Here is a 57,671-nt window from a genome sequence, read left to right as displayed (position 1 = left end):
GCTGAAAGCAGGCTATCCCGGCGGCGTGATTTCGCTGGCTCGCCACTATCAGGGGATTGATACGCGCTGGACCCATCGCGATACCGTGTTCACCCTTCCTGTGACGCTGACGGCTGGTCTCGACTATGAAACCATGACCGAAAAGCGTAAGGGTTATCAGAATTTCACCACCAGCAATGGCGTGACGGATTACGGCGTGCAGGGTGATATGCGCCGCAATGAACGCAACCTGATGTGGAACCTCGATCCTTATCTGCAAACGGCGTGGCAGTTCACCGATAAGTGGTCACTGGATGCTGGTGTGCGTTTGAGCACGGTGAATTTCGACTCCAACGATTATTACGTCACTTCCAGCGATCCCGATGACAGCGGTAATCGACGTTATCACCGCTGGCTGCCTGCCGCCTCACTGAAATATGCGATTGATAATAGCTGGAATGCCTATGTGTCTGCGGGCCGTGGCTTTGAAACGCCTACGCTAAATGAGTTGTCTTATCGCTCAGCCGATCAGTCTGGCCTGAACCTCAATCTGAAGCCGGCGACCAGCGATACGGTTGAGCTGGGCACTAAAAAGCGTATCGGTAACGGTTTAATTACCGCCGCCGTGTTCCAGACCGATACCAAAAACGAAATCGTCTCTGACAGCAGCTATGAAGGCCGCACCAGTTATAAAAATGCCGGTGAAACCCGTCGTCGCGGGCTGGAGTTGGGTCTGGATCAGGAGTTTGGTTATGACTGGCACCTGAAAGCGGCGTGGACCTTGCTGGATGCGCGCTATCGCTCTAACGCCTGTGGCACTGAAAGCTGTGACGGCAACCGTATTCCAGGCATCGCACGTAATATGGCCTATGCCGGGTTAGCCTATGCGCCGGATCATGGCTGGTATGCCGGCGGTGATGTGCGCTACATGAGCGACATTGCAGCGGACGATGAAAATGATGTCAAAGCACCCTCTTATACCGTATTTGGCCTGAACTCGGGTTATAAGTGGCTGGTACAGAACTGGACGCTGGACTTGTTTGGTCGCGTGGATAACCTGTTTGACCGCACCTATGTGGGTTCAGTGATCGTCAATGAGAGCAACGGTCGCTATTACGAGCCGGCGCCAGGACGCAACTACAGTGTTGGTCTGACGGTAAGTTATGCGTTTCAGTAACTGACATCGCGCCTGATAAAAAGCCCTGCAACCTTATTCGGATTGCAGGGCTTTTTTTATGCCGTTTTGACAATGCGCATGCAGTGCATGAGCATGCCTGACCAGTCGTTTTACTTCAGCAGAGCCAGCACGTCGGTGGTTGAGCCGGTTTCGCCCAGACGCGGGAAGATACGCTCAACGCTGTTTTGGTGGGTATCAGCGTTCAGACAGGTCATCGCATCTGTTGCCAGCGTGACGTTGTAACCTAGCTCGTAAGCCTGACGCGCAGTGGATTCCACGCCAATGCTGGTGGCGATACCGCACACCACCACCTGAGTGATACCACGCTGCTGCAACTGATCGTGCAGATCCGTATTGTGGAAACCACCCCAGGTCTTTTTCGTCACGGCAATTTCATCGGCTTTCAGCGCCATTTCCGGTACCAGCACAGCCCAGTCGGCTGGCAGTTCGCCACTATGACGCGCCTGCTCGTTACGGCCTGGTGCGCCACCGGCGACATTCACTTTCACCACCGGCAGGTTTTTGTCATGAAACGCCTTAACCAGCTGTGCACAACGCTCAACCACGACATCGGCTGACAAAGGCGCAACAGGAAGACGGACAATACCGTGCTGCAGGTCAATCACAATCAGGGCGGTTTTTGCGTCTAAGGTCGTTAAAGCCATGGGAATTCCTCTCAGGATTATTGGTCGGCAATACGTTGCAGTAAGGGAATAGCGGCCATTAAAATTTTCTGCTCCGCACTATTAAGCGTGGTTGCCATGCTTTGGAGTAGCCAGTCATCACGTTGTGCACGATTGGCGGCGATCAGCCTCAGGCAGCTTTCGGTCGGTAGATAGCGGGTTTTACGGCCGTCCAGCGGATCGGCTTCCCCTTTCACTAACCCCTGCGCCTGCAAGCTGGCAACGGTCGCACCCATCGACTGGCTGCGCACGCCTTCTAACCCGGCCAGTTCAGTTACCGTCATTGCGCCATCGCGCACCAGATATCCCAACACAGAAACCTGCGGCCAGGTAAGATCGCCCGGTGGGGCCGATTCGCGCAGACGTCGCGCCAGTTTGCCATTCACGCTGCGTAGAGTCGCAGCCGCGCTATTCAGGTCGCTCATGGCACCTTCTCCTTACTGATGAAGCGCGAGCATATAAATACGAAGGCAAACTGTGTAGTTAACCTTCGTATCAATTTGTAATTGGCACTCACGGCCGCTTGATGTAATGAATCAAACTGTGAAAACGCAGCGGTGTGCTGAGGGGATTGCGATAACTGTGCGCGACATCCGCCGCAAACTGGTGCGCTTCGCCGTTGAGCAGGCGACGCCAGGTTCCCTCCACGCACAGCAGCAGTTCACCTTCCAGCACCACCACCTGCTCAATCACGCCACTTTCGTGCGCGGAAGAGTCGCTTTGCGCGCCGCCAGCAAGGGTGACTTCCAGCAGATCAAAACGCAACGCGGCATCATATGGCAGCAGCGGCTTCACCTGCATTTGCGCATTGGGTTGGCTAAACGTCGCGGCGATACCCGGCGGTTGATCGCTACCCTGAACAAAAAACGAGAAAGGCACATTGAAACCGGTAGCGATTTTCCACAATGTCGCCACCGTCGGGCTGGATTCACCGCGTTCGATTTGGCCCAACATCGCTTTGCTGACACCGGTGCGATCCGCTGCCAGTGTCAGGCTCCAGCCGTTCGCCTGACGCAATTGTTTTAACGCCTGGCTCAAATGTTGATGCAGATTTTCCATGCTATCTCCTGGCAAATTCGCGCGCAGTGTAGCACTTGTGCGTTATAACACACTCGTGCAATAGTGTGCGTTATAACGCACAGCAGGATGCAAATCGATGATCACCGCCACTTCGCGCAACGCTTTCTCTTTCCCTATGCTGGTTTCCGGCTTTATTGCGGTGCTGGTGGGATACAGCAGCACTGCCGCATTGATTTTTCAGGCCGCTCAGGCTGCAGGCGCCTCGCCGGAACAAATCGGCGGATGGCTTTCGATGCTCGGCATTGGCATGGGTCTCGCCTCTTTCGGTCTTTCGGTGTGGACACGCATGCCCATTCTGGCCGCCTGGTCGACGCCGGGGGCGGCACTGTTGGCCACCAGCGTGCAGGGCCTGACCTTAAATGAAGTGGTCGGCGTTTTTGTGGCGACCAATGCGCTGATCGTACTGAGTGGCGTAACCGGACTGTTTGCCCGCTTGATGAACCACATTCCGCAATCTTTGGCCGCGGCAATGCTGGCGGGGATTTTGCTGCGCTTCGGTATTGGCACCTTTACCGGTTTACAAGGCAACTTCGCCCTGTGCGGCAGTATGTGTCTGGTGTGGCTGTTAAGCCGACGCTGGCTGCCGCGCTATGCCATCATTCTGGCGCTGATCGCTGGCGTGCTGGTGGCGGTGGGTCAGCAGGCGATTCATTTCCCGCCGCATGCTCTGACGCTGAGCGTGCCGGAATTTATCATGCCGCAGTTCACGCTGGCATCGCTGATTGGGGTTGGATTGCCCTATTTTCTGGTCACCATGGCCTCACAAAATGCACCGGGCATTGCGACCTTACAGGCGCATGGCTACCAACCGCCGGTTTCCGCTCTTACTGGCTGGACCGGTTTTATTGCGCTGATCTTGTCTCCTTTCGGCGGCTTTTCGGTGTGCATAGCGGCCATTACCGCTGCCATTTGCATGGGAGAGGATGTGGATGCCGATCCGAAACGACGCTGGATGGCCTCCGCGATTGCCGGGATTTTCTATCTGCTGACTGGCTTTACCGGCGCGCTGATTGCCATTCTGTTAAGTGCCTTGCCGCAGGTGCTGATCGCCACGCTGGCCGGGCTGGCGCTGCTGGCTACCCTCTCCGGCAGCCTGCAACGCGCGCTCGCCGAGCCCGATCACCGTGACAGCGCCATCGTCGCCTTTTTAATCACCGCCAGTGGTATCTCTCTGCTGGGGATTGGTTCTGCCTTCTGGGGATTAATCGGCGGCATGATCACCCATCTGGTGCTGAGCCACCGCGCACGCGCTTAAAATTTCAGCAACCGACGCTTACACGCGGGAAAAACACCCTGTTTTTCCCCCTTTATCAGCCGTTTGATTCCCCTGCATTTGGCTTAAGATCACCAGTATCGCCAAATACACACACTATTTTGCTTCAGGCAACCACCGATAAGGGCCCTACGAGTGGCAAAAACTTTTCTGCGCAGCGGCAATCTGGATTCGGTACTGGCACTGGGTGAAAACGGCCAGCCGGTCTGGGCTTCTGCCCTGCAAATCCGTGAAACACTGCGTTTACGTCGCCAGACGGCGCTGGCAAACTGCCTTGCCATTCCCCAGGCTAACGAACGTGGGGACCGCCTCGACTGGTATGCGCCCTTTAACGGCAAAGTAAAATCCTGGCGCGGTGCCAGCGATCATGAGCGGCAAAAAGCGCTGGAACTCCTGACGCTCAACCAGCAGGATTTACTGGCCGCAAGTTTACGCGCGCGTGACGCGGAGAATCCGGCGATGCGCCTGTTTGGCGCCTTACTGAGCAAGACGTTGCAGTTCCCGGATCAGCAATATGTTTATCTGGTTGATGGCAAACCCGTCATCACCTTCTGGGGCTTTGTCGATCCGCAGGCGCGCTCACGCGATGACGCACTGGCCTGTCTGCGCGACAGCCTCGAAGAGGATTTACCGCCGTTGCTGCCAGAACCACCGGCTGCGGTTATCGTGGCGCCGGTTATTGCGCCGTTGATTGAAGTGCCTGCCGTTGTGGCTGCACCCGTGGTGGAAGAGCCCGTTGAGATCGCCCAGCCTGAACCTGAAGCGCCACAACCCGCACCTGAGCCTGAGCCTAAAGTTGAACAGCCGCCTGTTCGCCGCCCTTCCGCATTGCGTCCATTGGCATTGCTGCTGCCGGTTGCCGCCGTGGCTGCGGCTGGCGTAGCGTTCTGGCTGCACAGCTCAGCGCCTGAAGCCCCACCGCCTGCCCAGGTTGCCGATGCACCGGCTCCCGTTTTCACGCCACCGCCAGTGGTCGCGAAAGCTGAGAAACTGGCCGCCACGCTGCCACAAAAAACCGCCACGGTCACCGCTGCGCCTGTGCCTGCCGCGCCTCCTGCGCCGCCTGAGGTGATTGCTGAACATACGGAACCGGCCAAGGCCGATGACCTGGTGATGACCACCGAAGATGCGCGTATTGGCTCCGTGAAGTTTATCAACGGCACCTGGCGCGTGATATTACGACAAACTAACCTGCCAACCGGTAAGCCACCGAGCCTGCGTTACCAGCTCCGTAACGGCAAAGGCATCGCTACCATTACACAGGGCGACAATATCCGCTGTAAAGCCGATGTGACTGCCGCAATGACGGTGGACGGCACCATGGTGGTTCGCAGCCGCTATACTGCGACCTGCAGCGACAAATCGCGCTACCGCATGCCGGAACTGGTGTGTAAAGCCGGTGATGGCATTGCCAGTTGTACTGCGCAGTACGGCGCAGATCAGGTCTTCCCGTTGACGATTAAGCGTGAGAGTAAGTAAACATGTTGGCTCCCCTCATCGATGACAAACAAAAAATCACGCTGATTGAAGATAGCGGTGTGCAGTTTCTCGATTTTGGCTTACGTCTGCCTGCCTTGCAGGCGCGCCGCCAGTTCGTTCGTCAAACCGCTAACGGTCCGCTGCTGCGACTGAACGTGGACGGTAACAGCGGCAAATTTTTGCTCTATCCCGAAGATGGCGGTGCAGCAGAGGTGGTACGTCCCGAGTCGGACATTGCACTGGCAGATTCGTTAACGCTGTTGGCACACCAGTGGCTGCCGCTGCCGGTGCTGCGCTGCACCAGCGGTCGCCGTTTTATTGGCGGCCCGGATAACTGGGCACGCCTGCACCTGGCACCGCTGGCACAGCCCGATGCCGCAGGTAACACCCATCGCATTACGCTGGCGTTTGACACCCGTATCGTGCCGGAACAGGACGGCGGCGAACAGCACGGTCTGAGCAAAGCCGATGCGCAAAACGGCGTGAGTTTCGCCCTTGCCTGGCACAACTATGAACTGGGTGAGTTTCTGGACCACACCTGGGTGGATGGCTGGCTGCGTGAAACCTTTACTCAGCAGGTCAACGCGCTGGAATCTCGCCGCGAGCAGGAGCTGAATCAGGCGCTGCGTGAGTTTGAGTATCAGGCACACTATCTCAACCTGCTGGAGCTGCTGGGTGAGCAGTTGGATCTGGCCGAGATCTACATTCAGGCCACCTCGCTGCAAACCCCGGCGGTGAATGTCGATATCATCCTCGACGTCGGTAACTCGCACACCTGCGGCATTCTGGTGGAAGACCACGCTGAAGAGAGCAACGGACTGCGCCAGACTTACGAACTGCAACTGCGCGACCTTTCTGAGCCACATCAGGTCTACAACGAGCTGTTTGACAGCCGTCTCGAATTCGCAGAAACCCGCTTTGGTAAAGCAAACTTCTCGCTGGAAAGCGGCCGCGAAAACGCCTTTATGTGGCCATCGCTGACGCGCGTTGGCCGTGAAGCCAGCCGTCTTGCACTGCTGCGCGCGGGCACAGAAGGCAGCACTGGTCTCTCCAGCCCGCGCCGTTATCTGTGGGATGAAGCACGTTATCAGCCAGGCTGGCGCTTTAACGCCCATGGCAGCAGTGATGAGCCACAGGCAACTGCGCTGCCTTTCACCCTGTTGCTGAATGACGAAGGCCAGCCGCTGCACGCGCTGGCGGAAGACGATCGCCTGCCGGTGTTCTCTGCCAGCTACAGCCGCAGTTCGCTGATGACCTTTATGCTGTGTGAGCTGCTGGCTCAGGCGATGATGCAGATGAACAGCGTGGCACAGCGTCAGCGCATGCCGCAGAGCCAGGCTCCGCGCCAGCTGCGTCATGTGATCCTCACGCTGCCTTCCGCGATGCCGAAACCGGAACGCGAGATTTTCCGTCGTCGCATGCAGGAAGCCATCGCGCTGGTGTGGAAAGCCGAAGGCTGGCATCCGGCTGAGGAAGATTTCAGCGTGCAGAGTCAGGCGAAAAGCCTGCGCCCGGTGCCGGATGTGCAGATGGAATGGGATGAAGCCACCTGCGGACAAATGGTGTGGCTGTTCAATGAAACCCAGGTGAACTTTGCCGGGCGTGCGGAAGATTTCTTCAGCAGCATGGCGCGTCCGGATCGTCCACGTGAAGTCGACGAAGTACCGGGCAAAAGCCTGCGCATCGCTTCTATCGATATTGGCGGCGGCACCACCGATCTGGCCATCACCCAATATCGTCTCGATGACGGCCAGGGTAACAACGTTAAAATCACCCCGCGCCTGCTGTTCCGTGAAGGCTTTAAAGTCGCAGGCGACGATATTCTGCTGGATGTGATTCAGCTTTGGATTCTGCCTGCACTGCAACAAAGTCTGCAGAAGGCTGGGCTGACGCTGGCTGAACCGCTGATGAACAAGCTGTTTGGTCACGACAGCCGCATGGATGGGCAAGCCACGCTGCGTCAGCAAGTCACCCTGCAGCTGTTCATCCCGCTGGCGCAGGCCGTGCTGGAACGCTACGAAAATTGGGATCCGCTCGACAGCCACAGCGAAATCAATGCGCTGTTCGGTGAGCTGGTGCCACAAAAACCGGCCAGCAGCGTGCTGGCGTTTGTTAACGGTGAGATTCAGCGCACGCTGGGCGGCGACAACCGCTTCGATCTGCTGGATGTGCCTTTGGTGGTCAGTATGGCGCAGCTGCACGGTGAGTTCCTGCAGCATCGTATGGCGATCATCCCGGCCCTGCGTGCCATGTGCGAAGTGGTGTCGCTGTATCAGTGCGATGTACTGCTGTTAACCGGCCGTCCTTCGCGCTTCCCCGGCATTCAGGCACTGGTACGCCATCTGCAGCCGCTGCCGGGCAGCCGTATTTTGTCGCTGGAAGGCTATCACACCAGCGACTGGTATCCGTTCAACAAACAAGGCCGCATTGATAACCCGAAATCCACTGCTGCCGTCGGCGCGATGCTGTGCCTGCTGGCGCTCGATCTGCGTCTCAGCAGCTTCTGGTTCCGTGCGGGTGATTTCGAGCCTTACTCCACCATTCGCTATCTCGGCGTGCTGGATGAAACGGCCACGCTGAGCGATGACAACCTGTGTTACAGCGAGATCGACCTCGACAAAGGGGATTTCGCACTGGATCGTAAAAGCAGCTTCCGCATTCGCGGCAACGTCTGCCTCGGTTTCCGTCAGCTGGAGAATGACCGCTGGCCAGCTTCACCGCTGTACAGTCTGAGCATCACCGATCCGCATCTGGCACGTAAAGTCGCCGGCGAAAGCATCCTGCGTATCAAGCTGGCGGTACAGCCGGGGCCGGACAACTTTGGTCCGGAGCGTCTGGTGCTGAGCGATGCCCGCATGGATGACGGCACTCGCGTGCCGCTTGAACAACTGAGTCTGAAACTGAATACGCTGTCTGCGACCGGCAATGCCAACGCGCAGTATTGGATTGACAGCGGGAGCGTCTGCAAACGATGAGAACTGCCAAGAGAGCCACCTCTGTTACGCCCGCCAAACGTCTGAGCCTAATGCAGGAGACGCTGGACGGCGCACTGAACTGGATTGAAACCCATCAGGCGCAGGCACCGCGTCTGGCACTGGAAGCGGATACGCTGCGGCTGCAACTGCGCCGCGCGCGCGTGGAAAGTCATGCGCTGGCGCGTCAACTGGCACGTCCGGTGACGCTGGCGATGTTTGGCCAGTCACAGGCGGGCAAAGCCTGGCTGTTGAGTGAAATGGTGGGCGATGCGCAGGGCCAACTTATGGCGCGTCTGGGCGATAGAATTGTGAACCATTTCCAGAACATCAATCCCGGCAATCTCGATTTTGCCATTGCCACCCGCTTCAGCCACCAGCGTGAAACCCAGTCCAGCGCCTGGCCACTGGAGATGACGCTGCTCAATGACGTGGAGCTGATTCGTCTGGTGCTGGCCTGTGCCAAAACTGAAGCACAGCCAGACAGTGCGGTGATCGATGCCGCGCTGCAGCGTTTACAGCGCCATCGTCAGGACGAGCCACAGCCGGGCCTCGACAGCGATGCTTTGATTACATTGTGGGCGTGGAGCCGCCGCCAGCATCGTCACGCCGAGGTACTCGATCGTCACTTCTGGCCACAGGCGGTGGAACTTGCTCCGTGGTTAAACGTCGATGACCGCATTCAGCTGTTTGCGTTGCTGTGGCCTAATCAGGTGGCACTCAACGAACAGCTGCGTAATCTGATGCACCTGCGTCATCAGCTGCGCCAGGCACCGCGCCTGCTGGCACCTCTGAGCCTGTTAACCGATGACGCCTCGCTGCCTGCGGAAAAACTGATCAGCAACGATGCCGACTGGCAGGAAATGATTGAAGTCTGCCCGATTGTCGCCAATCGTGTCGCTAAACCACAGCAGGTGCCGTTGGGCCTGCTGGCGTTGCTAACGCTGGAAATCACTGTTCCGCTGAATTCAACGCCGCGTCAGGCACTGTATGACGAAGCCGATATGCTGGAGCTGCCAGCGCCCGGCCAGCCTGCCGACGTGGGTCAGCAAGAAGATTTAGCCCAGCTGCGCAAACGCGATCCTCTGCGGGCGGCGCTGCTGGAGCAGAAACGCGCACTGCTGCCGGGACTGTATGCCGCGCGTCAGGGCATCGACCTTATGCTGATCTGTACCGCCGCCAGCCAGCGTCAGGATACCGACATTGCGGTTAACGCACTGCGTGAATGGCATATCCATCAAACCGTAGCGGCCAGCGGCGAGAAGCCACGCCTGATTTGGGCGATTACCCCGCACGATGCGCGCTATCAGCAGCAGCAGATTAATGTTGATGAAGCCGTACAACGTCAGATCGGGCAACCAGGACAGAGCTGGGGATCCATGCTGGCACTCGATCGTGCCGGTGTCGATCGCATGGGCAGCTGGTTGCAGGATGAAATGCAGCCAGAAGCACGTCGTGATCGTCTGGCCCAGCAATTAAGCACTTTGCAGCAAAAGCTGGTAGAGCGTTTGCAACCGTGGACCGAATCCACTGCCACGCCAGAACAGGCGGCACGCAAGCAGGCGATTTCCGATACCTTGCTGAAATGCTTGCAACATCGCACTGGCCTGCACGGCGAACTGCTGGAGCGCTTGCAGCCTTCGCGCGAAGCGGTGCGTCAGCTGTGGCTGAGCCAGAGCAGTGGCACTGTCGTGCAGCACAGCGCGAAAACCGCTGCGGCTGAGCAGAGCTATTTTGGTATTGGCTTTGAGTTTGACCTGTTTAAAGATGAACCGGTGGCCCCTGCGGAACCGCGTAACAGCAGCGGCCAGCGCGATCAGCAATTCCCGCAGCAGGTGTTTGCGCTGTGGCTTGAACATCTGCGACAGTTGCCGGAAAGCCGGAGTTTGCTGACGCTGCTGAACGTGGATAAGCCGACCATGGAATTGCTGGTAGAAGAGCTGATTACCGCCAGCTTCCGCCTGAAGGTATTAAGTAAGCTGCAAAGCGCGCTTAACGAACCGGATGCGCAGGCCAGCGCGCATGAAGCGCGTACCGATCGTCAGGTCTCGCGCGCGATGACGGTGTTGGGTGATTTTGTCGCCTGGCTCGGCTTCCTGCAGCGTCCGGAGAGCGAGCGGCCTGAGAGTCGCGTTAATCGCGGACAAACCATCTTCGCCCGACCGCCTGCGCCGAGCGTGAGCTTCTCGCCAGGTCAACGTTTAACACGTTTGTCAGCCGCACCCGCCAATCATACCGCCTATTATATCTATGACTGGCTGGTGGGATTAAATTCGGTCATCGTGGAAAACAACGGCTATACCGGCGGCAGCGACCTGCCCGCCAATGCCCGTCAGATGCTGGCGATACTACTGTTGCCGCTGCACGCGTAATCAGTCATGAATCAGGCGCAGCTCGCCTCGCAGCTGCTGCGCCGCCTCTTCCATCAGCGCCAACACCGGTGCAAACTCCGCCTCGCTCGCCTGTGCAATATGATGTAAATGTAGTTCAGCCGGCAGCGCAATCCCGCCCGTCAGCCAATCCCACAGCGCATCCAGATTACAGCCAAACTCCCCGCTGCAGCCGCTTTGCGCCACAAACTCACTGTAAAACGCCTGGCGATCGGCCAACTGCTGGAAATCAAAAGAGAGGGTCAACATGGTTAGTTCACCTGTTTGAAGCTGCGATAGTGATCGGTGGTGAGAAAGATCAGCCCATCTGAAGAGTAAAGCAGACGATCGGCATCGCGGTGGCCGCAGTCGTAATTCACATCGGCTTCATACCACTGACGCCCTTGTTTCATCGGCAGACGCTGCTCACGATTGCTAAAACGATCGCCACCAATCGCCCGGCCAGGCAATACGTTGCACAAGTCGCCTTTGCTCGGGTTCCAGCCCTGATGGCGGGCTTCGCTTTTGGTGAGATAAAGATCCGGCAACTGATGATTTTGCTGTAACCACTGCGCCACCGTGTGGGCATCGGTGAGTTTGGCAATATCTGTGCCCTGTGCAGCGGTTTTACCGGTTAAATGCGGCTTAAGCCCGGCCCAGGTAGCGGCCAGCGCGAGAATAAGTCCAATCCAGAGTTTCTTTGACATAGTGACATCCCGAAGTGCAGGACGCCGATAATAGCAGGATTATCGTGAAGAAGAACGCGGGCCAGCATGGCTGGCCCTGGCGGAGGTGTTACTGCATCGCACTCGCGGCTGGCACGGCATGTCGACGCCATGCGCCTGGCGCCACGCCATACTGACGTTTGAAGCTGCGATTAAACGACTGCTGCGAATCAAACCCCAGTGAAATCGCCACATTAAGGATCGGTTCGTTGGTGGTCGTTAAACGGTCCGCCGATTTTTTCAGTTTCTTATTACGAATGTACTCGCCCAGCGGATAGCCGGTGTGCTCTTTGAACATACGCTGCAGGTGCCATTTCGAATAACCGGCGCGCCCTGCTACGGTGTCCAGATCCAGACGTGCTTCAATGTTGTTATCAATCCAGTCGATCAGATCGTGAATAAATGCGTCGCTCATCATCCCATTTTCTCCCGTCGCCTTAACGAACAGTATCAGTATCAGTTGCAATTACACTTTAAGGGTGACTGACTATGACATTTAATGCAAGTTTTATTATTGCATTAAATGCCGCACTCGCCGTAGGGGCTTTTCCCCACTGAAACGGATCGATCAAAACAGCACATAAAGTGTATCAGATATTCTTGCAGATGCAGTTTGCAGCAGCCTACACTCATCGCGTTTTAATGCAATCTTAAAAGTTGCAGATTTTTCGTACATGTCCTTTCTTTTTTCACACCAACGCGGAATAACAACAATGCATCTGCAAACATATGGGGTTCGTCGGGCAGTAAGCCTGTCAGGAGTGATGTTGCTGGGAAGCCTGCTGGCCGCTTGCGATCGGGGTGTGGCGCAAAACGCCCCGCCACCGCCGCCCGAAGTGAGTGTCGCGCAGGTGGTCGAACAAAAAGTCAGCCAATGGGATAGCTTCAATGGTCGCTTTGAAGCGGTGCAAAGTGTGCAACTGCGCCCTCGCGTTTCCGGCTATATCGATCAGGTTAACTATCGCGAAGGCGATGACGTGAAAAAGGGTCAGGTGCTATTTACCATTGATGACCGCACCTATCGCGCGACGTTAGAGCAGGCACAAGCTGAACTCGCGACCGCGCGCAGTCAGGCATCGCTGGCGCGCAGTGAGTCGGCACGCACCGATAAACTGATTGGCACCAATGTGGTATCCCGTGAAGAGTGGGAACAGCGTCGTTCTGCAGCGAGTCAGGCGCAGGCCAATGTGCTCTCCGCGCAGGCCGCCGTTGATATGGCGCAGCTGAATCTCGATTTTACCCGCGTCACTGCCCCGATTGATGGCCGTGCCAGCCGCGCGATGATCACCACCGGTAACCTGGTGACCGCCGGTGACAGTGCCAGCGTGCTGACCACGCTGGTGTCGCAGGATCGTATGTACGTCTATTTCGACGTCGATGAAGCCACCTATCTGCAGTATCAGGCGATGGCACGTCAGGGACAAAATCGCGGTTCGCTGCCGGTGGAAATCGCGCTGACCGGCGAGCAAGGTTATCCGCATCGTGGCACCGTTGACTTCCTCGACAACCAACTCACCGCCAGCACTGGCACCATTCGCATGCGTGCCACGCTGGATAATCATGAACGTCAGTTCACCCCAGGTCTGTTTGCCCGCGTGCGTTTACCCGGCAGCGCCGCGTTTAACGCGCTGTTGATCGACGATAAAGCGGTGCTGACCGATCAGGATCGTAAATACGTGTATGTGGTCGATGCGCAGGGTAAAGCCGAGCGTCGCGATATTCAGGCTGGCGAGCTGGCTGATGGCCTGCGCATTGTGCAATCCGGTTTGAAGCCGGGTGACAAAGTGATCGTCAATGGCCTGCAGAAAGTCTTCATGCCTGGCATGCCGGTGAAAGCTCAGCCGGTGGCAATGCGCTCCGCTCAATAATAATCGAGACTGCCTGTTATGGATTTCTCCCGCTTTTTTATCGACCGACCGATCTTTGCGGCGGTACTGTCGATTTTGATATTTACCACCGGACTGATCGCCATACCACTGCTGCCGATCAGTGAATACCCCAACGTGGTGCCACCCAGTGTGCAGGTGCGCGCAGAATATCCTGGCGCCAACCCCAAAGTGATTGCTGATTCGGTGGCGACACCGCTGGAAGAGGCGATCAACGGGGTCGAAAACATGATGTACATGAAGTCAGTGGCCGGTTCGGATGGCGTGCTGGTCACCACCGTGACCTTCCGTCCAGGTACCGATCCAGACCAGGCACAGGTTCAGGTGCAAAACCGTGTGGCGCAGGCAGAAGCTCGCCTGCCGGAAGAGGTGCGTCAACTCGGTTTGACCACGCAGAAGATGTCACCGACGCTAACGCTGGTGGTGCACATGTTCTCGCCGAAGGGCAAGTATGACTCACTCTATCTGCGTAACTACGCCACCCTGAAGGTGAAAGATGAGCTGGCGCGCCTGCCAGGCGTTGGTCAGATTCAGATCTTCGGGGCGGGCGAGTATGCGATGCGCGTCTGGCTCGATCCGAATAAGGTGGCCGCACGTGGCATGACCGCTTCTGATGTGGTCAGCGCTATGCAGGAGCAGAACGTGCAGGTGTCTGCCGGTCAGTTGGGCGCAGAGCCGACCAAAAAGGCCAGCGACTTCCTGCTGTCGATCAACACCCAGGGGCGTCTGGAGAGCGAAGAACAGTTCGGCAATATCATCCTGAAAACTGCCGATGACGGCTCGCTGGTGCGCCTGCGTGACGTGGCGCGCATTGAGATGGGTTCCGGTAGCTACGCCCTGCGCTCGCAGTTGAACAACAAGGACGCGGTCGGCATCGGTATCTTCCAGGCACCGGGGGCCAACGCCATCGACCTGTCTAACGCCGTGCGTGACAAGATGGCCGAACTGGCCACCCGCTTCCCGGACGATGTGCAGTGGGCGGCACCGTACGATCCAACCGTGTTCGTGCGTGACTCGATCCGTGCCGTGGTGCAAACGCTGTTTGAAGCGATTGTGCTGGTGGTGCTGGTGGTAATCCTGTTCTTGCAGACCTGGCGTGCATCGATCATTCCGTTGCTGGCCGTGCCGGTTTCGGTGGTGGGAACGTTCAGCGTGCTTTACCTGCTGGGTTTCTCGCTTAACACCCTCAGTTTGTTCGGGCTGGTGTTGGCGATAGGTATCGTGGTGGATGACGCCATTGTGGTAGTGGAGAACGTTGAGCGTAATATCGCGATGGGACTCTCTCCGACGGCGGCTGCGCATCAGGCGATGCGCGAAGTGTCGGGACCCATTATCGCGATTGCGTTAGTGCTGTGTGCGGTATTCGTGCCGATGGCGTTCCTGTCTGGTGTAACCGGTCAGTTCTACAAGCAGTTTGCGGTGACGATTGCCATCTCCACGGTGATCTCCGCCATTAACTCATTGACGCTCTCTCCGGCGCTGGCGGCCAAGCTACTGAAGTCGCATGATGCACCGAAAGATATGCCGACGCGTCTGATTGATCGCTTACTCGGCTGGATTTTCCGTCCGTTTAACCGCTTCTTCCAGCGCAGTTCCGATGGCTATGAGTCGATGGTCGGCAAAACCCTGCGTCGGCGCGGTGCGGTATTTGGCGTTTACGTCATACTGCTGGCGGGCGCGGGTTTTATGTTTCACACCGTGCCGGGCGGCTTTATTCCGACGCAGGATAAGCTGTATCTGATTGGCGGCGTGAAAATGCCAGAAGGTTCGTCACTGGCGCGTACCGATGAAGTGATTCGCAAGATGAGCGAAATCGGCATGAACACCGAAGGCGTGGCCTATTCGGTCGCCTTCCCTGGCTTGAATGCCTTGCAGTTCACCAATACGCCGAATACTGGCACCGTATTCTTCGGCCTGAAGCCGTTTAATGAACGTACCCGTACGGCTGCGGAAATTAACGCTGAAATCAACGCGAAAATCTCCAAAATCCAGCAAGGCTTTGGTTTCTCGATTATGCCACCGCCGATTCTGGGGCTGGGTCAGGGTTCGGGTTACTCGCTGTATGTGCAGGATCGTGCGGGCTTAGGTTACGGTGCGTTGCAAACCGCCATTAATACCCTTTCCGGTGCGGTGATGCAGACGCCCGGCATGATGTTCCCGATCTCCTCGTATCAGGCCAACGTGCCGCAACTGGATGTGCAGGTGGATCGTGATAAAGCTAAGGCGCAAGGCGTTTCGCTGACCGATCTGTTTAGCACCTTGCAGGTGTATCTGGGTTCTTCTTACGTCAACGACTTCAACAAGTTTGGTCGTACCTGGCGTGTGATGGCGCAGGCTGACGGGGATTTCCGTAACAGCGTGCAGGATATTGCCAATCTGCGTACCCGCAACAATCAGGGCGAGATGGTGCCAATTGGCAGTATGGTCAACATCACCACCACCTATGGCCCCGATCCGGTGATTCGTTATAACGGCTATCCGGCGGCGGACTTGATAGGTGATGCCGATCCACGCGTGCTCTCTTCAGCGCAGGCAATGGAGAAGCTGGAAGCGATGTCGGGCCAGGTGCTGCCGAATGGCATGAACATCGAATGGACCGACCTGAGCTATCAGCAAGCCACTCAGGGCAACACGGCGTTTATCGTCTTCCCGGTTGCGGTACTGCTGGCGTTCCTGGTGCTGGCGGCATTGTATGAGAGCTGGACGCTGCCGCTGGCGGTGATCCTGATTGTGCCGGTCACCATGCTGTCCGCGCTGGTTGGCGTGTGGCTCACCGGCGGCGATAACAACGTGTTTGTGCAGGTCGGGCTGGTGGTACTGATGGGGCTGGCGTGTAAGAACGCCATTCTGATCGTCGAATTCGCCCGTGAGCTGGAGATGCAGGGCAAAGGAATTGTCGAGGCGGCGCTGGAAGCCTGCCGCCTGCGTCTGCGCCCGATCGTGATGACTTCGATTGCCTTTATTGCCGGTACCGTTCCACTCATCCTGGGTGAAGGTGCCGGTGCTGAAGTGCGCGGTGTCACCGGGATTACCGTGTTCTCGGGCATGCTGGGCGTGACGCTGTTTGGTCTGTTCCTGACGCCGGTGTTCTATGTGACGTTACGTAAACTGGTGACGCGCAAGCAGCCGGATGCGGAAGTGCAGACGGTGTAAATCTGTTTTAGGGTAAATTGCGGCGGCCAGAGATGGCCGCCTTTTTTATAAGGGAACGAAGAGCTGGAAGCAGGCCCCCGGCGCGGGTTTCAGGGCAATATCACCGCGATGCAATTGCAACATACGACGAACGATGACCAACCCCAATCCACCATTGTCACGACGGTCAGGATCGATAATGGAGGGGCGTTCAAACAGGGTCTGACTGACTTCCGGTGAGATACCTGGGCCGTTGTCTTCCAGCTCCATCATCACGTTCTCCCCTTCCAGCCACAGACGCAGGGTAATATTTCCACCCGACGGCGTATGACGGATGGCATTATCCACCAGGTTGGTCAGAACACGCTCTATCATCGACATATCCGCGTCGATCATGGGCAAACCCGACGCGATATCAACCGACAAATTCAGGCGGGATTTCTCCAACGCCAGCTCAAATTTCTGTATCACGTCCTGAACCAAATCCGGCAGCGAAAACCGTTCGTACTGTGGCGTGACAACACCATGTTCCAGCCGCGCTAACTCAAACAGTTGCTGTGCGAGCATGCCGACCTTTTCACTTTGCGTCAGGGCAATCTGTAAATATCGGCTGCGCTCCGCTTCGGTCAAGCTGGCAGCTTTCACTGCCAGCGTCTCCAGATAACCCTGAATCGACATCAGCGGCGTGCGCAAGTCATGCGAAATGTTGGCGACAAACTCACGACGCTGCTGGTCTTTCAGCTCCAGCGTTTGTACCTGAGCGTCAATACGCTGCGCCATATCGATAAAGGCGTTTTGCAACTGCGCCACTTCATCCTGTTGCGGGGAATGAGGTAGCGCGGCAAGGCGTTGTAGCGCATCCGCACCCGCTGTCACCTTTTGTGTCAGCTGTCGCACCGGTCTTGTGACCCAATAATAGGCCGCTGCACCCGCCATCAATCCAAGCAGGAGGATAACCACCACCGACCAAAGCATGGCGCTGCGCAGCACGGACATTTTTACTCCCTGCTGCAGATGTTGATAATTCTCCCCCTGCAAAATCACATAGAGATAACCCACCGTTCTGTTGCCATCCAGAATAGGCGCAGCGCTGAACACTTTGAGCGCGGAAGGTGAACGAGGATCGTCACCATACACCGGCAGTGGCGCCTCGTTCAGCCACTTTTGCAGTGGACGCACGTCGACCCGATCGCGATGGACATGGCCGGCTGGCGCATCATTGGCCAGAATCTGTCCCTGCGCATCCAGCAGGTAAACTTCAACGCTCGGGTTGTAGGACATCATCTGGCCGAACAGCTGCTTGAGTGCCGGAGCATCGGTGTTTCCGGCATTCATCAATGCGCTACTTTTGGCAATAGAAGCGGCCAGATCTCGCGATAAATTCTGCATCATGGCATCACTGTATTGCTGGCGGTTGTTGTCCTGAATCAACAGGATCAGCGCACTACTGATCAGTAGCATCAGGGCAAAGACCAGCGTCAAACGCTGAGTGAGTGACAGACGTTTCATGTAACCTGATCTCCCTCACCCGGCACCACGAATTTGTAGCCCTGTCCCCACACCGTAAGAATCCAGCGTGGCTCAGCTGGCGTCGCTTCAATTTTGAGGCGTAATCGGTTGATATGGGTGTTAACCGTGTGCTCATAACCTTCGTGCTGGTAGCCCCACACCAGATTCAGCAAGCTAAGTCGCGAAAAGACCTTTCCTGGATAACGGGCAAAATGGTAGAGCAGCTCGAATTCACGAGGCGTCAGCTCAATTAACGTCTGAGCCAGCCTAACCTCTCGGGCAACCGGATCAATACTCAGGCTGCCAAGACGCAGGTTTCCCGCATCCTGACGCAAATTTTGGCTCATCGCTTCCTGGCGGCGGAAAAGTGCTTCAACGCGCGCCACCAGTTCCAGCATCGAGAAGGGTTTGGTCAAATAGTCATCCGCGCCCAGTTCCAACCCCAGTACGCGATGCACTTCACTGGCGCGAGCGCTGATCATTACAATCGGCGTGTAATGCGGCATATTGCGTGCACGACGGCACAGTTCCAGCCCATCAACACCAGGCAACATAATGTCAAAAATCAAGGCATCCCAACGCTGGCTTTCCAGCAGTTGACTGCCACTATCACCATCCGCAGCGTGCGTAATATCAAAGCCCTCGTCACGCAGATGAATGTGCAACAGCTCGGCAATATTGCCATCGTCTTCAACGATTAAGATCTTCTTCGCCATGTTGAGCGCCTCAATGAACATCCTTTAAATCTTATACAGAATTGCCCCCCTGAGTTATCACATTTTGTTTAACTCTGCGTGAGGACTCTGTGATCAATATCGGCGCAAAGTCTCTTCATTCCAGACGGCATAGCAATATGCAGAGGTGCAGAGTGAAATGTGCTCCCGATAAAAAGGTTCATCCGTTGTGGTTGAGATTGACTCACTGGATCAATGCCGTTGCGATGACATTAATGATTCTCAGTGGCTGGCGGATTTATAACGCGTCTCCTTTATTTCCATTTGATTTTCCCAATAGCTATACCCTGGGAGGATGGCTGGGTGGTGCACTGCAATGGCATTTTGCGGCAATGTGGCTTTTTGCCGGTAATGGCGTGCTCTATCTGACGCTGAATCTTCTGAGCGGACGTTTTCGCCAACGTTTTCTGCCCTTAAGCATGACTCAATTAGTAAAAGATGGCCTATCTGCATTAAAAGGACATCTTAGCCATCACGATTTACGCCAATATAATATGGTGCAAAAATTTGCGTATTTTCTGGAGGTCATTGATGGCATGTTATTAGCCTTTTCAGGGTTAGTCTTGTGGAAGTCGGTGCAATTTCCGTTTTTGCGAGAAGTATTGGGCGGCTATGACACGGCTCGCTTCATTCACTTTTTTGCCATGGCCTTTTTATGTGCCTTTGTTGTTATCCATCTGATCATGGTGGCACTGGTACCTAAAACATTATTATTGATGACACGCGGACGCTAAAAATGACGATAAAAAAGATTGAACGTCCCAGCAGTGAAACTGACGCCCTATTAAAAGACGCCACCACTATTCTGGCGAAAAAAATGTTTGGCCATTCACGACGTCAATTTCTGCGCATGGGCTTGACTGCGGGCGGTGTGGCGTTACTCACCGGATGCGACATCGACAATAATCCTGACATCGAAAATATTTTAAGCCGCATGTCACGTTTTAATGACCGTATTCAGGGATGGTTATTCAGCGGTTATCAAATGGCGCCAGAATATACCCTGAAAGATATTACGCGGCCCTTCCCGTTTAATGCCTTTTACGGTGAAGAGGATATTCCGCAGGTAAACGGTGATGATTACCAGTTGCAACTGAGCGGACTGATACGTGATAAACGCGGCTGGCGACTGCCTGAGTTATATAAATTATCTCAGCATGAACAAATCACCCGCCATATTTGTGTAGAAGGATGGAGTGCCATTGGCCGCTGGGGCGGCGTTCGATTCAGAGACTTCCTGCAACTGATTGGGGCTGACACCAAAGCGAAATATGTCAGCTTTCGCTGTGCCGATGATTATTACACCAGCATTGATATGGCGACGGCATTGCACCCGCAAACTTTATTAGCACTGAGTTGGGATGGTCGGATATTACCGCCGGAATACGGTTATCCCATGAAATTACGGATTCCGACCAAACTGGGCTACAAAAACCCCAAGCATATTATTTCAATTGAAATCACCAACCGCTTTACCGGTGGCTACTGGGAAGACCAGGGCTATAACTGGTTTGGCGGCAGTTAATCTCCCCAAAACCCTGTAAGGAAATGAAGATGAAAAAGATTATTGCAACTGTATTCGCTGGCGCACTGTTGATGGCTTTCTCTGGCGCTTATGCTGCTGACAATATGGCCAAAGATGGTATGCAGAATGAAAGCGGTATGTCGCACGACGGCATGAAAAAAGACCACATGAAAAAACCGATGAAGAAACATGACAGCATGAAGAAAGATGGCATGGCTAAAGACGGTATGGCGAAGGATGAGATGTCTAAGGACGGGATGTCTAAGTAACAGTGTCAGTTACCGGGCGTATGCCCGGTAACTGTTTTACTGATATCAGCGGGATTTTTTACAAAGGTCTTCGATTTCGAGATCGGGCAGTTCATCGCAGCTACTGGTGTCGTGTTTTTTCAGCTCAGCCAGTGCGTCAGCCACCGTACGCGTCTCCAGCACTTTCAACGAGGCTTCTTCCGCCTCTTCAGCAATCGATTTGAAGTACCAGCACAGGTTGGCACTCACCAGACAACGCGGTGCGACATCAGGGCGTGAAGCCCAGAGCTTTTTGTCTTCAATCACAGAGGTATAAATATCGCGCAGCGTGATCTCTGCGGCCGGACGCCCGAGGTGAATCGAACCAGTACGGCCAAGCGTAGAGACAATGATGCCATCGCGAGTTAACGGAACCATCAGTTTCCGAATGAAACTGGGGTTCGCTTCAAGACCATACGCCAAAATAGCACTGGTCGAGCGTTTGCCCAGTTGCTCCGCCATCGCTACGCTCAAAACCATCTGCAAAGCTGTCGGGAAGCGGTAATCAAGCATTTCTGTATCCTGAGTTGCGGCTTATCTTATTGTTTTTTTGCCGCGGCTGTGAGTAATCAATGAGCAATAAATATAACAAACACTGTTGCTTTTTAGAAGCGAGCTGCTGTGATCAAGGCACGTATTCATCATTTGATCAGGCACAAGCGCACAGGCTGCTTAGTTTACGGCTCCCTTTTGCGGTTGCGGATTGGGCGCGGGCAATTTTTGCTTTAGCACGCCCACCAGCGCCACATTCACTAACGCCAACAGGCACAACAGCCACAATGTGGCATTCGCCCCGAGCTGCTGAAAAACATATCCCCCTACCAGCGGCGTTAATGCCTGACCAATCAGAGCCGGACGCGCCATGCGCCCTACCACAATGGCGTAGGCCTCTGGTTTGACCATGACCAGCGGTAAAGTTCCCCGCACTATCGCCCGCAAACCGTTTCCAGCACCGTATAGCACCATACTGACCAGCGCGAACTGCGGAAACAAGGTCAACAACAACAATCCGATGGCCACCAGTCCTACCGAGAAAAACGTCGTCCAGATCGGATGTCCCCGTTTGAACGCGATATCCACAATACGTGACCCAACCTGACAAGGACCCAGAATCGCGCTGATGGCTAAGGCGGCGGTCAATGAGTGGCCGCTGGCTTGTAATAGACTAATCAACTGCACCGAAATAGCGGTCATGATCACTGAAGCAAGGGTAAAAATGCTGCATAGCAGCCAGAATAGCGCCGGTGCCAACTCACCACTGGCGTTATGCTGCTTTTTCGCCGTTTTCACGATGGGTTTAATCGGCGCAGGCAGTGCATACCAGTAGGCTGGCAACACGGTGAGACATAACAGCGCGGCAATGGCGAAACAGGCGCCGCGCCAGTCAAGCCAGTGAATCAGCAGCGCAATCCCCGGCCACACCAGCGTGGTGCAAAAGCCGGAGATTAAGGTAATGCCGGTAATCGCGCCACGAGCCTGTCCACCATAAAGCGTTCCGAGGGTGGCAAACAGGGCGTCATATAAACCCATCGCCATTCCGATGCCGATAATCAGCCAGGCAAACAGAAACAGCAGCAAATGGTGACTGAATCCCATAATCACCAGGCCCAGCGCCATCACCGCCCCGCTCGACGCCAGCAGCGCGCGGCCATAACTGCCGGCAATCAGGCGGCCACTTAAGGGTGCTAGCAGGCCAGAAACCAAAATACCTAAGGATAATGCGCCATACACCCACTGCTGCGACCAGCCGGTTTCCGCAACGATCGGATTCGCCATCACGGCCATAAGATAAAACGAACCGCCCCACGAAAGGATTTGAACGCCTCCCAGTGTCACAATGGCAGGAACCGCAGGTTTAGGGTGATGCTCCACGACAGGTTTCCGTTAGCAGGCAAAGCATTGTTATAACATGTTCATCCTGCTGGAAAAATGTTTGTGTGCCCTGCTTAGCGAAATCACGTTTCAGAGTGGAAGATTGGCACCAAATACGATAAGGTAAATGGTATGTTGTAACTATGGAGCGTAACATGTCTCGCTATGATCTAGTGGCTGATTTGCACGAGTGCGTCAACGCACTGGAACGCGGTTTAAGTAGCCTGCGCCAGCAAGTCGAACAGCAGCCGTTGCTGATCGCGCGCGCATTCAGCTTGCCCGAAATCGAGAAAGGCCACGAGAATGATGAAATTGAGCGTATCGCAGTGACTCAACATCTCGGGCAGAAAGCGCGAGACATGGCGCTGGCTCACTACTGTCGTCTGTTTATGCAGCATCAGTCGGAAAAACTCAGCACCAAGGCTGCGGTGCGTTTGCCTGGCGCCATCTGTATAGAAGCGGATGAAGCCGTCAGCGAGCACATCAGTCAGCAGGTGGCCGATATCAATGCGCTTAAGCTGCGCCTGGAACACCTGATTACCGTGGAGTCGGGGCTGCCGAGTGAGGCGCGCTTTGAATTTGTTCACCAGCATTTGCGCGGTTTAATCACCCTGAACGCCTATCGCAGTGTGACCCTGCTGCACGCGCCGGATAGCCTGCGCTTTGGCTGGGCCAACAAGAACATCATTAAAAACCTGACCCGTGAAGCCGTGGTCGAGCAGCTGGAACGCAGCCTAAAGGCAAACCGTGCGCAAGCGCCCTGGACGCGCGAACAGTGGGCCGAGAAGGTGCAGCAAGAACTGGAGATGATTTTGTCACTGCCCGTCGATGCCAAACTGAAGATCAAGCGCCCGGTTAAGGTCCAACCGATTGCCCGCGTCTGGCGCGCCAGTAATAAGAAGCAGGTGCAACTCGCCTGCCCTTCACCGCTGCTGGTGCTGTGTCGGGATAAAACTCAGGTACCGATTCTAGGGGAATTGCTGGACTACGATGCCGATAACGTCACGCATCGTCATAAGCCGCTAGCGCAGCCGCTGCATCTGGTCATCCCACGGCTGCACTTGTGGAGTGACAAGCTTTAATGAAGAAGCGGCCCTCAGGCCGCCTCTGTCATCGCCAATCATCGCTGAACCGAGCGGCATTACCCCTCAGTTATCGCAATAATTATTGCTTCATGCTGCCAACCATCTCTTCAGGACGTACCCACTCGTCAAACTGCTCTTCAGTCAGATAACCGAGCTTCAGCGCCGAGCCTTTCAGCGTCAGCCCTTCTTTATGGGCTTTCTTGGCGATTTCCGCCGCTTTGTCATAACCGATATGGGTATTCAGCGCCGTCACCAGCATCAGCGACTCGTTCAGCAACTGATCGATACGCTCGCGCACCGGTTCGATGCCCACTGCACAGTGATGGTTGAAGCTGTCCATCCCGTCGGCCAGCAAGCGAATGGACTGCAGGAAGTTGTGGATCACCATTGGACGGAACACGTTCAACTCAAAGTTGCCCGAAGCACCACCAATATTCACCGCAACATCGTTACCCATCACCTGGCAGCACAGCATGGTCAATGCTTCGCACTGGGTTGGGTTCACTTTACCTGGCATGATGGAGCTGCCCGGTTCGTTCTCTGGAATGGCAAGTTCGCCAATACCACAACGCGGACCCGATGCCAGCCAGCGCACGTCGTTAGCGATCTTCATCAGTGAAGCCGCCAGACCTTTCAATGCGCCATGTGCATGCACCAGCGCATCACAGGTTGCCAGCGCTTCAAATTTATTCGGCGCCGTCACAAACGGTTGCTGTGTCAGATCGGCCAGCGCTTTCGCCACGCGCACCGCATACTCGGGATGGGTGTTTAAACCGGTGCCTACGGCGGTGCCACCCAGTGCCAGTTCGGCCACGTGTGGAATGCTGTGTTCGATGTGCTTGAGGTTATGTTCCAGCATTGCCACCCAACCAGAAATTTCCTGGCCCAGCGTCAATGGCGTGGCATCTTGCAGGTGGGTACGACCAATCTTCACGATGTCTTTAAAGGCTTCAGACTTCTCGCTCAGGGTCTTTTTCAGCACATGAATCTGCGGAATCAGCTGCTCCCGCACGGCGATGACCGCGGCCACGTGCATGGCGGTGGGGAACACATCGTTGGAGCTTTGGCTCTTATTGACGTCGTCGTTTGGGTGCACCAAACGCGACATGCCACGCTCGCCGCCGAGTATTTCACTGGCGCGGTTGGCCAGCACTTCGTTCATGTTCATGTTGGTCTGGGTACCGGAACCGGTCTGCCAGATGGCCAGCGGAAACTCTTCACTGTGTTTATCAGCCAGCACTTCGTCAGCCGCTTTCAGAATCGCTTCTGCACGCTCAGCCGGAAGCAGGCCGAGATCGCGGTTCACCTGTGCTGCAGCGCGTTTGGTCAACGCCAAAGCATGCACCAGTGTAACGGGCATCTTCTCGGTTGAGATACGGAAATGCTCCAGCGAACGCTGGGTTTGTGCCCCCCACAACTTATCTGCCGGTACTTCGATCGGTCCCATTGAATCTTTTTCAATGCGATTCGCTGCCATGACTACGTCTCCTTAGCTCAGATTAGAGGTTTCCGCTCAGGTCGTCTTCCCGCGACGCCGTTGAGCGAGCAAGATTGTCACACACAAGAAATTAACATTATGCGAGCCCATCGCGTTTATTGCACTTGTTGATGTATTTTGTATGGCACTTTCTGCTTTAATAAGCCTATTTACTTACGGTTATTAAGGGTAAACGATGCAAAAAATGAACAATTCGCTGCAAAATTACGCTTGGGGCAGTAAAACTGCGCTGACCGAACTTTACGGCATTGAGAACCCACAAGGATTACCGATGGCGGAGCTGTGGATGGGCGCCCATCCGAAGAGTCCGTCAACCGTTGAGATCAAAGGTGAAACACGTTCCCTGCGCGATGTCATCAATGATGACCAAACCGCAGCCTTAGGCGCGGCCTTCGCACAGCGTTTTGGCGAGTTGCCGTTTTTGTTTAAGGTGCTGTGTGCCGATCAGGCCTTATCGATTCAGGTTCACCCAAGCAAAGCCGCAGCCGAAGAGGGATTTGCGCGCGAGAATGCCGCCGGTATTCCGATTGGCGCTGCTGAGCGCAACTATAAAGACGCGAATCACAAGCCGGAACTGGTGTATGCCCTGACCCCATTCCAGGCGATGAACGGCTTCCGCGAGATGCACGAAATCGTCTCACTTCTTGAGCCGGTGGCCGGTGCCCATCCGCAGATCGCTCACTTCCTCGAAAAACCTGATGAGGCAAGCCTCGCCAAACTGTTCTCCACCCTGCTGTCGTTAAAAGACGAGCCTAAATCACTGGCGTTGGCGGTGCTGAAATCTGCACTTAACTCGCGTAGTGGCGAACCCTGGCAGACCATCAAAAGCATTGCGGCTGATTATCCGGACGATACCGGCTTGTTCTCGCCGTTGTTGCTGAACGTCATCACCCTGCAGCCTGGCGAAGCCATGTTTCTATTTGCCGAGACGCCGCATGCCTATTTAAAAGGGGTGGCACTCGAAGTCATGGCGAACTCCGATAACGTTCTGCGCGCGGGTCTGACACCGAAATTCATCGATATTCCAGAGTTGATGGCGAACCTGAAGTTTGAGGCCAAACCGGCTGCCACGCTGTTGACGCAGCCTCAGCAAGTGGGCGACACGCTGAACTTCCCAATTCCGGTGGACGATTTTGCCTTTGCCATCCACGCTCTTTCCGCCACACCACAGCCGTTAGCGCAACAGAGTGCGGCGCTGCTGTTCTGTATCGAAGGTCAGGCGGTGATTGAGAAGTCAGGTGAGCAACTGCTGTTGAAGCCCGGTGAATCATGCTTCGTTGCCGCCAATGAATCCCCGGTTAATGCCGCAGGTACAGGACGCCTGGCGCGGGTTTATAACGCGCTCAGCTGATCCGGCTGACGATACCAGCATTAACTGCTATTCTTTCAAACTATTACTTTAAAACGCCTGCGGGCGTTTTTCTTCACCGCCGCCCCCAAGCAGCGGCGTGCGGACCCAAGGATAAGGACGACTCAGCGATGAAAAAGACCAAGGTTGCCGTAGGTGTAATTGTAGCGATCGGCGTGATCTGGACAGGCGCGGCCTGGTTTACCGGCAAGCAGCTGGAAAGCCATATGGATCAGATGTTGCAGAACGCCAACACCCAGCTTAATGCCTATGCACCGAACGCTCGCCTGACGCTTAGCTACCAGGATTACCAGCGCGGCATCTTCAGCAGCAAAACCAAACTGGTGATTCAGGCCAGTTCACAGACGGAAGACAACCCGTTGCTGAAGCCGGGTCAAAGCATCGTGCTGAACGAAACCATCGACCATGGTCCCTTCCCATTTGCGCAGTTGAAGCGCGGCAGCCTGATTCCGAGCATGGCTTCGGTGCATACCGAGCTGGAAAACACCGATGCGGTGAAGAAACTGTTTGAACTCACCAACGGTAAATCGCTGGTGACCGCTGATACGCGCGTCGGGTACAGCGGTGCCACTGATACCGCACTGGATCTGCTGGCGGTGGATTATAACAACGCGCAGACCGGCGACCGTCTTGCCACCAACGGCGGCACCCTCGAAATCAGCGCCGACAGCAAGGGCGATAAAGTCAGTCTGAATGGCGATTTCTCCAGCATCGCTGTTACCAGCAAAAACCAGGTTAAGCAGCCGGTGCTGTTTACCCTTAATGGCCTGAAGCTGAAGGGTGATACCCATCTCAGCCCGGAAGGCGTGCGCGTGGGGGATCAGTCCATCAGCCTGGATAAACTCGACGCCAGCATTAACGGTCAGGAAGGTTTGTCATTGCAGAAGCTGGACACCCAATCCTCCTTCGATAATAAAGATGGCAAAATCGGCGGCGATCTGAATATGAACGTCGGCAACATCAGCCTGCAGAAGCAGCCGTTCGGCGAAGCTAAGCTGGCGATGAAGTTTGCACAGTTTGATGCGCAAGCGGTGAAAACCTTCTCGGACAGCTACAACGCGCAGATGCAGGCACTGCTGAACCAGCCAGGTTTAGTCGAGGATCCCGTCCGCTATCAGGCTAGCGTGCAGACCATCCTGAAGAATAACCTGCCGACGCTGCTGAAGGGTTCACCGACCGTCAGCATCGCGCCGCTGAGCTGGAAAAACGATAAAGGGGAAAGTACCTTTAACCTCAGCATCGGCTTTAACGATCCCGCTACCGTCACCGGTGAAGCGCAGACGTTGGGCGCAGCAGTGGATCGCGTGCTGAAAACCCTGGATGGCAAACTGTACATCAATATGCCAATGGCTACCGAAGCGATGCGTCATGTGGGGCTGGCTGAAGGTTATCAGAGCGACGATGCGCAGAAGCTGGCGGACCAGCAGGTGAAAGGTCTGGCGGCAATGGGCCAGATGTTCCGTCTGACGCAGCAGCAGGATGATAACATCACCACCAGCCTGCAATACGGCAACGGTCAGGTGACTATGAACGGCGACAAGATGTCACTGGAGCAGTTCCTGTCACGTTATATGCTGGGCGCGCAGACCAGCGAAGGGATGCCTGAGTAACAGCGATATACCCGCGGCGCGAGCTATCGCGCCGCTAAACGCCCCGCACCAACTGCGGCGGCACAATCAGCGTTTGCACTTCCGCATCCGGTTTCGCCAGTCGTTGCAGCATCCTTTCCCCCGCTCGCCTTCCCACATCACGCGCTTCACTACTGACAAACGTTAGCGAGGATTCATACGACTCGCGTAGCGGATCGTCATTAAAGCCGACCAGCGCCAACTTTTGCGTGAAGTAGCTGTCCACCGCATCTTCGCCCAGCGAGCGTCCGCTGTGGATCGCACCAAAATAGCAGCCGAGCGTGGTACTGGCGTTATGGGCAATGATAGCGGTGATGCGCGGATGGTGATGCAGCAGGTCCTGCGTCAATGCCGATACGCTCTGCTGCCGATCGTCGCACTCAATGATCCAGTCTGGACGAAACGGTAAACCGTATTGCAACAGGGTCGCACAATAGCCGCCAATACGTTCCGCGCGCGTTAGAGAAGAACCCAATCCGCCGACCCACGCGATACGCTGATGCCCCTGACGGATCAGATATTCGGTGGCGATGCGCGCCGCCTGGCTGTTATCCGGACGCAAGGAATCGACCTTATCGAGGCTACTGGCCCGCGCGGCGCAAATGAGTGCAATCTGTTGCTCATGCGCCTGCGCGACCAGCGTATCCGCCTGCGCAACGGCACCACCCAACACAATGCCATCCGCGCCCTGTGCGGCCAGGGAATCGAAGCAGCGTTGCAGATGCTGCCCGTGTTGTCCGCTTTGCGTCAGAACCAACACTTTTCCCTGCTGCTCCAGCACTTCACTCAGCCCCGCCGTCATCGCCGCATAAAACGGCTGACTGAGATCGCGAACAATCAAACCTATGACACCACTCTCACCGCCACGCAGGATGGAAGCTGAACGGTTACGTACGTAACCCAACTGTTCAATCGCCTGATTAACCCGCTCGGCCGTGGCGGAAGAGATACGTCCTTTACCGGACAGCACCAGAGAGACTGTCGATACCGATACGCCAGCCGCCTGCGCGACATCGTGAATAGTGGTTTTAGGCTGTGACATCCGGTTCCGTTTCCAACAACTGATGAAGAAACAAAGAGGTAAATCGTTACACTGATTCACGCAAAAATAAAGCTTGGGATTAGTCACGCTTTGTGACTATAGCCACAAAACTGCTTGGTAAAACGTTTTATCATTCTTTACCATTTTGATAATTTGCCGCTTTTTAACCAGGAGAGACTATGTCCGCCAGCCGACCCAAAATGTCACTTTGGGAATTTTTCCAGAGTCTGGGTAAAACCTTTATGTTGCCCGTTGCCCTGCTGTCGTTCTGCGGCATTTTGCTCGGGATCGGTAGTTCACTGAGCAGCCACGATGTGCTGACGCTGATTCCGATGCTCGATCAGCCGTTCCTGCAATATCTGTTTATCTGGATGGCGAAGCTGGGTTCATTTGCCTTCAGTTATCTGCCGGTGATGTTCGCGATTGCGATTCCACTGGGCATGGCGCGGGAGAACAAAGGCGTCGCTGCCTTTGCCGGTTTTGTCGGCTACGCAGTGCTAAACCTGAGCGTGAACTTCTGGCTCAATATCAATGGCATTCTGCCAACCACCGACGCAGCGGTGCTGAAAGCCAACAACGTACAAAACATCCTTGGCATTCAGTCGATCGACACCGGTATTCTCGGCGCGGTGATTGTTGGTGTGGTGGTGTTCTGGCTGCATGAACGCTTCCACAATATCCGTCTGCCGGATGCGCTGGCCTTCTTCGGCGGTACGCGCTTTGTGCCGATTGTCACCACCGTGGTGATGGGCTTACTCGGCTTAGTGGTGCCTCTGATTTGGCCATTCTTTGCGCGCGCCATCACCGGCCTCGGCTGGATGATCAACAGTGCGGGTGAATTTGGCCCGATGATCTTCGGCACCGGCGAACGTCTGCTGCTGCCGTTTGGTCTGCAACATATTCTGGTGGCAATTATTCGCTTCACCGATGCGGGCGGCACGCTCGACGTCTGTGGAAAGAGCGTCAGCGGTGCCCTCACCATCTTCCAGGCGCAGCTGGCTTGCCCGGATACCCACGGCTTTGCGGAAAGCGCCACGCGTTTCCTGTCGCAAGGCAAAATGCCGGCCTTCCTCGGTGGTTTGCCGGGTGCCGCACTGGCGATTTATCACTGCGCACGTCCTGAAAATCGTCACAAAATTAAAGGGCTGCTGATTTCGGGTGTGGTGGCTTGCGTGGTCGGCGGGACTACTGAACCGATCGAATTCCTGTTCCTGTTCGTGGCTCCGGTACTGTATTTGATCCACGCCCTGTTGACGGGGCTGGGCTTCACCGTGATGGCGATACTCGGCGTGACCATCGGTAACACCGACGGCAACGTTATCGACTTCTTCGTGTTCGGCGTGCTGCACGGCCTCTCTACCAAATGGTATTGGGTGCCGGTGATTGCGGCAGTGTGGTTCGTGGGCTACTACGCCATCTTCCGTTTTGCTATTACCCGCTTCAATATCAAAACACCGGGTCGCGAAGCAGAAACCAGCAGCGTGGAACAGCAGGTCAGCCGCGCAGGCGTGGGGAAATCAGGCTACAACACCCCGGCGATTCTGGCGGCTCTGGGCGGTGTGGAAAATATCACCTCGCTGGATAACTGCCTGACGCGCCTGCGTCTTACCATTGCGGACATGAGCAAAGTGAACGATGCCGCACTGAAAGCCAATGGCGCAATTGGTGTGGTGCATCTCAACCAAACCAGTCTGCAAGTAGTGATCGGTCCGCAGGTGCAGTCGGTGAAAGATGAAATGGCACACCTGATGAGCGCGACGGTGTCATGATGCAGAGGTTTGATTTCGACCAGGCCGTGGATCGCCACGGCAGCTGGTGCACGCAGTGGGATTTCGTGGCGGACCGTTTTGGTGTGGAGGGCTTATTGCCCTTCACCATCTCCGATATGGATTTCGCCACGGCGCCCTGCATCATTGAGGCCCTGCAACAGCGGTTAAACCATGGCGTCTTGGGCTACAGCCGCTGGCAGCACAAGGACTTTACCTCGGCCATTCAATATTGGATGAAGAATCGTTTTGCCACAGAGGTTGAGGCGCAATCGCTGGTTTACGGCCCGTCGGTGATTTACATGGTGGCGCAATTGCTGCGCCACTGGACCAAACCCGGCGATGAAGTGCTGATTCATACGCCCGCCTACGATGCGTTTTATCACACCATCAACGGTAATCAGCGCCGCGTGCTGGAACTGCCGCTACAGCGCCAGGGTAATGACTGGCAGTGTGATATGGCGCAGCTGGAACCGCTGCTGGCGCGACCCGATTGCAAAGTGATGCTGCTGTGCAGCCCGCACAATCCTACCGGCAAAGTGTGGCGGCGTGAGGAGTTGCAGCAAATGGCCGCGCTCTGTGCGCGTCACGATGTGAAAGTGATCAGCGATGAGATCCATATGGATATGGTGTTGGGCGACGCACACCACACCCCGTGGAGCCAGGTGGCGCAATCTTCCTGGGCGTTATTCACGTCGGCATCAAAGAGTTTCAACATTCCGGCGTTGACCGGCGCGTGGGGCATCATTCCGCATGAAGCCGATCGCCAGGCGTGGTTCCACGCACTGAAGCAGCAGGATGGTTTATCGTCACCGGCGGTGATGGCCGTCACGGCGACCATTGCCGCGTATCGTGAAGGTTCAGCCTGGCTGGATGCACTGCGCGACTATCTGCAGGCGAATATGCAGCACATCGCGCAACGACTGAATGCCGCGTTTCCTGCGCTGAGCTGGCAGCCCCCTGCCGCCACCTATCTGGCATGGATTGATCTTACTCCGCTAGGTATTGATGAGCAGGCACTGCAACAGCAGCTGATTCATCAGTACAAGGTGGCGATCATGCCGGGTTCGACTTACGGTGATGCCAGCCGCGGTTATCTGCGCCTCAACGCGGGTTGCCCACGCAGCAAGCTGGATGAAGGGCTGGATCGCCTGATTGCGGCTTTAAAATCGTATTAAATGCGCTCGGATGCTGATTAATTCAGCATTCATTTCACGACTTGCGCAAATCACTGGCGCTGTTGCGCAAGATGTTTTTATAATGCTCTGCACTTTATGAAACTTTAGCGAGTGCGACATGATTGACCTGAAACTCCCCCTGACCGACATCCACCGCCACCTTGATGGCAACATCCGCGCACAAACCATTCTTGATTTAGGTCGCCAGTTTAATCTCGCGCTGCCAGCCAACTCGCTCGACGATCTACGTCCGCATGTGCAAGTGACGGCCAATGAACCCGATCTGGTGAGCTTCCTGCAGAAGCTGGATTGGGGCGTGAAAGTGTTGGGCGATTTAGATGCCTGCCGCCGCATTGCGCTGGAAAACGTGGCAGATGCCGCACGCGCCGGTATTCACTATGCGGAACTGCGTTTCTCACCAGGATATATGGCGATGACGCATAACCTGCCGATTGCCGGTGTAGTGGAAGCCGTGATTGATGGCGTGCGCGCTGGCGTAAAACAGTATGGCGTGGATGTGAACCTGATCGGCATTATGAGCCGTACCTTTGGTGATGAAGCCTGCCTGCGCGAACTGGAAGGTTTGCTGGCACACCGCGATGGCATTACCGCCGTCGATCTGGCTGGTGATGAGCTCGGCTTCCCGGGCAGTGAGTTCCTCAGCCACTTCAATCGCGCGCGTGATGCTGGTTTCCGTATTACCGTGCACGCCGGTGAAGCTGCTGGCCCGGAAAGCATCTGGCAGGCGATTCGCGAACTCGGCGCGGAGCGTATTGGCCATGGCGTGAAAGCGATTGAAGACCGCGCGCTGATGGATTTCCTGGCAGAGCAGCGCATTGGTATCGAATCCTGCATGACCTCGAACATTCAGACCAGCACGGTAGCTTCACTGGCCACTCATCCGCTGAAAGCCTTCCTGCAACACGGCATTCTCGCCACCATCAACACCGATGATCCGGCAGTTCAGGGTATTGAGCTGGCGCATGAGTATGAGCACGCTGCGCCGCAGGCAGGACTCACTGCCGAAGAGATGCGCCAGGCGCAGGAAAATGGTGTGACGATTGCCTTCCTCAGCGATGCAGAGAAAGCGGCACTGCGTCAGCGCGTGGCGGGATAACGCGCCTTAAAAGCAAAAAGGTGCGCAGCGATGCGCACCTTTTTAATCAAGCCGCACCAGGGTGAACTGACTTTTGATGGCATCGGTTCCCGCAGGGTGCGCTTTCATTTTATCACTTCAGCGACATCGTCTGGCGCTTCTCAGCGGACTGTAAACCGAGTTCAATCAGCTCCATCACCTGAATCGCCTCTTCAGCCTGTACCGGATTATCACCGGTGCCCGCAATCGCATCACGAATTGCCGCGTAGTATGCCGGATAGTTACCTGGTAGCGTCAGCAGCTCTTTCTCCACCATCACATCGCCTTCTGCCAGCGTCAGGGTACCGTTGCGCATGTCGTAGCCCCAGTCTTCCTGCGGTGGACGTTCACCCGCTTTCAGACGATCTTCCTGCGGATCCAGGCCGTATTTGACATAGCTGCCCCGCGTGCCGTGCACCACAAAGCGTGCAGATTCAGCCGCCACCAACATGCTGGCATGTAACACCACGCGACGAGTGGGATAAGTCAGTACTGCGTGGAAATAATCGGTGGTTTGCGCTCCCGGGCGCAGTTCAGCCATATCCACATTGATCGCCACCGGCGGACCAAATAATTGCAGCGCCTGGTCCAACACATGCGGTCCAAGATCAAACCAGATACCGCTGCCCGGGCCTTTCATCTCACGCCAGCGCTGACGAACTTCAGGGCGGAAGCGATCAAAATGCGATTCGAGATAACGCACATCACCTAAGGCGCCATCAGCCAGCAAAGTTTTCAGCGTCAGGAAGTCACTGTCCCAACGACGATTGTGGAATACGGAGAGCAGCAGCCCTTTGGCCTTGGCCAGTGCATCCAGCTCACGCGCTTGTGACAGTGTCACGGTAAACGGTTTATCCACCACCACATGTTTACCGGCATTCAGTGCCGCTTTGGCTAACGGGAAGTGAGTATCATTTGGCGTCGGTATCACAATCAGTTGCAGTGTCGGGTCATCCAGCAGGGCTTGTGGATCAGAGACCACCTGCACCGAGGGCCAATCTGCATGCACCTTGCTGGCATCGCTGCTGGAGACGGCTGCCAGTTCAACGCCTGGCGTACCGACGATCAAAGGAGCATGAAAGGTTTTGCTGGCAAAACCGTAGCCAATCAGGCCGACACGTAATTTATCGCTCATTCTCATTCCTCTTGTTCGTTACCAGACTGATTTAAGACGAATCAGCCAGTAACAACAAGCCGGAATCACCTGAAAACTCTGGAGATAGCACTCCGTGCCGGTTGCCAGCTTTCCTGCGCCACCAGAGCATCGTGCGCATCCTGACTGCGACGGCGGAAATCACTGGGGCTGACGCCGACCCGTTTGCGGAACACGCGAGAGAAATAGAGCTGATCGTCATAACCCACTTCGCGCCCGACCGAGGCAATGGGCTCCTGCGTGGTTTGCAGCAACAGTTTAGCGCGGATCACCCGCTGATCTTCGCGCCAGCGCAGCAAATTGATCCCCATCTGTTCGCGAAACAGATGCGCCAGTCGTGACGGGGAAAGACACACATGCCGCGCCACTTCCTCGATTTTCACCTCGCTTGCCAGATGGTTGGTGACGTATTGGCAGGCTTCAATCACGCGCGGATCGCGAATTTGCTGATGACTGCGCGGATCCTCCTCCACCGCACGCAGCAGCAAGCGCTCCAGCAGATTCATCGCCAGTTCCTCGGCAAAGCGACGGCCTGAATTGTGGGTTTGCTCAATGCTGGCAAACAGACGATCAAACTCGGCACGTTGCGCTTCCGGCAAGCGTAACCGCCCCACGCCCTGGCTCTCATCCTGCCACTGCAACCAGTCCGTCCAGTATGCCCGTGGACGGAAATAGACCCAGCGGTGGAACCAGCATGGGCTGTCTGGTGAACGGCCATAGTAGTGCGGGGTTTTAGGCTGGAACAGCAGCAAGTCACCGGGTTCGCAGTCAAACGCCGATTCGCCATCAAAAATGCGGCCCTGACCTTTGATGGTCAGATTAAGGATGTAACCCTTCATGCCGAGCGGTCGGTCGATAAAGAAGTCCAGCTGATCGTTGGCATTGATCGGTGTTAAGCCCGCCACCAGCCAGGCATTAAACGGATAGCCGGGTAGCAGTGGGTTCTGCTGCTCACCAGGGGGTTCACGATGATACATAGTGCCTCACGGTAACCTGTAAATGCGCAGTGCCGCGCGCCAGAAGGGCGACCCACTGGCCGCCCTGCATCATTTTTACGGCTGGAATCAGGCCGCTTTGTTTTTCTGTTTGTAGCGGTCAAAAATCACCGCCGCTAACAGTATCAAACCGCGCACCACATACTGTGAGAATGGCGAGATATTCAATAAATTCATCGCATTCTCAACCGTACCCAGAATCAGCACGCCCGCCACCACATAAGAGATCTTACCGATGCCACCTTTCAGCGAAACGCCGCCCAGCACACAGGCTGAAATCACGATCAATTCATAACCGAGTGAAGTCATCGGCTGACCACTGGTCATGCGCGAGGCCAGAATAATGCCCGCCGCTGCCGAAACCAGTCCCGAAAGAATGAAGATAATGATGCGGGTACGCACCACCGGCACCCCGGCCAGGCGAGCTGCTTCTTCATTACCGCCAATCGCCAGCGTGTTGCGGCCAAAGGTGGTTTTATTCAGCACGAAACCAAACACAATCATGGTGGCGATGGTGAGCCAGATCGGCGCTGGCAAGCCGAGCCAGTTGGCATAACCGAGGGTGAAGAAGCGTTCATCCTCGATGCCGACGGCTTTACCGTCAGAGAAGATATAGGCCAGACCACGCACTATCTGCATCGTCGCCAGCGTGGTGATCAGCGCATTGATCTTCAGCCGGGCAATCACGAAGCCATTAATAAATCCGGTGGCCATGCCGAGCACTAAACCGGCCGCGACGCCCAGCCACAGACTCTCCGTCATGTTGATCACCACGGCGGTCACCACGCCTGCGCAGGCGATGACCGAGGCGACGGAAAGATCAAAATCGCCCGACGCGAGGCAGAACAGCATGCCGCAGGCCACCATGCCGGACATCGACATGGCAAGCCCCAGCCCTTTCATATTGATGAACGTGCCAAAGTTGGGTACGAAGATGGCGCAAACGATAAACAGCAGCGCGAAGACCACCAGCATGCCGAAGTTATCCCAGATGCGCGCCAGCTGCAGGCCGTTACGCTGCACCGGTGGAGTGTTGGAAGTGGTAGATGAAGCCATTGTTGCTCTCCTGTACATCAGGCCACGGCGGCCGCGTGAGGGGTTTTCGGCATCGCCAGGCTCAGCGTCAACTGCTCCGTGGCCGCGTCGTGTGGCAGTTCTCCGGCAATTTCTCCTTCACGCATCACCACGATGCGGTCAGCCAGGCCCATCACTTCGGGCAAATCGCTGGAGGCAAACAGCACCGCGATCCCTTTATTTGCCAGTTGGTATATCAGGTTATAAATCTCATGCTTGGCACCCACATCAATACCGCGCGTCGGTTCATCCAGCAGAATCACGTTCATCTCTTCGGACAGCCAGCGACCCAGAATCGCCTTCTGCTGATTGCCGCCTGACAGGTTCATGATCAGCTGCTGCGGGCCTGGCGTTTTGATATTCAATGAGCGGATGTGAAGATCGGCGTTTTTCGCCTCCCAGCCGGGTTTAATCAGACACCCCGCCGTGAGATTGTGGCGGCGCGCGCTGATATTGATGTTGTCGCGCACCGAGTGCACCGGAATAATCCCTTCGGATTTACGATCCTCGGGACACAGCATGATCCCCGCGCGGATCGCATCGATCGGCTGACGGATGTTGAGCTTTTTACCATCCAGCGACACGCTACCGCCGCGCAGTTTGGTGGCACCAAACAGCCCTTTCATCAATTCGCTGCGCCCTGCGCCCACCAGACCAAACAGGCCGACGATTTCACCGGCTCGTACCGTGAGTGAAATCGGCATACGCACGCCCTTGGCTTCGACCTGGTCAAGCTGCAAACGCACTTTGCCCAAGGCGCGCGGCGCATAGCCGTAGATATCGCCAAGGTTACGACCGACCATCGCCTGCACCAGGTCGTCATGATGCGTATTCGGCATATCAGTGAAAGTGCGCACATAGCGACCATCTTTGAACACGGTGATGGCATCGCTCAGGGCAAAGATCTCCTCCATACGGTGCGACACATACAGCACCGTACGGCCCTGATCGCGCAGCTGACGAATGACGCGGAACAGATGCTCGATTTCACGCGCTGAAAGTGAACTGGTCGGCTCATCAAAAGCGATAATGCGCGCATTGCGCGCCAGCGCTTTGGCGATCTCCACCATTTGCCACTGGCCGAGCGACAGATATTTCAGCGGCATATCAGGATCGATATCCATGCCGAGATTTTTAAGCTGCAAATCCGCTTCGTAGCGCAGCAGTTTGCGATTCACCAACCCACGTTTGTGCGGCAGCTGGCCGAGATAGATGTTCTCCGCCACGCTCATCTCCGGCACCAGATGCAGTTCCTGATAGATGATCGCTACGCCCGCATCCAGCGCATCCACGGTGTTGTTGAAGCTTTTCACTTCACCTTTGATGCGAATCTCACCTTCAGTCGGCTGATAACTGCCGCTGAGAATCTTTAACAGCGTGGACTTTCCCGCGCCGTTTTCGCCCATCAGCGCATGCACTTCCCCGGCGCGGCACTGGAATGAGATATCCTGCAGCGCCTTCACGCCCGGAAAGGTTTTACTGATGCCATGAAAGGACAGAAAAGCTTGATCAGTTTCCATGGAAACTCCTCTTCGCCTCCATCTTTCGCGCCGTTGCTGGGTTGTCTTCGCGCTTTGCCCCAGCCATCAATGAAACGGGAGCAAACGCGATGGCTAACCTGCTGCAACACCCGGGATGGAGGCTGCGTTTATCAATCAGGCGACTTACATCAGCCCTTTCTTCGCCAACTCAGTTTTGAAGTTGTCGCGGGTAATCAGCACCACATCGGTGACTTCGGTGAATTTCGCGGGCTCTTCGCCTTTGGTCACCCAGTTGTAGAGCATCTGGCTGCTCTTATAACCGTGCACATCCGGGCTGGGCAGCAGCGAACCGTAGAAGCCGGTTGGTGCGCCTTTAGACAGCTCGCTCACCGCGTCCACACCGTTGATGCCAATGCCAATCACGTCGGGCGCTTTAAAGCCCTGGCCTTCGGTCGCGCGCACGCCACCCAGCACGGTGTTGTCATTCATGCCGACAATCAGCCAGTGTTTCACTTCTGGATGCTGCACCAGCAGCGAGTTACCGGCATCAAATGCCCCCGGAATATCGTTAGATTTGGTCGGCACCTGATAGATCTGTTTCTCCGGGAATCCGGCGGCTTTCAGGGCGTCCATCGAACCGCCAGTGCGACGACGCGCAGTGTCCAGCTCATTGGCGGTAATCGCCATGACGCCGGTCTCTTTCGCATCCCAGCCGCGTTTCTGCATCTCTTTGTAGAGTTCCTGGCCCTGGCGCTCACCGATTTTGGTTGCGGCCATCATCACCAGCGGCACGGTGTCCATTGGCTTGCCTTTGGCGGTAACAAACTGGTCATCAACCGCAATCACTTTCAGGCCATAGCTACGCGCTTTCGCCACGATGGCTGAACCCAGCTTTGGGTCCGGTGTGCAGATCACGAAGCCTTTGGCCCCGCTCGCCGCCAGGCTATCAATGGCATTCAGGGTTTTCTCACCGTCGGGCACGGCAATTTTGATCACGTCAAAGCCAAGATCTTTGCCAGCCTTATCTGCGAACTTCCATTCGGTCTGGAACCAGGGTTCCTCCGGTTGTTTGACGAGGAAACCGAGTTTCATGGTCTCGGCGATAGCGGATTGTGACATAACCGCGGCGAGACCTACCGCCGCCAGCGCTTTAGTGAATTTATGCATGATGCTCTCCGGCACAATGATGTTTTATCGCTGTTAATAACGAATCGGTGTAAACGCTACCAATTGGATTTCACGTTTGGGTACAGCGCAAAATCAGCGCGTTAGCTCAAAGGTTGTACAAAGGCTGTGCAAACGCTGGGCTAGTTGTAGCGGTAATGGCGAAGAAAAATGTAGAGCGGTATCACATCCCAAAACGATGACTAATTCCTCCATATATTCAGCGAAATTAACCAGTCATTAACTTTTGCTGCCGATCACAGAACGGTTCCGATGACAGAAAAGTGCATATTCTCAGCCAGCGATGACTAACCGCTTATGCACCCGCATTCCAGGATAGAGCCAGATAACTCACACAGGAGAATCCCAATGGGTGCTGGCGCCATAACAATTGGGCTGGATTTTGGCAGTGACTCGGTGCGTGCCCTCGCCGTGGACTGCCACAGTGGTAAAGAGCTGGAAAAGGCGGTGGTGAACTACCCACGCTGGGCGAAGGGAGAATTCTGTGACGCACATGCCAACCGTTTTCGTCATCATCCTCAAGACTCTATCGACGCGCTGGAGCAGGCGGTGGTCGCGGTGGTGCAAGCGTTAACTCCCGAACAACGCGCTGCCGTGGTGGGGATAGGCGTGGATTCAACGGGTTCAACCCCTGCACCGATTGACCGTGACGGCAACGTGTTAGCCTTGCGCCCGGAATTCGCCACCAACCCCAACGCTATGTTTGTGTTGTGGAAAGATCACACCGCGATTGAAGAAGCGGAAGAGATTAATCAGCTGTGCCGCAACGGTCATTTCACCGATTACACCCGCTATATCGGCGGCGTGTATTCGTCGGAGTGGTTCTGGGCCAAGATTCTGCACGTGTCACGCCAGGATGCAGCAGTGCGTGATGCGGCAGTGTCTTGGGTGGAACTCTGCGATTGGGTACCGGCACTGTTGAGCGGTCGCACTGCCCCGACGCAGCTGCGGCGCGGACGCTGCGCCGCCGGGCATAAATCGCTGTGGCATCCTGAATGGCAGGGTTTACCGCCCGCAGATTTTTTCCGTGCACTCGATCCGATGTTGGTTGAGCAGCTGGATTCTCCATTGTTTACCGACACCTTAACTGCTGATGTACCGGTGGGCACGCTTTCCAGCGAATGGGCGCAGCGTTTGGGATTGTCTGAGCAGGTAATTTTGTCCGGTGGGGCCTTCGACTGTCATATGGGCGCGGTCGGTGCGGGCGCGCAGCCTTATACGCTGGTGAAAGTGATTGGCACCTCAACCTGCGACATTTTAATTGCCGACAGCGAGAAAGTCGGCGATCGCGCCATTAAAGGCATTTGCGGCCAGGTCGATGGCAGCGTGGTACCGGGCGCCATCGGCTGCGAAGCGGGTCAATCGGCGTTTGGTGATATCTACGCCTGGTTTAGCCGCTTGCTGGGCTGGCCGCTGCAGCAGGCGGTGGCGCGCCATCCTGAGTTGCAGCCGCAACTCGCCGAAATGCAGCAGGATTTAATCCGTTCCCTAACTGAAGCCTGGGCCGCCGATCCGCAACTCGATCATCTGCCCGTGGTACTCGATTGGTTCAACGGGCGTCGCACACCGGATGCCAATCAGCGCCTGAAAGGCGTGATCACCGATTTGAATCTTGGCACCGACGCGCCTGCGTTATTTGGTGGTCTGGTGGCCGCCACGGCGTTTGGTGCCCGCGCCATTATGGAGTGTTTCGAGAAGCAGCAGATTCCGGTGGAGAGCATTCTGACGCTCGGCGGTATCGCACGGAAGTCCCCCGCCATTATGCAAGCCTGTTGCGACGTGATGAACCGTCCGCTGGATATCGTGGCTTCTGACGAGTGCTGCGCGCTGGGTGCTGCCATTTTTGCCGCCGTCGCCGCAAACGTGTATGCCGATGTGCCTGCCGCACAGCAGGTGATGGCGAGTCCGATCGCCGTGACCTTGCAGCCCAACAGTCTGCGCGTGGCGGGCTATCAACAACTTTATCAACGCTATCAAAACTGGTGCCAGGCCGCTGAACCTCAGTATGCCGCCCGCGCCACATCCGCTAAGTAAAGGAGCGAGAAATGGAACAGAACGTTTGGTTTGTGATTGGAACGCAGCATCTCTACGGAGCGGAAACCTTGCGCCAGGTTGAACATCACGCACGCCAGGTGATGGACGGATTGAATCAGGCGGGCACACTGCCGGTACCGCTGGTGTTGAAGCCGCTGGTGAAATCACCGGATGAAGCGCTGGCGCTGTGCCGCGAGGCCAATCACGACAATAGTTGTGTCGGCATCATGACCTGGTTACACACCTTCTCACCGGCCAAGATGTGGATTGGTGGGCTGAGTATCCTGAATAAGCCGCTTTTGCAATTCCATACCCAGTTCAACGCAGAAATTCCGTGGGACAGTATGGATATGGACTTTATGAATCTGAACCAGACCGCACATGGCGGCCGAGAGTTCGGCTTTATCGGCGCGCGCATGGGCTTACAGCACAGCGTGGTGACCGGCCACTGGCAGGATAAGACCAGCCAGCAACGCATCGGACGCTGGATCAATGCGGCACTAGCGAAGCAGGCCAGTCAGCAGCTGAAAGTGGCGCGCTTTGGCGACAATATGCGCGAAGTGGCGGTGACCGAAGGCGATAAGGTGGCGGCACAGATTCAGTTTGGTTATTCGGTCAACGGTTGGGGCGTCGGCGATCTCGTTGAGGTGGTGAACAGCGTCAGCGATGGCGATGTGCATGCGCTGATCGATGAATACGAGAGCCAGTATTTGTTCAGCGAGGCTGCCGCCGTGAATGGCGAGAAGCGTCAGAACGTGCTGGATGCGGCGCGCATTGAATTAGGTTTGAAGCGTTTCCTCGATGATGAGGGCTGCAAAGCCTTTACCACTAATTTCCAGACTCTGCACGGCATGACGCAGTTGCCAGGCTTGGCCGTTCAACGTTTGATGGGCCAGGGTTATGGTTTTGCCGGTGAAGGTGACTGGAAGACCGCTGCGCTGCTGCATATTTTGAAGGTGCAAGCCGGGAATCGTGCGGGCGGTACTTCATTTATGGAGGATTACACCTATCACTTCTCACCGGGCAATGATTTGGTGCTGGGTTCACATATGCTGGAAGTGTGCCCATCGATTGCCAAAGAGGTGAAGCCGTTGATTGATGTTCAGTTCCTCGGCATTGGTGGCAAAGCCGATCCGGCGCGCATGATTTTCTCCACGCCAGCCGGTCGCGCGGTGAATGCCAGTGTGATTGATATGGGCGATCGTTTCCGTTTGCTGGTGAATGTGGTAGATGCGATTGAGCAGCCGAAACCGCTCCCGAAATTGCCGGTCGCGCGTGCCTTGTGGCGTGCCCAGCCCTCACTGGCTACCGCTTCCGAGGCATGGATTCTTGCCGGCGGCGCACACCATACGGTGTTTAGTCAGGCACTGGATTTGGATGATATGTACCTGTACGGCGAGCTGAACGGCATCGAGGTTCTGGTAATCGATGAGGATACGCGTTTGCCGGCGTTTAAAGATGCATTGCGCTGGAACGAGGCGTATTACCGGTTAGCGCGCTGATCGTGTTATGACCTGTTGAAGCCGCGTTGAGTCGCGGCTTTTTTGTGGCTAAAACCTGCGATCCAGGCAGCATAGCAACGCCCACCTTTGTCTCCTTTATGCAGGTTCGTTGCGGTTTTTTTGGCGCTGAATTTGAATCGAATTTTCAGGTTTGCACTGACTACAGCAATGACAGTCTCAATTGTACCATAAAGGCCAGCCCGAAGAGCAAAGCGTTCGCGCCAGGGATGGCGCGGCCGATCTGCATGGATGCGGGGTTCCTTTACGATCGGGCTGGCCTTTAGGGGGCTTCGCACCGAACCATCAGCAACTCCAGCTAACTTACAAAGATGGGTGCTGTGGCTAAAAACGCGCGGTTCAGTCGACAAAGGTGGGCGTTGCGTAAAGTCGGCGTGAATACATCCCTGTAGCCTCGGACGCCGCATCCCTGCGGCGTACGCTTTACTCCACTGCCCACCTTTGTCTCCTTTATGCAGGTTCGTTGCATTCAAAATATGAGCACCAACCCCTGCAATCCCCCCCAATATCCACAATTCTGAGCACCAAGCCTCCAACATCCTCGAATCGGCGACCCAAAACAAAAAAGGTGCGCCAATTTGCGCACCTCTTGAACATCCCACTCACGACTACGAAGTTAAACGCTTAACCGGCGCATTCTTCTGACGATCCCACATCACGGTCAGCAGGCGCTGCAGTGCGATAAACGCGAACAACAGAATACCGATGGCGATCTTTGTCCACCAGGAACTCAGCGTGCCGTCGAAGTTAATCCATGTCTGAATCAGCCCCTGGATCAACACCCCAAACAACGTGCCGAGCACCGTGCCCACGCCACCGGACAGCAAGGTGCCGCCGATCACCACAGAGGCAATCGCGTCCAGTTCCACGCCCAACCCTGCCAGGGCGTAGCCTGCTGAGGTATAGATCGAGAACACAATCCCCGCCAGTGTCGCCAGGGTGGTGGAAAGCATATAAATCTTGATGGTGGTGGCGCGCGTCGAAACGCCCATCAACTGCGCTGATGTCAGATTGCCGCCAATCGCATACACCTGATTACCAAAACGCGTGCGATGCGCGAGGATGATCCCGCCAATGACCACCACCAGCATAATCACTGCCAGCAAACTAAGGCGCCCGCCCCCGGGGATCTTCCACGCCAGGCTAGACAGTGTGGAATAGAGCGGATGATCAATGGGAATCGAATTCTCCGACACCAGATAGCTACAGCCGCGCAGGAAAAACATCCCCGCCAGGGTAATAATAAAGGCCGGGATCTTCAGCGCATCGATAAGCCAGCCCATCATGGCGCCAAACAGTGCTCCCATCGCCAGCACAATCGCGAAGGCAAGAATCGGATCGACGTGATAATCACCGATAATTTTCGCCAAAAATACACCGCTAAAGGCGATAACGGCCCCCACTGACAGATCGATACCGCCTGACAAAATCACAAATGTCATGCCCACGGCGATAATGCCGAGAAACGCGTTATCGGTCAGGATATTACAGATCACGCGTGTCGAGGCAAAGCCAGGGAACTGACTCAGGCAGAACAGATAACCGGCGACAAACACCAGCAGCGTAATCATCAATGGCAGATGGCGTTTAATCATTTTGGACGTCTCCCTTTCAGCATGGCGATAAAGCGCGGCGATTGCAGCAACAGCACACACATCACCACCACCGCTTTCACCACCTGATTCAGCTCCGGCGGGAAGCCAGACAGCAAAATACCGGTGTTCATCGACTGAATAATCAGCGCGCCAACCAGCGACAACACCAGATTAAAACGCCCGCCCATCAACGATGCACCGCCAATCACCACGGCGAGAATGGCATCCAACTCCAGCCATAGACCGGCGTTGTTAGCATCGGCGCCACGTATATCGGCTGCCACGATCAGGCCCGCGACTGCCGCACACACGCCGCTAATGGCATAAGTGGACATCACTACTAACCAGCCATTAACACCAGCATTACGTGCGGCGCGCAGGTTAATCCCCACCGCTTCGATAAACAGGCCCAGCGCGGTTTTGCGCGTCAGCAGCCACACTAACAGTGCCACCAGTAGCGTTATCCACACCGGAACCGGCAGCATCCACAGCGAGCCGCTGCCAAACCAGCCGAGGCTGTCGCTGTTAAAGGTCACAATCTGACCCTGGGTAATCAGCTGAGCGATACCGCGCCCGGCCACCATCAAAATCAACGTGGCCACAAACGGCTGAATCTTCAGGAGGGCGACCAGCACGCCGTTCCACAAGCCACAGGCCAGACCGGTGCCGAGTGTGGCGAGAATAATAAAACTCAGGCTGTGTCCCGCAACGGTCAGGGTGGCCGCCGTCGCCCCCGCAATCGCCATCACCGCGCCGACCGACAAATCAATCCCGCCAGTGGCAATCACCAGCGTCATACCGACCGCCAGTAAGGCGACGGGTGCAGCGCGGTTGAGGATATCAATCGGGCTGCCGAACAGGCGGCCGTCCTGAATATGCACGGCAAAAAAATTGTTGGCGACCAGGCTATCCACCAACAGCACCAGAATCAGCGCGACGATTTGCGGCATGCCTGGCGGTAACTTCGGCTTACGCCGTTCAGGTTTTGGATGTGTCATAGGGGATTCAAGCATGTTGTGCTCCTCCATCGGCGATGGCATTGACGATCGACGCCACCGACAGCTGCTCCAGCGGGATTTCAGCCACCTGCTTCAAATCACGCATGATCAACACGCGGTCGGCATAGCCCACCAGCTCTTCGAGTTCAGAGGAGATAACCAGTAACGCCAATCCATCGGCGCACAAGGTTTCAATCAAACGAATGATCTCGGCGTGTGCACCGACGTCAATGCCGCGCGTCGGTTCGTCGAGGATTAAGAATTGCGGCTTCGTCACCAGCCAGCGTGACAGCAGCACTTTTTGCTGATTACCGCCGGAAAGTAATTCAACCGGCTGATCGGCATGTGGCGTGCGAATCCCCAGGCTTTTGATAAAGCGATCGGCGATGGCCTGCTGCTCACGGCGTTTGATCGGTCGCAGCCAGCCGCGTTGGGCCTGTAGCGCCAGAATAATATTCTCGCGCACCGATGCAGCGCCGATAATACCGTCGGTTTTACGATCTTCCGGGCAGAACCCCATGCCCAGATGGGAGGCTTTGGCCGGTGTCCGGATGTGCTGCACTTTGCCTTTGATGGTGGCAGTGCCCCGATCCGCACGACGGATACCAAACAGCACTTCGGCGGTTTCCGTGCGCCCCGATCCCAGTAATCCCGCTAAGCCCACCACTTCTCCCGGACGCACCTCCAGGTCGAAAGGCTCAATGGTGCCCTTCTTGCCGTAGTCTTTGAATGACACCACCGGTTGGTTGCTTTTCAGCGTGCTGCCCTGACGCTGCAAGGCAGTTTCCAGTAACTCGCGCCCCAGCATCAGTTTGATCAATTCGATTTGCGGCAGCGATGCCGTATCACGCGTGGCTATAAACTGGCCATTGCGCAAAACGGTAATACGATCGGTGATGCGGTACACCTGGTCGAGAAAATGAGTCACAAAAATCAGGCTCATCCCTTTGGCTTTCAGTTGCGCCATCAGGGTGAATAGCATTTCCACTTCGCTGGCATCGAGGCTGGCGGTGGGTTCATCGAGGATTAACACCTGTGCGGAGAGATCCACGGCGCGGCAAATCGCAATGATTTGCTGCATCGCCACCGAGTAATGGCCCAGGGGACGCGTCACGTCGAGCGCAAAACCGTAGTTGCGCATCAGTGCATCGGCATCGCGCACCATACGCTTGCGGTCGATCATGCCAAAGCGGCGCGGCTCACGGCCGATGTAGAGATTGTCTGCCACCGACATATTCGGCAGGAGGTTCACCTCCTGATAGACCGTGCCGATGCCCATTTGCTGTGCATCGGCGGTATTGTGCGGTGAAATGGCAGTGCCATTCAGGGTGATGGTGCCTGCATCACGGGTGTACACGCCGGTCAGCACTTTAATTAACGTGGATTTCCCGGCGCCGTTTTCGCCCAGCAGCGCCATGATCTCGCCTTTGCGAATGCTGAATGACACATTATCCAGCGCTTTCACGCCGGGGAAACCTTTGCTGATACCGTTTAGAGTCAGGAGTGCGGATGCATCTGCGGTGCTCATCAGGTTCTACCTCGCCTTACGTCATGAAAAACCGCCCCGAAGGGCGGTTGCGGGGATCAGTAACCCATGCCTTTTTTGGTGTCGAGCTGTGCCTGCGCGGAGTCTGGCAGATACAGTTTCGATTCGGTTTTGATGATTTTTGGTGGCATCGTGCCGTCTTTTTTGAATTTCTCCAGTGCATCGAATGCCGGACCCGCCATGTTTGGCGTCAGCTCGACGTTGGCATTGGCCTCACCCGCCAGCATCGCTTTATAGATATCCGGTACGCCGTCGATAGAACCGGTCAAAATATCTTTGCCTGGCTTCAGACCCGCTTCTTTAATGGCCTGAATGGCGCCGATCGCCATATCATCGTTGTGCGCATACACCATGCAGATGTTCTTGCCGTTGTTTTCCGCTTTGATAAAGCTCTCCATCACCTCTTTACCTTTACTACGGGTAAAGTCGCCGGACTGCGAGCGGATCACTTTGATGTTGTTGTGGCCCGCGATGGCTTCGGCGAAGCCTTTTTTGCGGTCGATGGCTACGCTGGCACCCACGGTGCCTTGTAACTCAACCACATTACACTTCTTATCGCCGACCGTTTTCACCAGCCAGTCACCGATCAACTTGCCTTCCAGCACGTTGTCTGCGGTCACCACCGCCATGTACAGCGACTTATCTTTCACCACGATAGCGCGGTCTAACAGGAACACCGGGATTTTGGCGTCTTTGGCTTCTTCCAGCACCGGTTCCCAACCGGTTTGTACTACCGGGGCGATGAAGATGGCGTCAACGCCCTGCGCGATAAACGAGCGCACCGCTTTGATTTGGTTTTCCTGCTTCTGCTGACCATCGGCGATTTTCAACGTGATACCGCGCTTTTGCGCTTCGCTTTTCGCCACGTTGGTTTCTGCTGAACGCCAGCCAGACTCCGAACCAACCTGTGAGAAGCCCACCGTCATATCAGCGGCAAGTACAGACGTACTGAGTGCTGAACTGACCATGGCGGTTAAGAGTAAACGTTTCCACATAATTTCATTCCTCTGAAGGGAGTGTGCTGTAGGGGTACAAAACGCAGATTAAGCCTGGCGCAAAAGCGAGAAAACAAGCGCGACATGCCTCACAAAATAGAATGAATTAAAGGAGTTACGAAATTATGCATATAAGAAGTCATACCAGCCATATGGACAATTTGCCTGATATTTATTTCAGTGTCGGTTAAATAAATGTAATAAACAGAATCGGTTAGGATGGTGGCTACTGGAAGCGATTACAGACGCTGCGTAAAGAATGGTTATCGACTGCGGGCACAAGCAATGATCAGTTTTGTGATTATTCGCACACTACATGATTTACAGTTTCAAAGCGTGTAGATGCCATTGCTTAACAGTTCGACATAAATCGCCCTAATAAATGTCTTATATGAATGAAAGTCAGTGCACTAAGCCTGATAAAAAATGACAACTTTCATTTGCGTTAAGGGTGTGAGCTTTTTTCACATTATGCCGTCTGTCAGGGTTGAACTTGTCTTAATCCCGTCTGGAAATGCGTGTTTAAAACGGCAAAATGAAGAAAAAATGTCTTTTGATGAGCGAATTAGCTCACGTTGTCTGATTTTTGAATTTTTTTAACGCTGGCGTATGGACTCTGTCAGAGTGCTCCCTATACTTGGGCACTTCCGAGCACTTTATTTTTAAATGGCAATCATGACTGCGCTAGATTACCTGCTGAAATTCCGCAAAGTGAATAATCTCGATAGTCTGGAAAAACTCTACGACCATCTTAATTATTCGCTGACCGATGACAATGACATCATCAATATGTATCGCGCTGCCGATCATCGTCGTGCTGAACTTGTTTCCGGCGGCCGCCTTTATGATATGGGCCGCGTGCCGAAATCAGTCTGGCGCTACGTAATGTAATGGGTTTTCCCCGCCTTTTTCTGCACTATTGCGTTGTCCATGTCGGGCGTGCCCCGTTTGGACATACAACGCCTTCTTAATTTCGCTACAGGATCCGAAAGATGACCGAATCGGTAAACCCGCCGCGTATTGCTGGCTGGCTGTTGTTGCCGCTAGCCTGGTTGATTATGACGATGCTGACCAGTGCGCTGGTGGTGGCCATGTATCTGAGCCCGTTGTTTGATACAGAATTGCGTACCACGTTGTTCACTCATGCCAGCCAATTGTTCACGCAATGGGCGATTTCCCTGCTCACCGCAGGCGTGGTTTGGGTCTACAGTATCTGGGTTTGCTGGATGTTCTGTAAACGTTCGCGCCGTCTACCGCGTCATTACATCCTGTGGTTGCTGATGACGGTGTTACTGGCGTTGAAAACGTTCGCGTTCACCCCGGTGGCGGATAACAAAGCCATTCAAACGCTGTTGTTGTCACTGCTGGCGGCGGCGGTCTTTGTGCCCTACTTCAAACGTTCTCAACGTGTGAAAGAGACGTTTATCCAGCCATAACGGCGCGAGTTTCGTCAGGAATTTAATTCTGCGTGCTCTCAACATCCACAGATTTTGTGTAGAGGTTGAGATGCACCTCTCAATTCCGGATAATAGACGCCTTTCGGCTTCCCAGGTTAAAAAATGACCGATTACTTACTTCTCTTTATTGGCACCGTGCTGGTGAATAACTTCGTGTTAGTGAAGTTTCTCGGCCTATGCCCCTTTATGGGCGTGTCAAAAAAATTGGAAACGGCCATTGGTATGGGACTCGCCACCACTTTCGTGATCACCCTGGCGTCGATTTGCGCCTGGCTGGTGAACCATCTGATTCTGGTGCCGCTCGATCTGGTGTACCTGCGAACCCTGGCGTATATCCTGGTGATCGCCGTGGTGGTGCAATTCACCGAAATGGTGGTGCGCAAAACCAGTCCGTCACTCTATCGCTTGCTGGGTATCTTCCTGCCGCTCATTACCACTAACTGTGCGGTGCTGGGTGTTCCCCTGCTGAGTGTCAATCTTAACCACACCTTTATGCAGGCCGCGGTTTATGGCTTCAGTGCTTCGCTTGGCTTCTCGCTGGTGATGGTGCTGTTCGCTGGCATGCGTGAACGCCTGGTGTTAGCCAATGTCCCCGCGCCGTTTAAGGGCAACTCGATTGCATTGGTCACCGCAGGTTTGATGGCGCTGGCCTTTATGGGCTTTACCGGGTTGGTGAAATTCTAATGACCGCGATTTGGATTGCTATTGTGGCTATTGCTGCGCTGGGCCTGGTTTTTGGCGCCCTGCTCGGTTACGCCTCGCGTCGATTCGAGGTAGAAGAAGATCCGATCGTTGAACAGATCGACAGTATTCTGCCGCAAAGTCAATGCGGCCAATGTGGTTATCCCGGCTGCCGCCCGTACGCCGATGCCGTGGGTAATAATGGTGAAGCCATTAATAAATGCGCCCCCGGTGGCGAGCAAACCATGCTCAAGCTGGCCGCGCTGCTCAACGTTGAACCGCAACCGCTGGATGGCGGTGAGGAAGTGCAGGAACCGATCCGCACCGTGGCCTGGATTGATGAAGCCAACTGCATCGGCTGCACTAAATGTATTCAGGCTTGCCCGGTAGATGCGATTGTCGGTGCTACCCGTGCCATGCATACCGTGCTGAGCGATGTCTGTACCGGCTGTGATTTGTGTGTTGCTCCCTGCCCGACCGACTGTATTGAAATGCGTCCGGTTGCTACGACCACGGCCAACTGGAAATGGGATCTCGAAACCATTCCTGTACGGGTGATCCCGGTAGAAACTCATGCTTAATTTGTTAAAACTATTCCGCAAAGAGAAGCTGTGGGATTTTCAGGGCGGCATTCATCCGCCGGAAATGAAAACACAGTCTAACGGCACGCCGTTAAGCCAGTTACCGCTGCCTGAACAATTCATCATTCCGTTAAAACAGCATATCGGCCATGAAGGCGAGATTTGCGTCTCACCGGGCGATCACGTCTTGCGTGGTCAGCCGCTGACGTTTGGCAGCGGTCGCATGCTGCCGGTGCACGCACCAACCTCCGGCACCATCGAAGCGATTGCGCCACATATGACCGCGCACCCTTCGGGTCTTTCCGAACTGTGCATTTTCCTGCGCGCCGATGGTGAAGATCGCTGGACCACGCTCGATCCGCAACCTGACTTCCGTTCGCTTACTCGTGAAGATGTCGTCAAACGCATCCATGAGGCAGGCGTCGCCGGTTTGGGGGGGGCAGGCTTCCCGACCGCCACCAAGCTACGTGGCGGATTGCGCGGCGTCAAAACCCTGATTATCAATGCCGCAGAGTGCGAACCTTACATCACCGCCGATGATCGTCTGATGCAGGACTGCGCGGCTGAAGTGCTGGAAGGTTGTCGTATCCTCGCCTGGGTATTGCAGGCTGAGCGTGTGCTGATTGGCATCGAAGATAACAAACCCGAAGCGATTGCAGCGCTGAAGCAGGCTTTGGGTGGTGACCGCGAGTTGCAACTGCGTGTCATCCCCACCAAATACCCTTCTGGCGGTGCTAAACAACTGACCCAGATTCTTACTGGCGTTGAAGTGCCGCACGGCGGTCGTTCGACCGATATTGGCGTGCTGATGCAAAACGTCGGTACGGCCTGGGCGGTAAAACGCGCCATTATCGATGGCGAGCCAATTACCGAACGCGTCGTTACCCTGACCGGCGAAGCCATTGCGCAGCCGCGTAACGTTTGGGGACGCCTGGGTACGCCAGTTAGCCATCTGTTACATCATGTGGGTTTCGCACCGGGTTCGCGTCAGATGGTGATCATGGGCGGCCCGCTAATGGGTTTTACGCTGCCGTCACTGAATGTGCCGCTGGTTAAAATCTCCAACTGCATTCTGGCACCTTCTGCCAGTGAAATGGGCAATAACGAAGAAGAACAGTCTTGTATTCGTTGCAGTGCCTGTGCGGATGCCTGCCCGGCGAAACTGCTGCCTCAGCAGCTGTTCTGGTACAGCCAGGGCGGCGATCATGAGAAGGCGCGCGCTCACAATATCGATGACTGCATTGAGTGCGGTGCCTGTGCGTACGTCTGCCCAAGTAATATTCCGCTGGTGCAATATTATCGCCAGGAGAAGGCAGAGCTGCGCGCTATCGATCTCGAAGCGAAGCGCACCGCCGAAGCTAAAGCGCGCTTTGAAGCGCGTCAGGCGCGTTTAGAGCGGGAAAAACTGGCGCGTGAAGCGCGTCATGAAGAAGCTAAACAGCGTGTGGCACGTAGCGATCAGGGTGAACGTGACGCGGCGATTGCTCGCGTTAAGGCGCGTGCCGCCAAAACACCGGAACAGGAAACTGCCGAACGTGAGGCTCGCCATGCCCAGGCGTTAGCTCAGCAGGCGGAAAAACAGTCTGAAACGCAGGCGCTGAGTCGCCAGTCTGGCGATCCGCGTAAAGCCGCGGTGGAAGCGGCCATTGCACGTGCTAAGGCGAAGAAGTCTGGTGTGGCGGTTGGCGAACAACCGTCTGAAGCTGCTGGTGTTGCACCCGCCGCTGAGGCTGATCCACGTAAAGCTGCGGTTGAAGCCGCCATTGCGCGCGCCAAAGCGAAGAAAGACGCTGCGGCGGCTAGCGAACAAAATCCTGAAACTGCTGATGCAGCCCCGGTCGCTGAAGTTGATCCGCGTAAAGCGGCGGTTGAAGCCGCCATTGCGCGCGCTAAAGCTAAGAAAGCCGCTGCGGCGGCTGGTGAACAAGCGCCTGAACCTGCTGATGTCACTCCTGCCGCTGAGGTCGATCCTCGCAAAGCCGCGGTTGAAGCCGCTATTGCCCGTGCTAAAGCCAAGAAAGCCGCTGCGGCTGGCGAACAAGCGCCTGCATCTGCTGATGCAGCCCCGGCTGCAGAAGTTGATCCGCGTAAAGCGGCGGTTGAAGCCGCCATTGCGCGCGCTAAAGCGAAGAAAGCTGCGGCGGCTGGCGAACAAGCGCCTGAACCTGCTGATGCAACTCCTGCTGATGCAGCCCCGCCCCATGAGGTTGATCCACGTAAAGCTGCGGTTGAGGCCGCCATTGCCCGTGCTAAAGCGAAGAAAGCGGCTGCGGCGGCTGGTGAACAAGCATCTGAACCTGCTGATGCAACTCCTGCTGCTGAAGTGGACCCTCGCAAAGCCGCGGTTGAAGCCGCTATTGCCCGTGCTAAAGCGAAGAAAGCGGCTGCGGCGGCTGGCGAACAAGCGCCTGCATCTGCTGATGCAGCCCCGGCTGCAGAAGTTGATCCGCGTAAAGCGGCGGTTGAAGCCGCCATTGCGCGCGCTAAAGCGAAGAAAGCTGCGGCGGCTGCCGAGCAAGCTTCTGCGTCTGTTGAAGCCGCACCTGAATCATCTTCTGAAGTGGAGGCTGCTGCCTCTCCTGACTCCGCCGACCCACGTAAAGCGGCCATTGCCGCCGCGGTCGCCCGTGCCAAAGCGCGTAAAGCGCAGCAGCAGCCTTCGACGACTGAGGATTAAATGGCTTTTCGTATCGCAAGTTCCCCTTATACCCACAACCGCCGCAGCACCGGCAACATCATGCTGCTGGTGGTACTGGCTGCGCTGCCGGGTATGGCCGCGCAGTGGTATTTCTTTGGCGTGGGTTTTCTGATTCAGGTATTGCTCGCCACCGCCACTGCGTGGATCACCGAAGGCGCCATTTTGCGTCTGCGCAAAACACCCGTGGTTCCAACACTTGCGGATAACTCCGCCCTGCTTACTGCATTGCTGCTCGGCATCAGTCTGCCGCCGCTGGCACCCTGGTGGCTGGTGGTCATTGGCACCGTGTTTGCCATTGTTATCGCGAAACAATTGTATGGCGGCCTGGGTCAAAACCCCTTCAACCCAGCGATGGTCGGTTATGTGGTCTTACTGATCTCCTTCCCGGTGCAGATGACCAGTTGGTTGCCGCCGGATACATTGCAGGCAATCAAACCCGGCCTGCTGGATTCTCTCAGCATGATCTTCACCAATCACACGCTGGCCGGTGAAACCATGCAGCAGTTGCAGCTCGGGGTGGATGGCGTCAGCCAGGCCACGCCGCTGGATACCTTTAAAACCGGCTTGCGCGCCGGACATAGCGCAGAACAGTTGCTGGCGGAACCGATCTATACCGGTGTGCTGGCGGGATTGGGCTGGCAGTGGATCAACCTCGGTTACCTGCTGGGCGGTATGCTGCTGCTGGCAAAAAATGCCATTCGCTGGCACATACCCGTCAGTTTCCTCGTGTCGCTGGCCTTCTGCGCCACCCTTGGCTGGTTGTTTTCACCGGAATCGCTCAACTCGCCGCTGATTCATTTGTTCTCCGGCGCGACCATGCTCGGCGCATTCTTTATCGCCACCGATCCGGTCACCGCCTCGACCACTAACCGTGGTCGCCTGGTTTATGGAGCACTGATTGGTTTGCTGGTGTGGCTGATTCGCAGCTTTGGCGGCTATCCGGACGGCGTGGCGTTCGCCGTTTTGCTGGCAAACATTTGCGTGCCGCTGATTGATTACTACACCCAGCCGCGCGTTTACGGCCATCGCAAGGATTAATGATGTTCGATGCTATTCGTAAAAATGCCGTGACGCTGGCGGCGTTTGCGGTGATCACCACCGGCGTCACTGCGGTGGTGAACTATGTCACCAAGCCGACGGTGGAACATCAAACGGCACTGCAGCAAAAAAACCTGCTCGATCAGGTAGTGCCTACCGAGATTTATGACAACCACATTCAGCAAGAGTGTTTCCTGGTGACGGATGCAGCAGCATTAGGCAATAACCAGCCGCATCATCTCTATCTGGCGCGTAAAGGTGATAAACCCGTCGCGGCGGCGCTTGAGACTACCGCGCCAGACGGCTATTCTGGTGCGATTCAGATGCTGGTCGGTGCCGATTTTCACGGCAAAGTATTAGGTGTCCGGGTAGTGGAACACCATGAAACGCCTGGACTGGGCGACAAGATTGAACTGCGCATTTCCGACTGGATCAACAGCTTTAACGGCAAAGTGGTGCACGGTGCCGACGACAAGAACTTTGCGGTGAAAAAAGACGGTGGTGAATTTGATCAATTTACCGGCGCGACCATTACCCCGCGCGCAGTGGTGAATGCCACTAAACGTACCGCATTACTGATTGAAACGTTGCCAGCGAAGCTCTCTTCGCTGCCCGAATGTGGAGATGCACCATGAGTGAAGCAAAATCCCTGCTGGTTGGCGGCCTGTGGAAGAACAACTCCGCCTTGGTGCAACTGCTGGGCTTGTGCCCGCTGCTGGCCGTGACCTCAACCGCCACTAACGCCCTCGGCCTTGGCCTGGCCACCACGCTGGTGTTAACCATCACCAACAGCGCTATCTCCGCCTCGCGTCGTTGGGTGCCGGCGGAAATCCGTATCCCTATTTACGTCATGATCATCGCTTCGGTAGTGAGCTGCGTGCAGATGCTGATCAATGCTTACGCTTACGGGCTGTATCAGTCACTGGGTATCTTCATTCCCCTGATCGTGACCAACTGTATTGTGGTGGGTCGTGCGGAAGCGGTGGCTTCTAAGAGCAGTATTCCGCTGTCGGCGCTGGATGGTTTTGCCATTGGCATGGGCGCGACCTGCGCGATGGTGACGCTAGGTTCGATTCGTGAATTGATCGGTAGCGGCACCCTGTTTAACGGTGCTGACCAACTGCTGGGCCCCTGGGCCAAAGCGCTGCGCATTGAAGTGTTCCATTTCGATTCACCGATGTTGCTGGCGATGCTGCCGCCTGGAGCTTTTATTGGCTTAGGCATGCTGCTGGCCGGTAAATATCTGATCGATCAGAAAATGAAGCAACGAGCCGCCCTGCGCGCTGCTGAACCTGAAGCCGCGCCACAAGGTGAAACCGGGAAGGCCGTGTGAACAAGGAAAAGCGACTGCAAATTCTCACGCGCCTGCGTGATGACAATCCGCATCCCACCACGGAGCTGTACTTCAGTTCGCCGTTTGAACTGCTGATTGCGGTGCTGCTGTCCGCGCAGGCCACGGATGTCAGCGTGAATAAAGCCACGGCGAAGATGTATCCGGTGGCAAACACCCCCGCCGCCATTTTGGCTTTGGGTGTTGATGGTGTGAAAGAGTTCATCAAGACCATCGGCCTGTTTAACAGCAAAGCGGAAAACGTTATTAAAACCTGCCGCATTCTTATTGAGCAGCACGGTGGTGAAGTACCGGAAGATCGCGCGGCATTAGAAGCCCTGCCCGGCGTCGGACGCAAGACCGCCAATGTGGTGCTGAATACCGCCTTTGGCTGGCCGACCATTGCCGTGGATACGCATATCTTCCGCGTCAGCAATCGCACCCGCTTCGCGCCCGGCAAGAACGTCGAAGAAGTCGAAGATAAACTGATTAAAGTGGTGCCATCTGCCTTTAAAGTCGATTGCCACCATTGGTTAATCTTGCACGGCCGCTATACCTGCGTGGCACGTAAACCACGCTGCGGCTCCTGCCTGATTGAAGATTTGTGTGAGTTCGACGCTAAAGAGCCTTAGTGTCCGCCAGGGGCTTCAGCCACGGCTCCCACAGAAAGACTGACTCCGTCGCCAGCGCGCGAAGATGGTTCTCATCCGCACCGCAGGCGTTAATCAGGGATTGCAGGGTCATGAGTTTTCCTCGCTGACAAAGGTTTCATCCGGCACGTCCGGGGTGTCACTGATAATGAATATGTCGGCCGGGAGCGTGAAGTTGCGCAGCTTCAGCAGCGCCAGCGGCCCCTCACCCGCTTCTGTTCGCAGAATGTAGTTTAGCGGGCGGCCGTCGGGAGCCTGCCAGGTGAGTCGCCAGCTGCTGCGGATGCCCGGATTGGCGCTGACCTGAGCCTTATCCAGCAGGCGAATCAGGCCCCAGCTGCCCGGCATGTCACCATACTGGCGGGTGCCGGCCTTCGTGCTTATCCAGCTTAGCGACGCGCCCGGCGCTTCGGTGTCAGCAGGCCAGGTGAAGCGCTTCCACACCGGCTGCTGATTCATGTAGGTGAGCTTCTGACTGTCGATAATCAGGTCAGTCTGCATCACGTCTGCAGCCGTGCCAGGACGCAGCTCAAAGTGCAGCCCGGCCTCTCCGCGGGTGAACACCACGTCAGAAATCCGGCTCAGTTGGTTCATCGCTTTCAGGAATGCGGGATTGAATGTCAGTCCCTGGGCGTTGATGCTGTCCGGTACCCAGCGGGTGCCTTCGCGGTGCAGCACACCGCTCAGGCGCGACTGCAGGAAGCGGGTGATGCGACCGTTGTCCGCATTCAGATATTTCGCCAGCAGCGGCAGTGACACCTCACTGCTGACATTTTTAAACGGATAGCGGCCGCCAAACGCGCTGTTCCACTCGTTCACCACCGCCTGCTGCCACTGGGCGTTCAGGCTGCTCGCAGCCGGCATCAGCACCTGCTGCCAGGCCTGCTCCATCGGGCGCACAAACACCGTCTGCCCGAAGCCGCTCCACTCCTGTCCCAGCCCGGCGGCGACCAGGCTGCCGTAATCACGCGTGTCAGTCAGGTCAACCGTTTTCCCCTGAAACACCGTCTGCGCCAGCGTCTGCGTCATGGCCTGCGGGTCTGCCGCGTTGGTGACCTGCTGCAGGCGCAGACGCACCTGAGTCACGCGCGTCAGGAAGGTACGCAGGCTCATACTGCTGCTGCCCTGACTGTCAGTCAGCGCCAGCAGCGGGCCGAAAGTCGCATCGAGTGGGCCGCTCGGGCCGCTGTTCTGGTCAATGGCAGGGCGCTTTTCCCTACTGAGCAGGTTCTGCGCAGACTTCACCAGCGAGTCAGCAATAGCATCCCCACTCTGCC

The 57,671-nt window shown here is 55.8% G+C and carries 49 protein-coding genes (1 of these 49 running past the window's edge); 27 read left to right on the top strand and 22 right to left on the bottom strand.

Translation table 11 applies throughout. The features are described 5' to 3' along the window. A protein-coding gene (pqqU, locus tag FD737_RS04965; protein ID WP_202404470.1) for a TonB-dependent receptor PqqU crosses the window boundary here: on the top strand, nucleotides 1-1,156 show its 3' portion. It extends 968 nt beyond the left edge of the window; the window shows 1,156 of its 2,124 coding nt (coding positions 969-2,124); its start codon lies off the left edge, out of view; the stop codon is at nucleotides 1,154-1,156. A 110-nt stretch (nucleotides 1,157-1,266) separates the two neighbouring features. Here pqqU and FD737_RS04960 read toward each other — a convergent pair whose 3' ends face one another. From FD737_RS04960 to FD737_RS04950, 3 genes are all read right to left on the bottom strand, one after another. Then, nucleotides 1,267-1,821 (bottom strand): isochorismatase family protein, encoded by a 555-nt coding sequence (locus tag FD737_RS04960; protein ID WP_097117212.1) that lies wholly within the window; start codon nucleotides 1,819-1,821, stop codon nucleotides 1,267-1,269. 17 nt (nucleotides 1,822-1,838) lie between these two features. Beyond that, a complete protein-coding gene (locus FD737_RS04955; protein WP_097117213.1) occupies nucleotides 1,839-2,264 on the bottom strand; it encodes a MarR family winged helix-turn-helix transcriptional regulator in 426 nt (141 codons plus the stop codon). An 88-nt stretch (nucleotides 2,265-2,352) separates the two neighbouring features. Further along, entirely contained in the window at nucleotides 2,353-2,898 is a 546-nt protein-coding gene (locus tag FD737_RS04950; RefSeq protein ID WP_034827330.1) for a helix-turn-helix domain-containing protein, read from the bottom strand. Nucleotides 2,899-2,995: 97 nt separating this feature from the next. On the opposite strand from FD737_RS04950, the gene FD737_RS04945 reads away from it, so the two are divergent. From FD737_RS04945 to FD737_RS04930, 4 genes are all read left to right on the top strand, one after another. Continuing rightward, nucleotides 2,996-4,174: a benzoate/H(+) symporter BenE family transporter gene (locus FD737_RS04945; RefSeq protein WP_058959995.1), complete on the top strand. Its 1,179-nt coding sequence runs from the start codon at nucleotides 2,996-2,998 to the stop codon at nucleotides 4,172-4,174. 153 nt (nucleotides 4,175-4,327) lie between these two features. After that, nucleotides 4,328-5,671, top strand: a complete 1,344-nt coding sequence (locus FD737_RS04940) for an SrfA family protein (RefSeq protein WP_160832868.1) — start codon at nucleotides 4,328-4,330, stop codon at nucleotides 5,669-5,671. 2 nt (nucleotides 5,672-5,673) lie between these two features. Further along, complete coding sequence (locus tag FD737_RS04935) at nucleotides 5,674-8,646, top strand: virulence factor SrfB (RefSeq protein ID WP_160832867.1); 2,973 nt, start codon at nucleotides 5,674-5,676, stop codon at nucleotides 8,644-8,646. Then, entirely contained in the window at nucleotides 8,643-11,015 is a 2,373-nt protein-coding gene (locus tag FD737_RS04930; protein WP_097117217.1) for a virulence factor SrfC family protein, read from the top strand. The genes FD737_RS04935 and FD737_RS04930 overlap by 4 nt, the downstream gene beginning before the upstream one ends. Here the strand turns inward: FD737_RS04930 and FD737_RS04925 are convergent, their stop codons facing one another. From FD737_RS04925 to FD737_RS04915, 3 genes are all read right to left on the bottom strand, one after another. Further along, the gene (locus tag FD737_RS04925; protein ID WP_160832866.1) at nucleotides 11,016-11,282 is read right to left on the bottom strand and encodes a barstar family protein; all 267 of its coding nucleotides are present in this window, start codon (nucleotides 11,280-11,282) and stop codon (nucleotides 11,016-11,018) included. Between the two features lie 2 nt (nucleotides 11,283-11,284). Continuing rightward, the gene (locus FD737_RS04920) at nucleotides 11,285-11,719 is read right to left on the bottom strand and encodes a ribonuclease domain-containing protein (RefSeq protein ID WP_160832865.1); all 435 of its coding nucleotides are present in this window, start codon (nucleotides 11,717-11,719) and stop codon (nucleotides 11,285-11,287) included. 88 nt (nucleotides 11,720-11,807) lie between these two features. Further along, nucleotides 11,808-12,155 (bottom strand): helix-turn-helix domain-containing protein, encoded by a 348-nt coding sequence (locus FD737_RS04915; protein WP_034827340.1) that lies wholly within the window; start codon nucleotides 12,153-12,155, stop codon nucleotides 11,808-11,810. Between the two features lie 295 nt (nucleotides 12,156-12,450). Between FD737_RS04915 and FD737_RS04910 the strand changes: the two genes are divergently transcribed. Both FD737_RS04910 and oqxB read left to right on the top strand, forming a co-directional pair. Further along, nucleotides 12,451-13,605 (top strand): efflux RND transporter periplasmic adaptor subunit, encoded by a 1,155-nt coding sequence (locus FD737_RS04910; protein ID WP_058960001.1) that lies wholly within the window; start codon nucleotides 12,451-12,453, stop codon nucleotides 13,603-13,605. An 18-nt stretch (nucleotides 13,606-13,623) separates the two neighbouring features. Then, complete coding sequence (gene oqxB, locus FD737_RS04905) at nucleotides 13,624-16,776, top strand: multidrug efflux RND transporter permease subunit OqxB (RefSeq protein WP_160832864.1); 3,153 nt, start codon at nucleotides 13,624-13,626, stop codon at nucleotides 16,774-16,776. A gap of 45 nt (nucleotides 16,777-16,821) precedes the next feature. Here oqxB and FD737_RS04900 read toward each other — a convergent pair whose 3' ends face one another. Further along, nucleotides 16,822-18,264, bottom strand: coding sequence for a HAMP domain-containing sensor histidine kinase (locus FD737_RS04900; RefSeq protein ID WP_160832863.1), 1,443 nt, complete (start codon nucleotides 18,262-18,264; stop codon nucleotides 16,822-16,824). Then, nucleotides 18,261-18,980, bottom strand: a complete 720-nt coding sequence (locus FD737_RS04895; protein ID WP_237448740.1) for a response regulator transcription factor — start codon at nucleotides 18,978-18,980, stop codon at nucleotides 18,261-18,263. Before FD737_RS04895 ends, FD737_RS04900 begins: the two co-directional genes overlap by 4 nt. Before the next feature lie 137 nt (nucleotides 18,981-19,117). Here FD737_RS04895 and FD737_RS04890 point away from each other — a divergent pair, with 137 nt between their 5' ends. Genes FD737_RS04890 through FD737_RS04880 form a run of 3 tightly spaced genes read left to right on the top strand, consistent with a single transcriptional unit; the run spans nucleotide 19,118 to nucleotide 20,792 of the window. Beyond that, complete coding sequence (locus FD737_RS04890; RefSeq protein WP_160832982.1) at nucleotides 19,118-19,732, top strand: cytochrome b/b6 domain-containing protein; 615 nt, start codon at nucleotides 19,118-19,120, stop codon at nucleotides 19,730-19,732. Nucleotides 19,733-19,734: 2 nt separating this feature from the next. Next, entirely contained in the window at nucleotides 19,735-20,523 is a 789-nt protein-coding gene (locus FD737_RS04885; protein ID WP_160832861.1) for a molybdopterin-dependent oxidoreductase, read from the top strand. A gap of 29 nt (nucleotides 20,524-20,552) precedes the next feature. After that, the gene (locus tag FD737_RS04880) at nucleotides 20,553-20,792 is read left to right on the top strand and encodes a pentapeptide MXKDX repeat protein (RefSeq protein ID WP_097117224.1); all 240 of its coding nucleotides are present in this window, start codon (nucleotides 20,553-20,555) and stop codon (nucleotides 20,790-20,792) included. A gap of 45 nt (nucleotides 20,793-20,837) precedes the next feature. Here FD737_RS04880 and FD737_RS04875 read toward each other — a convergent pair whose 3' ends face one another. Next, complete coding sequence (locus FD737_RS04875) at nucleotides 20,838-21,323, bottom strand: Rrf2 family transcriptional regulator (RefSeq protein WP_034827354.1); 486 nt, start codon at nucleotides 21,321-21,323, stop codon at nucleotides 20,838-20,840. Nucleotides 21,324-21,482: 159 nt separating this feature from the next. Beyond that, nucleotides 21,483-22,682 carry an MFS transporter gene (locus FD737_RS04870; RefSeq protein WP_160832860.1) on the bottom strand — a complete coding sequence of 400 codons (1,200 nt, stop codon included), beginning with the start codon at nucleotides 22,680-22,682 and terminating at the stop codon, nucleotides 21,483-21,485. Nucleotides 22,683-22,837: 155 nt separating this feature from the next. Between FD737_RS04870 and tus the strand changes: the two genes are divergently transcribed. Then, a complete protein-coding gene (gene tus / locus FD737_RS04865; RefSeq protein ID WP_160832859.1) occupies nucleotides 22,838-23,764 on the top strand; it encodes a DNA replication terminus site-binding protein in 927 nt (308 codons plus the stop codon). A gap of 82 nt (nucleotides 23,765-23,846) precedes the next feature. On the opposite strand, the gene fumC is transcribed toward tus, so the two are convergent. Next, a complete protein-coding gene (gene fumC, locus FD737_RS04860) occupies nucleotides 23,847-25,244 on the bottom strand; it encodes a class II fumarate hydratase (protein ID WP_160832858.1) in 1,398 nt (465 codons plus the stop codon). A gap of 196 nt (nucleotides 25,245-25,440) precedes the next feature. Between fumC and manA the strand changes: the two genes are divergently transcribed. Both manA and FD737_RS04850 read left to right on the top strand, forming a co-directional pair. Further along, nucleotides 25,441-26,616 (top strand): mannose-6-phosphate isomerase, encoded by a 1,176-nt coding sequence (gene manA / locus FD737_RS04855; protein ID WP_160832857.1) that lies wholly within the window; start codon nucleotides 25,441-25,443, stop codon nucleotides 26,614-26,616. A gap of 128 nt (nucleotides 26,617-26,744) precedes the next feature. Beyond that, nucleotides 26,745-28,244, top strand: coding sequence for a YdgA family protein (locus FD737_RS04850; protein ID WP_160832856.1), 1,500 nt, complete (start codon nucleotides 26,745-26,747; stop codon nucleotides 28,242-28,244). 34 nt (nucleotides 28,245-28,278) lie between these two features. On the opposite strand, the gene malI is transcribed toward FD737_RS04850, so the two are convergent. Then, nucleotides 28,279-29,304, bottom strand: a complete 1,026-nt coding sequence (gene malI, locus FD737_RS04845) for a Mal regulon transcriptional regulator MalI (protein WP_160832855.1) — start codon at nucleotides 29,302-29,304, stop codon at nucleotides 28,279-28,281. A gap of 179 nt (nucleotides 29,305-29,483) precedes the next feature. On the opposite strand from malI, the gene malX reads away from it, so the two are divergent. The 3 genes from malX (at nucleotide 29,484) to add (ending at nucleotide 33,365) form a co-directional block, all read left to right on the top strand. Beyond that, nucleotides 29,484-31,073, top strand: coding sequence for a maltose/glucose-specific PTS transporter subunit IIBC (gene malX, locus FD737_RS04840; protein WP_097117231.1), 1,590 nt, complete (start codon nucleotides 29,484-29,486; stop codon nucleotides 31,071-31,073). Next, on the top strand, nucleotides 31,070-32,248 hold the full coding sequence (locus FD737_RS04835) for a MalY/PatB family protein (protein WP_160832854.1): 1,179 nt from the start codon (nucleotides 31,070-31,072) through the stop codon (nucleotides 32,246-32,248). The genes malX and FD737_RS04835 overlap by 4 nt, the downstream gene beginning before the upstream one ends. Nucleotides 32,249-32,366: 118 nt before the next feature. Next, a complete protein-coding gene (gene add / locus FD737_RS04830) occupies nucleotides 32,367-33,365 on the top strand; it encodes an adenosine deaminase (RefSeq protein WP_160832853.1) in 999 nt (332 codons plus the stop codon). Between the two features lie 112 nt (nucleotides 33,366-33,477). Here add and FD737_RS04825 read toward each other — a convergent pair whose 3' ends face one another. The 5 genes from FD737_RS04825 to FD737_RS04805 all read right to left on the bottom strand — a co-directional run bounded on the left by FD737_RS04825 (nucleotide 33,478) and on the right by FD737_RS04805 (nucleotide 39,253). Beyond that, nucleotides 33,478-34,518 (bottom strand): oxidoreductase, encoded by a 1,041-nt coding sequence (locus FD737_RS04825; protein ID WP_034827382.1) that lies wholly within the window; start codon nucleotides 34,516-34,518, stop codon nucleotides 33,478-33,480. 65 nt (nucleotides 34,519-34,583) lie between these two features. Beyond that, nucleotides 34,584-35,513, bottom strand: coding sequence for an arabinose operon transcriptional regulator AraC (gene araC, locus FD737_RS04820; protein WP_160832852.1), 930 nt, complete (start codon nucleotides 35,511-35,513; stop codon nucleotides 34,584-34,586). Nucleotides 35,514-35,600: 87 nt separating this feature from the next. Next, nucleotides 35,601-36,587, bottom strand: coding sequence for an L-arabinose ABC transporter permease AraH (gene araH, locus FD737_RS04815; RefSeq protein ID WP_160832851.1), 987 nt, complete (start codon nucleotides 36,585-36,587; stop codon nucleotides 35,601-35,603). Between the two features lie 17 nt (nucleotides 36,588-36,604). Beyond that, nucleotides 36,605-38,125 (bottom strand): L-arabinose ABC transporter ATP-binding protein AraG, encoded by a 1,521-nt coding sequence (gene araG / locus FD737_RS04810; RefSeq protein ID WP_160832850.1) that lies wholly within the window; start codon nucleotides 38,123-38,125, stop codon nucleotides 36,605-36,607. Between the two features lie 144 nt (nucleotides 38,126-38,269). Next, the gene (locus tag FD737_RS04805; RefSeq protein WP_034827390.1) at nucleotides 38,270-39,253 is read right to left on the bottom strand and encodes an arabinose ABC transporter substrate-binding protein; all 984 of its coding nucleotides are present in this window, start codon (nucleotides 39,251-39,253) and stop codon (nucleotides 38,270-38,272) included. A gap of 366 nt (nucleotides 39,254-39,619) precedes the next feature. Between FD737_RS04805 and FD737_RS04800 the strand changes: the two genes are divergently transcribed. Further along, entirely contained in the window at nucleotides 39,620-41,305 is a 1,686-nt protein-coding gene (locus FD737_RS04800; protein WP_160832849.1) for a ribulokinase, read from the top strand. Nucleotides 41,306-41,316: 11 nt separating this feature from the next. Next, on the top strand, nucleotides 41,317-42,807 hold the full coding sequence (gene araA / locus FD737_RS04795; RefSeq protein WP_097117237.1) for an L-arabinose isomerase: 1,491 nt from the start codon (nucleotides 41,317-41,319) through the stop codon (nucleotides 42,805-42,807). A 626-nt stretch (nucleotides 42,808-43,433) separates the two neighbouring features. On the opposite strand, the gene yjfF is transcribed toward araA, so the two are convergent. From yjfF to ytfQ, 4 genes are read right to left on the bottom strand one after another with little or no spacing between them, the layout of a single operon-like run. Then, nucleotides 43,434-44,420, bottom strand: coding sequence for a galactofuranose ABC transporter, permease protein YjfF (gene yjfF / locus FD737_RS04790; protein WP_038647220.1), 987 nt, complete (start codon nucleotides 44,418-44,420; stop codon nucleotides 43,434-43,436). After that, nucleotides 44,417-45,433, bottom strand: coding sequence for a galactofuranose ABC transporter, ATP-binding protein YtfT (ytfT, locus tag FD737_RS04785; RefSeq protein ID WP_058962433.1), 1,017 nt, complete (start codon nucleotides 45,431-45,433; stop codon nucleotides 44,417-44,419). Before ytfT ends, yjfF begins: the two co-directional genes overlap by 4 nt. After that, nucleotides 45,426-46,946, bottom strand: coding sequence for a galactofuranose ABC transporter, ATP-binding protein YtfR (gene ytfR / locus FD737_RS04780; protein ID WP_034827399.1), 1,521 nt, complete (start codon nucleotides 46,944-46,946; stop codon nucleotides 45,426-45,428). Before ytfR ends, ytfT begins: the two co-directional genes overlap by 8 nt. Before the next feature lie 56 nt (nucleotides 46,947-47,002). After that, entirely contained in the window at nucleotides 47,003-47,959 is a 957-nt protein-coding gene (gene ytfQ, locus FD737_RS04775) for a galactofuranose ABC transporter, galactofuranose-binding protein YtfQ (RefSeq protein WP_097119804.1), read from the bottom strand. A 675-nt stretch (nucleotides 47,960-48,634) separates the two neighbouring features. Between ytfQ and ydgT the strand changes: the two genes are divergently transcribed. The 9 genes from ydgT (at nucleotide 48,635) to nth (ending at nucleotide 56,376) form a co-directional block, all read left to right on the top strand. Beyond that, nucleotides 48,635-48,850, top strand: a complete 216-nt coding sequence (gene ydgT, locus FD737_RS04770; protein WP_034827409.1) for a transcription modulator YdgT — start codon at nucleotides 48,635-48,637, stop codon at nucleotides 48,848-48,850. A gap of 101 nt (nucleotides 48,851-48,951) precedes the next feature. Beyond that, nucleotides 48,952-49,395, top strand: a complete 444-nt coding sequence (locus FD737_RS04765) for a DUF2569 domain-containing protein (protein ID WP_034827411.1) — start codon at nucleotides 48,952-48,954, stop codon at nucleotides 49,393-49,395. Between the two features lie 123 nt (nucleotides 49,396-49,518). Then, the gene (gene rsxA, locus FD737_RS04760) at nucleotides 49,519-50,100 is read left to right on the top strand and encodes an electron transport complex subunit RsxA (RefSeq protein ID WP_034827413.1); all 582 of its coding nucleotides are present in this window, start codon (nucleotides 49,519-49,521) and stop codon (nucleotides 50,098-50,100) included. Beyond that, a complete protein-coding gene (gene rsxB, locus FD737_RS04755) occupies nucleotides 50,100-50,678 on the top strand; it encodes an electron transport complex subunit RsxB (protein ID WP_034827415.1) in 579 nt (192 codons plus the stop codon). The genes rsxA and rsxB overlap by 1 nt, the downstream gene beginning before the upstream one ends. Further along, complete coding sequence (gene rsxC / locus FD737_RS04750) at nucleotides 50,671-53,355, top strand: electron transport complex subunit RsxC (RefSeq protein ID WP_160832848.1); 2,685 nt, start codon at nucleotides 50,671-50,673, stop codon at nucleotides 53,353-53,355. The genes rsxB and rsxC overlap by 8 nt, the downstream gene beginning before the upstream one ends. Then, complete coding sequence (rsxD, locus tag FD737_RS04745) at nucleotides 53,356-54,414, top strand: electron transport complex subunit RsxD (RefSeq protein WP_160832847.1); 1,059 nt, start codon at nucleotides 53,356-53,358, stop codon at nucleotides 54,412-54,414. A 2-nt stretch (nucleotides 54,415-54,416) separates the two neighbouring features. Next, the gene (gene rsxG / locus FD737_RS04740) at nucleotides 54,417-55,049 is read left to right on the top strand and encodes an electron transport complex subunit RsxG (protein WP_202404469.1); all 633 of its coding nucleotides are present in this window, start codon (nucleotides 54,417-54,419) and stop codon (nucleotides 55,047-55,049) included. Then, nucleotides 55,046-55,747 carry an electron transport complex subunit E gene (locus FD737_RS04735; protein ID WP_097119808.1) on the top strand — a complete coding sequence of 234 codons (702 nt, stop codon included), beginning with the start codon at nucleotides 55,046-55,048 and terminating at the stop codon, nucleotides 55,745-55,747. Before rsxG ends, FD737_RS04735 begins: the two co-directional genes overlap by 4 nt. After that, nucleotides 55,744-56,376 carry an endonuclease III gene (nth, locus tag FD737_RS04730; RefSeq protein WP_160832845.1) on the top strand — a complete coding sequence of 211 codons (633 nt, stop codon included), beginning with the start codon at nucleotides 55,744-55,746 and terminating at the stop codon, nucleotides 56,374-56,376. The genes FD737_RS04735 and nth overlap by 4 nt, the downstream gene beginning before the upstream one ends. A 108-nt stretch (nucleotides 56,377-56,484) precedes the next feature. Here the strand turns inward: nth and FD737_RS04725 are convergent. After that, a partial coding sequence (locus FD737_RS04725) for a type VI secretion IcmF C-terminal domain-containing protein (protein WP_304622096.1) occupies nucleotides 56,485-57,671 on the bottom strand: 1,187 nt, incomplete at its 5' end.

This window comes from Pantoea sp. Seng, from assembly GCF_009829935.1.
Lineage (GTDB): Bacteria > Pseudomonadota > Gammaproteobacteria > Enterobacterales > Enterobacteriaceae > Pantoea > Pantoea communis.
This window is presented reverse-complemented; position numbering and strand designations above follow the sequence as displayed.

Coding starts and splice junctions, on each gene's coding strand:
- FD737_RS04910 (WP_058960001.1), top strand. CDS start 12,451: ATGCATCTGCAAACATATGGGGTTCGTCGGGCAGTAAGCCTGTCAGGA.
- rsxC (WP_160832848.1), top strand. CDS start 50,671: ATGCTTAATTTGTTAAAACTATTCCGCAAAGAGAAGCTGTGGGATTTT.
- FD737_RS04825 (WP_034827382.1), bottom strand. CDS start 34,518: ATGAGCGATAAATTACGTGTCGGCCTGATTGGCTACGGTTTTGCCAGC.
- FD737_RS04765 (WP_034827411.1), top strand. CDS start 48,952: ATGACCGAATCGGTAAACCCGCCGCGTATTGCTGGCTGGCTGTTGTTG.
- rsxB (WP_034827415.1), top strand. CDS start 50,100: ATGACCGCGATTTGGATTGCTATTGTGGCTATTGCTGCGCTGGGCCTG.
- FD737_RS04920 (WP_160832865.1), bottom strand. CDS start 11,719: ATGTCAAAGAAACTCTGGATTGGACTTATTCTCGCGCTGGCCGCTACC.
- FD737_RS04800 (WP_160832849.1), top strand. CDS start 39,620: ATGGGTGCTGGCGCCATAACAATTGGGCTGGATTTTGGCAGTGACTCG.
- araG (WP_160832850.1), bottom strand. CDS start 38,125: ATGGAAACTGATCAAGCTTTTCTGTCCTTTCATGGCATCAGTAAAACC.
- yjfF (WP_038647220.1), bottom strand. CDS start 44,420: ATGATTAAACGCCATCTGCCATTGATGATTACGCTGCTGGTGTTTGTC.
- manA (WP_160832857.1), top strand. CDS start 25,441: ATGCAAAAAATGAACAATTCGCTGCAAAATTACGCTTGGGGCAGTAAA.
- araA (WP_097117237.1), top strand. CDS start 41,317: ATGGAACAGAACGTTTGGTTTGTGATTGGAACGCAGCATCTCTACGGA.
- tus (WP_160832859.1), top strand. CDS start 22,838: ATGTCTCGCTATGATCTAGTGGCTGATTTGCACGAGTGCGTCAACGCA.
- rsxD (WP_160832847.1), top strand. CDS start 53,356: ATGGCTTTTCGTATCGCAAGTTCCCCTTATACCCACAACCGCCGCAGC.
- FD737_RS04960 (WP_097117212.1), bottom strand. CDS start 1,821: ATGGCTTTAACGACCTTAGACGCAAAAACCGCCCTGATTGTGATTGAC.
- araH (WP_160832851.1), bottom strand. CDS start 36,587: ATGGCTTCATCTACCACTTCCAACACTCCACCGGTGCAGCGTAACGGC.
- FD737_RS04925 (WP_160832866.1), bottom strand. CDS start 11,282: ATGTTGACCCTCTCTTTTGATTTCCAGCAGTTGGCCGATCGCCAGGCG.
- add (WP_160832853.1), top strand. CDS start 32,367: ATGATTGACCTGAAACTCCCCCTGACCGACATCCACCGCCACCTTGAT.
- FD737_RS04835 (WP_160832854.1), top strand. CDS start 31,070: ATGATGCAGAGGTTTGATTTCGACCAGGCCGTGGATCGCCACGGCAGC.
- FD737_RS04885 (WP_160832861.1), top strand. CDS start 19,735: ATGACGATAAAAAAGATTGAACGTCCCAGCAGTGAAACTGACGCCCTA.
- FD737_RS04805 (WP_034827390.1), bottom strand. CDS start 39,253: ATGCATAAATTCACTAAAGCGCTGGCGGCGGTAGGTCTCGCCGCGGTT.
- FD737_RS04915 (WP_034827340.1), bottom strand. CDS start 12,155: ATGATGAGCGACGCATTTATTCACGATCTGATCGACTGGATTGATAAC.
- rsxG (WP_202404469.1), top strand. CDS start 54,417: ATGTTCGATGCTATTCGTAAAAATGCCGTGACGCTGGCGGCGTTTGCG.
- rsxA (WP_034827413.1), top strand. CDS start 49,519: ATGACCGATTACTTACTTCTCTTTATTGGCACCGTGCTGGTGAATAAC.
- FD737_RS04875 (WP_034827354.1), bottom strand. CDS start 21,323: ATGCTTGATTACCGCTTCCCGACAGCTTTGCAGATGGTTTTGAGCGTA.
- FD737_RS04945 (WP_058959995.1), top strand. CDS start 2,996: ATGATCACCGCCACTTCGCGCAACGCTTTCTCTTTCCCTATGCTGGTT.
- FD737_RS04735 (WP_097119808.1), top strand. CDS start 55,046: ATGAGTGAAGCAAAATCCCTGCTGGTTGGCGGCCTGTGGAAGAACAAC.
- malI (WP_160832855.1), bottom strand. CDS start 29,304: ATGTCACAGCCTAAAACCACTATTCACGATGTCGCGCAGGCGGCTGGC.
- oqxB (WP_160832864.1), top strand. CDS start 13,624: ATGGATTTCTCCCGCTTTTTTATCGACCGACCGATCTTTGCGGCGGTA.
- FD737_RS04955 (WP_097117213.1), bottom strand. CDS start 2,264: ATGAGCGACCTGAATAGCGCGGCTGCGACTCTACGCAGCGTGAATGGC.
- FD737_RS04950 (WP_034827330.1), bottom strand. CDS start 2,898: ATGGAAAATCTGCATCAACATTTGAGCCAGGCGTTAAAACAATTGCGT.
- ytfR (WP_034827399.1), bottom strand. CDS start 46,946: ATGAGCACCGCAGATGCATCCGCACTCCTGACTCTAAACGGTATCAGC.
- FD737_RS04880 (WP_097117224.1), top strand. CDS start 20,553: ATGAAAAAGATTATTGCAACTGTATTCGCTGGCGCACTGTTGATGGCT.
- FD737_RS04930 (WP_097117217.1), top strand. CDS start 8,643: ATGAGAACTGCCAAGAGAGCCACCTCTGTTACGCCCGCCAAACGTCTG.
- FD737_RS04935 (WP_160832867.1), top strand. CDS start 5,674: ATGTTGGCTCCCCTCATCGATGACAAACAAAAAATCACGCTGATTGAA.
- ytfT (WP_058962433.1), bottom strand. CDS start 45,433: ATGCTTGAATCCCCTATGACACATCCAAAACCTGAACGGCGTAAGCCG.
- fumC (WP_160832858.1), bottom strand. CDS start 25,244: ATGGCAGCGAATCGCATTGAAAAAGATTCAATGGGACCGATCGAAGTA.
- FD737_RS04900 (WP_160832863.1), bottom strand. CDS start 18,264: ATGAAACGTCTGTCACTCACTCAGCGTTTGACGCTGGTCTTTGCCCTG.
- malX (WP_097117231.1), top strand. CDS start 29,484: ATGTCCGCCAGCCGACCCAAAATGTCACTTTGGGAATTTTTCCAGAGT.
- ytfQ (WP_097119804.1), bottom strand. CDS start 47,959: ATGTGGAAACGTTTACTCTTAACCGCCATGGTCAGTTCAGCACTCAGT.
- FD737_RS04895 (WP_237448740.1), bottom strand. CDS start 18,980: ATGGCGAAGAAGATCTTAATCGTTGAAGACGATGGCAATATTGCCGAG.
- ydgT (WP_034827409.1), top strand. CDS start 48,635: ATGACTGCGCTAGATTACCTGCTGAAATTCCGCAAAGTGAATAATCTC.
- FD737_RS04890 (WP_160832982.1), top strand. CDS start 19,118: ATGCAGAGGTGCAGAGTGAAATGTGCTCCCGATAAAAAGGTTCATCCG.
- araC (WP_160832852.1), bottom strand. CDS start 35,513: ATGTATCATCGTGAACCCCCTGGTGAGCAGCAGAACCCACTGCTACCC.
- FD737_RS04850 (WP_160832856.1), top strand. CDS start 26,745: ATGAAAAAGACCAAGGTTGCCGTAGGTGTAATTGTAGCGATCGGCGTG.